The 57,002-nt window shown below is 60.7% G+C and carries 55 protein-coding genes and 1 pseudogene (2 of these 56 only partly in view); 29 read left to right on the top strand and 27 right to left on the bottom strand.

The window, feature by feature from the left end:
* The 3 genes in view from hutU to Q2T52_RS15855 are tightly spaced (at most 19 nt apart) and all read left to right on the top strand, a layout consistent with a single transcriptional unit that may run on beyond the window.
* Positions 1-692, top strand: the final stretch of a protein-coding gene (gene hutU, locus Q2T52_RS15865) for a urocanate hydratase (RefSeq protein WP_302077750.1). The gene continues 982 nt to the left of window position 1, outside the view; the window shows 692 of its 1,674 coding nt (coding positions 983-1,674); the start codon falls outside the window, past its left edge; its stop codon occupies positions 690-692.
* Positions 693-694: 2 nt separating this feature from the next.
* Positions 695-1,279: a HutD/Ves family protein gene (locus Q2T52_RS15860; RefSeq protein ID WP_302077749.1), complete on the top strand. Its 585-nt coding sequence runs from the start codon at positions 695-697 to the stop codon at positions 1,277-1,279.
* A gap of 19 nt (positions 1,280-1,298) precedes the next feature.
* The gene (locus Q2T52_RS15855; protein WP_367187326.1) at positions 1,299-1,616 is read left to right on the top strand and encodes an FGGY-family carbohydrate kinase; all 318 of its coding nucleotides are present in this window, start codon (positions 1,299-1,301) and stop codon (positions 1,614-1,616) included.
* Positions 1,617-1,622: 6 nt separating this feature from the next.
* Here the strand turns inward: Q2T52_RS15855 and ocd are convergent, their stop codons facing one another.
* Positions 1,623-2,684: an ornithine cyclodeaminase gene (ocd, locus tag Q2T52_RS15850; protein ID WP_302077747.1), complete on the bottom strand. Its 1,062-nt coding sequence runs from the start codon at positions 2,682-2,684 to the stop codon at positions 1,623-1,625.
* A gap of 10 nt (positions 2,685-2,694) precedes the next feature.
* Positions 2,695-3,615 carry an arginase gene (gene rocF / locus Q2T52_RS15845; protein ID WP_302077746.1) on the bottom strand — a complete coding sequence of 307 codons (921 nt, stop codon included), beginning with the start codon at positions 3,613-3,615 and terminating at the stop codon, positions 2,695-2,697.
* A 114-nt stretch (positions 3,616-3,729) separates the two neighbouring features.
* Here rocF and Q2T52_RS15840 point away from each other — a divergent pair, with 114 nt between their 5' ends.
* On the top strand, positions 3,730-4,167 hold the full coding sequence (locus Q2T52_RS15840; protein ID WP_302077745.1) for an Lrp/AsnC family transcriptional regulator: 438 nt from the start codon (positions 3,730-3,732) through the stop codon (positions 4,165-4,167).
* Between the two features lie 8 nt (positions 4,168-4,175).
* On the opposite strand, the gene Q2T52_RS15835 is transcribed toward Q2T52_RS15840, so the two are convergent.
* The 4 genes from Q2T52_RS15835 to Q2T52_RS15820 form a co-directional block, all read right to left on the bottom strand.
* Positions 4,176-4,811, bottom strand: coding sequence for a nucleoside/nucleotide kinase family protein (locus tag Q2T52_RS15835; RefSeq protein ID WP_436799543.1), 636 nt, complete (start codon positions 4,809-4,811; stop codon positions 4,176-4,178).
* Between the two features lie 80 nt (positions 4,812-4,891).
* On the bottom strand, positions 4,892-5,812 hold the full coding sequence (locus tag Q2T52_RS15830; RefSeq protein ID WP_302077744.1) for a dihydrodipicolinate synthase family protein: 921 nt from the start codon (positions 5,810-5,812) through the stop codon (positions 4,892-4,894).
* A gap of 44 nt (positions 5,813-5,856) precedes the next feature.
* Positions 5,857-6,735, bottom strand: a complete 879-nt coding sequence (locus Q2T52_RS15825; protein ID WP_302077743.1) for an SMP-30/gluconolactonase/LRE family protein — start codon at positions 6,733-6,735, stop codon at positions 5,857-5,859.
* 76 nt (positions 6,736-6,811) lie between these two features.
* The gene (locus Q2T52_RS15820) at positions 6,812-7,525 is read right to left on the bottom strand and encodes a FadR/GntR family transcriptional regulator (protein WP_302077742.1); all 714 of its coding nucleotides are present in this window, start codon (positions 7,523-7,525) and stop codon (positions 6,812-6,814) included.
* Positions 7,526-7,906: 381 nt separating this feature from the next.
* On the opposite strand from Q2T52_RS15820, the gene Q2T52_RS15815 reads away from it, so the two are divergent.
* From Q2T52_RS15815 to Q2T52_RS15795, 5 genes are all read left to right on the top strand, one after another.
* On the top strand, positions 7,907-9,841 hold the full coding sequence (locus tag Q2T52_RS15815; RefSeq protein ID WP_302077799.1) for an ABC transporter substrate-binding protein: 1,935 nt from the start codon (positions 7,907-7,909) through the stop codon (positions 9,839-9,841).
* A 112-nt stretch (positions 9,842-9,953) separates the two neighbouring features.
* On the top strand, positions 9,954-10,940 hold the full coding sequence (locus Q2T52_RS15810; RefSeq protein WP_302077741.1) for an ABC transporter permease: 987 nt from the start codon (positions 9,954-9,956) through the stop codon (positions 10,938-10,940).
* Positions 10,941-10,949: 9 nt separating this feature from the next.
* The gene (locus Q2T52_RS15805; RefSeq protein WP_302077740.1) at positions 10,950-12,071 is read left to right on the top strand and encodes an ABC transporter permease; all 1,122 of its coding nucleotides are present in this window, start codon (positions 10,950-10,952) and stop codon (positions 12,069-12,071) included.
* A gap of 10 nt (positions 12,072-12,081) precedes the next feature.
* Positions 12,082-13,806, top strand: coding sequence for an ABC transporter ATP-binding protein (locus Q2T52_RS15800; RefSeq protein ID WP_302077738.1), 1,725 nt, complete (start codon positions 12,082-12,084; stop codon positions 13,804-13,806).
* Positions 13,803-14,990 carry a galactarate dehydratase gene (locus Q2T52_RS15795; protein WP_302077737.1) on the top strand — a complete coding sequence of 396 codons (1,188 nt, stop codon included), beginning with the start codon at positions 13,803-13,805 and terminating at the stop codon, positions 14,988-14,990. Before Q2T52_RS15800 ends, Q2T52_RS15795 begins: the two co-directional genes overlap by 4 nt.
* An 85-nt stretch (positions 14,991-15,075) precedes the next feature.
* Here Q2T52_RS15795 and Q2T52_RS15790 read toward each other — a convergent pair whose 3' ends face one another.
* From Q2T52_RS15790 to Q2T52_RS15760, 7 genes are all read right to left on the bottom strand, one after another.
* Entirely contained in the window at positions 15,076-15,861 is a 786-nt protein-coding gene (locus Q2T52_RS15790) for a copper homeostasis protein CutC (RefSeq protein ID WP_302077736.1), read from the bottom strand.
* Complete coding sequence (locus Q2T52_RS15785; protein WP_302077735.1) at positions 15,858-17,069, bottom strand: MFS transporter; 1,212 nt, start codon at positions 17,067-17,069, stop codon at positions 15,858-15,860. Before Q2T52_RS15785 ends, Q2T52_RS15790 begins: the two co-directional genes overlap by 4 nt.
* 300 nt (positions 17,070-17,369) lie before the next feature.
* Positions 17,370-18,821, bottom strand: a complete 1,452-nt coding sequence (locus Q2T52_RS15780) for a M81 family metallopeptidase (RefSeq protein ID WP_302077734.1) — start codon at positions 18,819-18,821, stop codon at positions 17,370-17,372.
* Positions 18,822-19,039: 218 nt separating this feature from the next.
* Complete coding sequence (locus Q2T52_RS15775) at positions 19,040-20,965, bottom strand: beta-N-acetylhexosaminidase (protein ID WP_302077733.1); 1,926 nt, start codon at positions 20,963-20,965, stop codon at positions 19,040-19,042.
* A 36-nt stretch (positions 20,966-21,001) separates the two neighbouring features.
* Entirely contained in the window at positions 21,002-21,778 is a 777-nt protein-coding gene (locus Q2T52_RS15770; protein WP_302077732.1) for an SDR family oxidoreductase, read from the bottom strand.
* A 1-nt stretch (position 21,779) separates the two neighbouring features.
* Entirely contained in the window at positions 21,780-22,643 is an 864-nt protein-coding gene (locus Q2T52_RS15765) for a MurR/RpiR family transcriptional regulator (RefSeq protein WP_302077731.1), read from the bottom strand.
* 20 nt (positions 22,644-22,663) lie between these two features.
* Positions 22,664-23,050 carry a RidA family protein gene (locus tag Q2T52_RS15760; RefSeq protein ID WP_302077730.1) on the bottom strand — a complete coding sequence of 129 codons (387 nt, stop codon included), beginning with the start codon at positions 23,048-23,050 and terminating at the stop codon, positions 22,664-22,666.
* 115 nt (positions 23,051-23,165) lie between these two features.
* Between Q2T52_RS15760 and Q2T52_RS15755 the strand changes: the two genes are divergently transcribed.
* Genes Q2T52_RS15755 through Q2T52_RS15745 form a run of 3 tightly spaced genes read left to right on the top strand, consistent with a single transcriptional unit; the run spans position 23,166 to position 26,245 of the window.
* Positions 23,166-23,657 carry a hypothetical protein gene (locus Q2T52_RS15755; protein ID WP_302077729.1) on the top strand — a complete coding sequence of 164 codons (492 nt, stop codon included), beginning with the start codon at positions 23,166-23,168 and terminating at the stop codon, positions 23,655-23,657.
* A 27-nt stretch (positions 23,658-23,684) separates the two neighbouring features.
* Positions 23,685-25,154, top strand: a complete 1,470-nt coding sequence (locus Q2T52_RS15750; RefSeq protein ID WP_302077728.1) for a M81 family metallopeptidase — start codon at positions 23,685-23,687, stop codon at positions 25,152-25,154.
* A gap of 2 nt (positions 25,155-25,156) precedes the next feature.
* Positions 25,157-26,245: a D-TA family PLP-dependent enzyme gene (locus Q2T52_RS15745; RefSeq protein ID WP_302077727.1), complete on the top strand. Its 1,089-nt coding sequence runs from the start codon at positions 25,157-25,159 to the stop codon at positions 26,243-26,245.
* Between the two features lie 24 nt (positions 26,246-26,269).
* Here Q2T52_RS15745 and Q2T52_RS15740 read toward each other — a convergent pair whose 3' ends face one another.
* Positions 26,270-26,752, bottom strand: a complete 483-nt coding sequence (locus tag Q2T52_RS15740) for an IS5 family transposase (RefSeq protein WP_367187328.1) — start codon at positions 26,750-26,752, stop codon at positions 26,270-26,272.
* A gap of 385 nt (positions 26,753-27,137) precedes the next feature.
* Between Q2T52_RS15740 and Q2T52_RS15735 the strand changes: the two are divergent.
* The 6 genes and pseudogenes from Q2T52_RS15735 to Q2T52_RS15710 form a co-directional block, all read left to right on the top strand.
* A pseudogene (locus Q2T52_RS15735) lies at positions 27,138-28,961 on the top strand (ABC transporter ATP-binding protein/permease); the annotation flags it as partial.
* Between the two features lie 153 nt (positions 28,962-29,114).
* A complete protein-coding gene (murA, locus tag Q2T52_RS15730; protein ID WP_302077725.1) occupies positions 29,115-30,440 on the top strand; it encodes a UDP-N-acetylglucosamine 1-carboxyvinyltransferase in 1,326 nt (441 codons plus the stop codon).
* Between the two features lie 187 nt (positions 30,441-30,627).
* Positions 30,628-31,368, top strand: coding sequence for a septum site-determining protein MinC (minC, locus tag Q2T52_RS15725; protein WP_302077724.1), 741 nt, complete (start codon positions 30,628-30,630; stop codon positions 31,366-31,368).
* A gap of 29 nt (positions 31,369-31,397) precedes the next feature.
* Positions 31,398-32,213 (top strand): septum site-determining protein MinD, encoded by an 816-nt coding sequence (gene minD / locus Q2T52_RS15720; RefSeq protein ID WP_302077723.1) that lies wholly within the window; start codon positions 31,398-31,400, stop codon positions 32,211-32,213.
* Positions 32,210-32,470 (top strand): cell division topological specificity factor MinE, encoded by a 261-nt coding sequence (minE, locus tag Q2T52_RS15715; RefSeq protein WP_302077722.1) that lies wholly within the window; start codon positions 32,210-32,212, stop codon positions 32,468-32,470. The genes minD and minE overlap by 4 nt, the downstream gene beginning before the upstream one ends.
* A 68-nt stretch (positions 32,471-32,538) precedes the next feature.
* Positions 32,539-33,036 carry a hypothetical protein gene (locus tag Q2T52_RS15710; RefSeq protein WP_302077721.1) on the top strand — a complete coding sequence of 166 codons (498 nt, stop codon included), beginning with the start codon at positions 32,539-32,541 and terminating at the stop codon, positions 33,034-33,036.
* Between the two features lie 6 nt (positions 33,037-33,042).
* Here the strand turns inward: Q2T52_RS15710 and Q2T52_RS15705 are convergent, their stop codons facing one another.
* A complete protein-coding gene (locus tag Q2T52_RS15705) occupies positions 33,043-34,473 on the bottom strand; it encodes an aminotransferase class V-fold PLP-dependent enzyme (protein WP_302077720.1) in 1,431 nt (476 codons plus the stop codon).
* Positions 34,474-34,572: 99 nt separating this feature from the next.
* On the opposite strand from Q2T52_RS15705, the gene Q2T52_RS15700 reads away from it, so the two are divergent.
* From Q2T52_RS15700 to Q2T52_RS15690, 3 genes are all read left to right on the top strand, one after another.
* Positions 34,573-35,052 (top strand): Lrp/AsnC family transcriptional regulator, encoded by a 480-nt coding sequence (locus Q2T52_RS15700; protein WP_302077719.1) that lies wholly within the window; start codon positions 34,573-34,575, stop codon positions 35,050-35,052.
* Between the two features lie 95 nt (positions 35,053-35,147).
* Positions 35,148-35,531 (top strand): acyl-CoA thioesterase, encoded by a 384-nt coding sequence (locus Q2T52_RS15695; RefSeq protein ID WP_302077718.1) that lies wholly within the window; start codon positions 35,148-35,150, stop codon positions 35,529-35,531.
* A gap of 108 nt (positions 35,532-35,639) precedes the next feature.
* Complete coding sequence (locus Q2T52_RS15690) at positions 35,640-36,422, top strand: DUF1194 domain-containing protein (protein WP_302077717.1); 783 nt, start codon at positions 35,640-35,642, stop codon at positions 36,420-36,422.
* Positions 36,423-36,431: 9 nt separating this feature from the next.
* Here the strand turns inward: Q2T52_RS15690 and Q2T52_RS15685 are convergent, their stop codons facing one another.
* From Q2T52_RS15685 to Q2T52_RS15645, 9 genes are all read right to left on the bottom strand, one after another.
* The gene (locus tag Q2T52_RS15685; RefSeq protein WP_302077716.1) at positions 36,432-37,211 is read right to left on the bottom strand and encodes an SDR family oxidoreductase; all 780 of its coding nucleotides are present in this window, start codon (positions 37,209-37,211) and stop codon (positions 36,432-36,434) included.
* Positions 37,212-37,278: 67 nt separating this feature from the next.
* Complete coding sequence (locus tag Q2T52_RS15680; RefSeq protein ID WP_302077715.1) at positions 37,279-37,704, bottom strand: metal-dependent phosphohydrolase; 426 nt, start codon at positions 37,702-37,704, stop codon at positions 37,279-37,281.
* Between the two features lie 189 nt (positions 37,705-37,893).
* Positions 37,894-39,096 (bottom strand): mannonate dehydratase, encoded by a 1,203-nt coding sequence (uxuA, locus tag Q2T52_RS15675; protein WP_302077714.1) that lies wholly within the window; start codon positions 39,094-39,096, stop codon positions 37,894-37,896.
* Between the two features lie 10 nt (positions 39,097-39,106).
* On the bottom strand, positions 39,107-40,153 hold the full coding sequence (locus Q2T52_RS15670) for an L-idonate 5-dehydrogenase (RefSeq protein WP_302077713.1): 1,047 nt from the start codon (positions 40,151-40,153) through the stop codon (positions 39,107-39,109).
* A gap of 60 nt (positions 40,154-40,213) precedes the next feature.
* Entirely contained in the window at positions 40,214-41,620 is a 1,407-nt protein-coding gene (locus Q2T52_RS15665) for a TRAP transporter large permease (protein WP_302077712.1), read from the bottom strand.
* 3 nt (positions 41,621-41,623) lie between these two features.
* The gene (locus Q2T52_RS15660) at positions 41,624-42,202 is read right to left on the bottom strand and encodes a TRAP transporter small permease (RefSeq protein WP_302077711.1); all 579 of its coding nucleotides are present in this window, start codon (positions 42,200-42,202) and stop codon (positions 41,624-41,626) included.
* A gap of 156 nt (positions 42,203-42,358) precedes the next feature.
* Positions 42,359-43,333 carry a sialic acid TRAP transporter substrate-binding protein SiaP gene (locus tag Q2T52_RS15655; RefSeq protein ID WP_302077710.1) on the bottom strand — a complete coding sequence of 325 codons (975 nt, stop codon included), beginning with the start codon at positions 43,331-43,333 and terminating at the stop codon, positions 42,359-42,361.
* Between the two features lie 57 nt (positions 43,334-43,390).
* Positions 43,391-44,104, bottom strand: a complete 714-nt coding sequence (locus tag Q2T52_RS15650) for a FadR/GntR family transcriptional regulator (RefSeq protein ID WP_302077709.1) — start codon at positions 44,102-44,104, stop codon at positions 43,391-43,393.
* An 86-nt stretch (positions 44,105-44,190) separates the two neighbouring features.
* On the bottom strand, positions 44,191-45,261 hold the full coding sequence (locus tag Q2T52_RS15645; protein WP_302077708.1) for an Ldh family oxidoreductase: 1,071 nt from the start codon (positions 45,259-45,261) through the stop codon (positions 44,191-44,193).
* Positions 45,262-45,366: 105 nt separating this feature from the next.
* On the opposite strand from Q2T52_RS15645, the gene Q2T52_RS15640 reads away from it, so the two are divergent.
* Positions 45,367-46,335 (top strand): GntR family transcriptional regulator, encoded by a 969-nt coding sequence (locus Q2T52_RS15640; RefSeq protein WP_302077707.1) that lies wholly within the window; start codon positions 45,367-45,369, stop codon positions 46,333-46,335.
* Positions 46,336-46,403: 68 nt separating this feature from the next.
* Positions 46,404-47,522: a mandelate racemase/muconate lactonizing enzyme family protein gene (locus Q2T52_RS15635; protein ID WP_302077706.1), complete on the top strand. Its 1,119-nt coding sequence runs from the start codon at positions 46,404-46,406 to the stop codon at positions 47,520-47,522.
* A gap of 153 nt (positions 47,523-47,675) precedes the next feature.
* Here the strand turns inward: Q2T52_RS15635 and Q2T52_RS15630 are convergent, their stop codons facing one another.
* The 3 genes from Q2T52_RS15630 to Q2T52_RS15620 all read right to left on the bottom strand — a co-directional run bounded on the left by Q2T52_RS15630 (position 47,676) and on the right by Q2T52_RS15620 (position 50,832).
* Entirely contained in the window at positions 47,676-48,629 is a 954-nt protein-coding gene (locus Q2T52_RS15630) for an isoaspartyl peptidase/L-asparaginase family protein (protein ID WP_302077705.1), read from the bottom strand.
* Between the two features lie 62 nt (positions 48,630-48,691).
* Positions 48,692-50,284, bottom strand: a complete 1,593-nt coding sequence (locus Q2T52_RS15625; protein WP_302077704.1) for an ABC transporter substrate-binding protein — start codon at positions 50,282-50,284, stop codon at positions 48,692-48,694.
* Positions 50,281-50,832 carry a MarR family winged helix-turn-helix transcriptional regulator gene (locus Q2T52_RS15620; RefSeq protein WP_302077798.1) on the bottom strand — a complete coding sequence of 184 codons (552 nt, stop codon included), beginning with the start codon at positions 50,830-50,832 and terminating at the stop codon, positions 50,281-50,283. Before Q2T52_RS15620 ends, Q2T52_RS15625 begins: the two co-directional genes overlap by 4 nt.
* A gap of 219 nt (positions 50,833-51,051) precedes the next feature.
* Between Q2T52_RS15620 and Q2T52_RS15615 the strand changes: the two genes are divergently transcribed.
* The 6 genes in view from Q2T52_RS15615 to Q2T52_RS15590 are tightly spaced (at most 58 nt apart) and all read left to right on the top strand, a layout consistent with a single transcriptional unit that may run on beyond the window.
* Positions 51,052-51,753, top strand: coding sequence for a creatininase family protein (locus Q2T52_RS15615; protein ID WP_302077703.1), 702 nt, complete (start codon positions 51,052-51,054; stop codon positions 51,751-51,753).
* Between the two features lie 58 nt (positions 51,754-51,811).
* The gene (locus tag Q2T52_RS15610) at positions 51,812-52,783 is read left to right on the top strand and encodes an ABC transporter permease (RefSeq protein WP_302077702.1); all 972 of its coding nucleotides are present in this window, start codon (positions 51,812-51,814) and stop codon (positions 52,781-52,783) included.
* Positions 52,783-53,661, top strand: a complete 879-nt coding sequence (locus tag Q2T52_RS15605) for an ABC transporter permease (protein WP_302077701.1) — start codon at positions 52,783-52,785, stop codon at positions 53,659-53,661. The genes Q2T52_RS15610 and Q2T52_RS15605 overlap by 1 nt, the downstream gene beginning before the upstream one ends.
* Positions 53,658-55,361, top strand: a complete 1,704-nt coding sequence (locus tag Q2T52_RS15600; RefSeq protein ID WP_302077700.1) for a dipeptide ABC transporter ATP-binding protein — start codon at positions 53,658-53,660, stop codon at positions 55,359-55,361. Before Q2T52_RS15605 ends, Q2T52_RS15600 begins: the two co-directional genes overlap by 4 nt.
* A 17-nt stretch (positions 55,362-55,378) precedes the next feature.
* A complete protein-coding gene (locus Q2T52_RS15595; protein ID WP_302077699.1) occupies positions 55,379-56,266 on the top strand; it encodes a polysaccharide deacetylase family protein in 888 nt (295 codons plus the stop codon).
* Positions 56,266-57,002 carry the 5' portion of an SDR family NAD(P)-dependent oxidoreductase gene (locus tag Q2T52_RS15590; protein WP_302077698.1) on the top strand. Its footprint extends 7 nt past the window's final position, so only the first 737 of its 744 coding nucleotides appear in the window; the start codon lies at positions 56,266-56,268; the stop codon falls past the right edge of the window. The genes Q2T52_RS15595 and Q2T52_RS15590 overlap by 1 nt, the downstream gene beginning before the upstream one ends.

Genomic DNA, 57,002 nt, shown 5'->3' with positions numbered 1-57,002 from the left:
AGGTCGCCAAGGAAGAAGGTTTTGAAAATGCCTTCGCCTTCCCGGGCTTCGTGCCCGCCTATATCCGCCCGCTGTTCTGCCGCGGCATTGGCCCCTTCCGCTGGGCGGCCCTGTCCGGCGATCCGGAAGATATCTACAAGACCGATGCCAAGGTGAAGGAACTGCTGCCCGACAACAAGCACCTGCACAATTGGCTGGACATGGCGCGCGAACGCATTTCCTTCCAGGGCCTGCCGGCCCGCATCTGCTGGGTTGGCCTCGGTGATCGCCACAAGCTTGGCCTCGCCTTCAACGAGATGGTCCGTAATGGCGAGCTGAAAGCACCCGTCGTGATCGGTCGCGATCATCTGGACTCCGGCTCTGTCGCCTCCCCCAATCGCGAAACGGAGGCGATGAAGGACGGCTCGGACGCGGTGTCCGACTGGCCGCTGCTGAACGCACTGCTCAACTGCGCCTCTGGTGCCACCTGGGTGTCGCTGCACCATGGCGGCGGGGTCGGCATGGGCTTTAGCCAGCATTCCGGCATGGTGATCTGCGCCGATGGTACGGATGATGCGGCACGCCGTCTGGAACGGGTTCTTTGGAACGATCCGGCCACCGGCGTCATGCGCCACGCGGATGCCGGTTACGACATCGCGCTGGACTGCGCCAAGGAAAAGGGCCTTCGCCTGCCCGGCATTCTGGGCAACTGATCATGCGCATTCTTCGCGCCTCTGACTACAAGCGCATGCCGTGGAAGAATGGCGGCGGCGAAACGGTGGAAATCACCGTTTCGCCGGAACGCGCATCGTTGGAAACATTCGACTGGCGGATCAGTATGGCAACTGTCGCAACGGACGGCCCGTTCTCGAGCTTTGCGGGGATCGACCGGACGTTGTCGATCCTGTCCGGCAACGGCATGAACCTGACGATCAAGGGAATGCCGCCGGTTTCCCTGAACCAGCAATCAGACCCGCTACGCTTCCCGGCCGATGTTGAAACCACCGCAACACTCACGGATGGCCCGATAACCGACCTGAACGTCATGACACGGCGTGGCGTGTTTCGCCACCAGGTGGAAAAGCGGACGGCACCGATCGCAGCGCCTGAAGCGCTCCAGACGCGCCTGATCCTCAATGGAGGAACTGCGATGAGGTGCGACTGGCGCGGAGGGTCCGTTGACCTTGCGCATCTGGATTGTCTGATCATCGACCCGCATGCCCCCGCACTGACAGTGGCAGGGGATGGCACGATTTATCTTGTCCACTTGGACAACGAATCGCAGTCTCCATCTTGCTAAATCAGTCGAACTCGACGCCGTGCGCAAGGATTGGCCGGGCCAGGCCGATACGCTGCTGCGCGTCGATGGCGGCATGTCCGCCAACGACTGGATCATGCAGCGCCTTGCCGACATTCTGGGCGTCGCTGTCGATCGCTCCGCCTCGGCGGAAGTCACGGCTCTGGGCGCCGCCTGGCTGGCGGGCCATGGTGCCGGCATCTGGCCGGACCAAAAGGGCTTTGCCGCCGACTGGCACCGGGAGCGGCAGTTCACGCCATCGATGGACGCCAGCGAGCGAGACGCCCTGCTCAAGGGGTGGGATTCCGCCATTCAGTGCACGCTGGCGTTCGGGAAATAAGCGGGCTTAGACCGCTGATATCAGCGCCTGCCGTCTCAGCAGCATGCCGAACAGATCCCGGGGCTCGTCGGGATCTGCCAAGAGATCCAGCTTCTCAAAATGGTCAGATGCCGCGAGCTTGTCGCGCACATAGCGGAGAGCAGAAAAATCTTCCGTCGCAAAGCCGACGCTGTCGAACAGGGTGATCTGCTGTGCCTCGCGACGGCCGATCAACTCACCTGAAATAACTTGCCACAGTTCGGTCACGGCATGATCCGGCGCCAGTTGCTGGATCTCGCCCTCGATACGCGTCTGCGGCGGATATTCCACGAAGATATCGGAGCGCAGAAGAATATCCCGGTGCAGTTCCGTCTTGCCGGGGCAATCGCCGCCAACTGCATTGATGTGTACGCCCGGGCCAATCATGTTGTCGGTCAGGATCGTCGCATTCTGCTTGTCGGCGGTCGCGGTGGTGATGATCTCGGCGCCTTCCACCGCCTCCTCGGCGGAAGCGCAAACTGCAATCTGCAAGCCAAGCGGTGACAGATTGCGGGCGCAACGTTCGCTGGCGGCACGGTCGATATCGTAAAGGCGAAGCTGTTCGACACCGAGCAGTGCCTTGAAGGCCAACGCCTGGAACTCGCTCTGGGCGCCGTTGCCGATCAGCGCCATGGTTCGCGCATTGCGGGGCGCCAGATACTTGGCGGCGACGGCAGATGTTGCCGCCGTGCGCAGCGCCGTCAGGATCGTCATTTCCGTCAGGAGCACTGGATAGCCGCTATCGACATCGGAGAGAACGCCGAAGGCGGTCACTGTCTGGCGACCGGTGCGCGTGTTCTTGGGATGCCCGTTGACATATTTGAACCCGTAGAGCCTGCCGTCGCTGGTCGGCATCAGCTCGATCACCCCATCCGGCGAGTGAGACGCGACGCGCGGGCGTTTGTCAAAACTCTCCCAGCGGCGGAAATCCTCTTCGATATAGACAGCCAGTTCCTTCAGGAAAGTCTCGACGCCGGTGGCCAGCACCAGATCCATCATGTTCTCAACGCTGACGAAGGGCACGATATTCAGGTTCTGCGGAACGGGCATTCGTCTCTCCTCAGTAACTTCGGGTGGGGCGATCCATGACGGTACGGCCCATCAGGCTGGCGGTCAGATCGACAAGCATGTTGGCGGTGCGGCCGCGCTCATCGAGGAAGGGATTGAGTTCGACCAGATCGAGGCTGGTGACGAGGCCACTGTCATGCAGCATCTCCATCACCAGATGCGCCTCGCGGAAGGTGGCGCCGCCCGGAACCGTCGTGCCGACCGCAGGCCCGATCGCGGGATCGAGAAAATCGACGTCGAGGCTCACATGCAGCATGCCGCCGGCATCCGCCACCTTCTGCAGGAAACTGCGCAGCAACACGGCGACGCCATATTCATCAATGGCGCGCATGTCATGCACCGTCACTTGAGTCTGGCGGAGCGACGCCCGCTCTGCGGCATCGACGCTGCGGATACCGATCATGCAGACATTGGCCGGATCGACGGGGGCTGCAAGCTCAGGGAAATGCGGTGCGAAGCCCGGACGACCGGTAAAATAGGCAACCGGAACGCCATGGAGATTGCCGCTGGTGGTCGTTTCCAGCGTATGGAAATCCGTATGCGCATCGAGCCACAGCACGAAGAGCGGCTTTCCAAGCTCCTGCGCGCGCCGCGCAATGCCGGAAACGCTGCCGGCAGACAGTGCATGATCGCCGCCCATGAAGATCGGCATGCCATCGGCGGAGACCTGATAGGCGGTTTCGGCAATCAGCCTCGTCCATGCACTGATCAGACCTGGCTTGCGCAGCACCGGATTGGGATGCTCGAAGGCAAGAGCTTCCGGCGCAGACAGATTGCCAAGATCGCTCACTTCATGGCCAAGCTCGACCAGCGCATCCGCCAGACCTGCGGTGCGCAGCGCGCTCGGCCCCATCTCGCAGCCGAGCCGCGAGGCGCCATCCTGAAGCGGAATCCCAATAAGCTTACAATGCATTGTGCCGTCTCCTTGTCATCATGGAACCATAGGCGATCGGCAGATTGAACAGCACGAATTGCCAATTTTCATGACAAGGCTTATCATTTTGGAAGATAAATTGAACAGAATGACATGGACGAGCTCGACAACCGCCTGATTACCCTGCTGAGACACAATGCACGGCGCTCCATTTCCGACCTCGCGGCGGATCTCGGCGTCTCGCGTGCTACCTTGCGCGCGCGGATGGAGCGGCTGGAAAAGGACGGCAGCATCCTTGGCTACACGGTGATCCTCAGGGCCGATGCGGTGGAACTGCCAGTGCGCGGCATCATGATGATCGAGATCGAGGGCCGTGTCACGGAGCGGGTGATCAATGCGCTTGGCGGTTTTCCGGAAATTTCGGCGATCCACACCACCAACGGCCGCTGGGACCTGATCGCGGAGCTCGGCGCGGCAACGCTGACCGACCTCGACCATGTTCTGCGCCGCATCCGCCTCGTGCCCGGCATTACCGCCAGCGAAACAAACCTGCTGCTGGCCACGCCGCGCAGTACAAAGGCTCGGCTATAGGGACGGGATCAATTCCTGATCCGCAGATCCGGCTCGCTGCTGCCGTCCATGATCGCGATGCCGTTTGGGATGTCGTTGGTGTCCAGCTTGCGGCGAATGCCGTCTTCGTCCAGCCCAAAACCTTCCCAGCGCACCCGGAGACGACGGCGCAGTTCGGCCTCGTCCACCTCGACCAGAACGGTGAAATCGAACAGCGGCTTCAGCCGATCCCAGGGGGACTGGCGCATCAAGAGATAATTGCCCTCGCAGACAATGATTCCGGTGTCCTTCGGGATGAGACGTCCTCCAGCGCGGGCGATCTCGATCGCGCGATCGAAGACCGGAACGGCCACCACATCATCCTCGTTGGCCTTCAGACGTTGAAGCGTGTGCCGCAAGCCATGCGCATCAAAAGTGTCGATGGCACCCTTTCGTGGGAGACGGCCAAGCTCGGTCAAAACGGCATCATCGAAGTGAAAGCCATCCATGGGAAACAGTGCTGCAAGACCGGCCTGGCGGGCATTGATCTCGTCCACCACCTGTTCCGCCAGCGTCGATTTGCCCGAACCCGGAGCACCGGCAATGGCGAGCATCAGGCGCGACCCCTGATGCATTGACAGCATGCGATCAGCCAGATCCCGTGCGTTCTCCTGCATTGTCGCCAATGTTCCGCTCCTCCTCACGCTTGAACTGGGCGCGGACACTATTGCGATGGCGCTAAGGCAGCAAGAGAGGAGCCGACAGTTCAGGACGCTTTGCGCAGGTTTGCGAGGTTCCAGCTTTCGAGGAGTGCCGCAAGCGAGGCGCGATCGGCATCATCAAGCCGCGTCAGACCCGGCACGCGAACCGGGCCGACATGGATGCCGAGCATGGTGACAGCTTCCTTGACAACAGTGACATTGGCGCCATTGCCGAACTTGGTACGCATCCGCTCGAAGGGCTCGATCAGCGCCACGACCTTTCGGGCTGCCGCAAAATCACCCTTGGACAGGGCGTCATGCACGGCCAGCGACAATTCCGGCGCGACATTGACGAGGCCCGAGGTAAAGCCGGATGCGCCGACGGCGGCAAAGGCCGGCGCCCAGCTTTCGGCGAGGCCGCAAACGAAGAGGGCACCGTTCGGATCGGCCGCTTCAATGGCACGGGACAGCAACATGACATCCGTCGTGGCAAACTTGATGCCGGCAATATTCGGATGCCCTGCCAGCCGCACCAGATCATCCAGCGAAAAGCCGGTGGCACGAACATAGGCCACCAGCGGCAGCGGAGAGGCCTCCGCCAAACCGCAGAAATAATCGATCTGCGCCTGCGGTGCCGCAAAAGGATCGACCGGCTGATGCGACATGACGGCGGAAGCGCCCATGCCTTTTGCTGATTTTGCCATGGCAATCGCTTCCCTCTGGGAGCGCCCGATCGCCGCCGTCACCGGCGCACGTCCATCCACCCCCTTTATGGCGGCTTCAAAAACCTTGAGAATCTCATCCGGCGTCAGCGCATAGAACTCGCCCGTATTGCCTGCCGCCACGATATTGTGGATGCCCGCCTGCGCTACGCGCGCATACACCTTGGAGGTGTTGGTGATATCGACTTCACCAGCGGCGTCATAGGCGGTTACCGGTACGCCGGATACCCCGTGCAGGACCTTGCGCATCTCGCTCACATTCATCTTCATTCTCCCAATTCGGCCGCCATTGGCGCCGTTTCATTCTGTCAAACTGCGAAGCGGTTCACCGGCACGCCGGCAACATCGACCTCGAAAGCGAAGATCGTCCCCGGTTCGTCCTTGCCGGGGTCGTCGTTGAACAGAGTTGTGACGTAAAGCGTCTTCAGATCGGGCCCGGCAAAGCAGGGCATGGTCGCGGACTTGCAGGGAAGCTGATAGGCTTCAACGATATCCCCCGTAGGCGACACGCGGTTCACACGGCCGGACAGAACACCGGCGATCCAGTAGAACCCATCCTGGTCCATGGCAGCGCCATCGGGCCGCCCCACTTCGTTCGTGAAAGGTCTGAGCAGCTTCTGTCCGCTGATCTCGCCCGTTGTGGCATTGAAATCAAATGTCTGGGCAAACAGCTGGCTGCTGTCGGAGTGGTACATCGTCTTGCCGTCAGCGCTCCAGGCCAGCCCGTTCGAGGTTTTCAAACCATCGATTTTGATCTCAAAACGGCCATTCGGCGTCACGCGATAGAGCCGGCCGTTGCCGGTCTGCGGGACCTCCTCATCGCGTGTGCCTACCCAAAGGCAGCCATCGGGACCCACCTTTCCGTCATTCAGGCGACTGTTGGCACGACCGCCATCGGGATTGCAAAAGAGCGTCAAAGCGCCCGTCTCACGGTTCATCATGTGGACGCCCGTCTGCAGACAGACGGCGATGTCATCGCTTTCACACAAGGCGAGGCAGCCGATCGCTGCCGGCATGTCATAACGTCGCAAGCTGCCATCTGCCTTCAAGCGAAAGGCAGCGGGTGCCAGAATATCCACGAACCAGAGATCGCCGGTGCGGTCATCCCAGGTCGGAGATTCACCCACTCTTAGCGGCACGTCGATAACCCGCCGCACTTGCGGCGAAATAATACGTGTCGATACCATATGCATCCTCCTTGCAGCTGGGCTCACCCTGGATGGGACGCCCGGCAGATCGGCAGCCTCCGCGCCGCCATCAAAATCAGACGCCCTGGAACATCCGCGCCCGCGCATTCAAAATATGGGCCTTCATCGCGTCGTAGGCATCCGTGCCGCGTCGCGCCACGATCGCCTCAACGATGGCTGTATGCTCGTCCTGAACCTGACGCACATGCTGCGGGGTCCGCTTCAAGCTCAGGCTTCTTGTCACCGACTGGCCGATGGTAAAATGCGGCTTGAACCACGTCCGCACGATCATGTGAAACTGGTTGCCGGTCGCAGCCGCAATCGCTTCATGCAAGGCAAAATCCTCGTCAACGCCCAGTTCGCCCGATTCCAGACAGCGCTCCAGTGCCGCAAGCGCATCCTCGATGCTCTTCCTGTCAGCCGGCTGCCAGTTGTGTGCAGCCAGTTCCGCAGCCGAGGCCTCCAAGCCGGCGCGAAACTCGAAGAAGCGCTGCACATCCGCAAGCGATCCGACAGGCACCTGATCCAGCACCGAACTATCCGGCCTCTGCCGCACATAGGATCCGGAGCCCTTGCGCGACACGATCAGCTCATCGGCCCTCAACCGCTCCAATGCCTCCCGCACCACCGGACGCGAAGCGCCAAGCATGCTGGCAAGATTCGTTTCCGAAGGCAGCCGCTCGTTGACGGGAAAGCGCCCATCCGCGATCATCGCCACGATCTTTTCGTAGATGATGTCGCTGAAACGGGTCTCCGTGCGCGATGCGGCTATGGCTTCCGGTCGGTTCATCAATGGCCCTTTTCGTTTCTCCCTGTGCCAAGCTTGGCGGGTATGAGCAGCCTGCAGATTTTCAAATCCGGCAGGTCTTGCGAACGGGCACAGATCCACCGTCTGGAATCCATGCATCAGTCGCTCAAACCTCCATCAGCCCTCCTTGCTGACCTCCCCCTTTTCCGGGGTTTTCTTTTGAAGGCATAAGCAAGCTGTAAAAATCTGTCAATACTTGTCACCATCTGAAAAGCGGTCTATGGTCCCTGCCGCTGGCCTCGGGAGGGCTGGCAACCGCAGCGGCCGGCGAAGGGGCCGCACCCGGCGAGGAGGCCGGTCTGGGCGAGATTTTTGGGAGGAATGAGGATGCAGGACGAATCGGGCCGCGAACCATCAGGTCATATGCCACAGGGTGGCGTCACACGGCGCACGGTCCTTGCGGGCATGGGCGCCGCAATTTCACTTTCGGTCGCTGGCCGGAACGCACAGGCTGCAGGTGGCAAGGAAGCGCCGCAGCTGGCCGCACTGGTGAAGGACGGCAAGCTTCCGCCGCTGGAACAGCGCCTGCCCGAGAAGCCGATGGTTGTGAAGCCGTACGAGAAAGTCGGCACCTATGGCGGCAGCCTGCGCCGAGGCCTGCGCGGTTCGTCTGACCATAACGGCATCCTGCGCATGGTCGGCAACCAGAGCCTCGTGCGGTGGAACCTGGAATTCACGGAGGTTCTGCCCAACCTCGCAGAACGCTGGGACGTGAATGCGGACGCCTCGCAGTTCACCTTCTACCTGATGAAGGGGGTGAAGTGGTCTGACGGCCATCCGTTCACCGCTGACGATATCGTTTTCGCGATCGAAGATTGCGCCAAGAACAGCGAGCTCTACAGCGCCGTTCCTGCGCAGCTGAGCGTCGCCGGCAAGCCGGTCGTCGTCGAAAAAATTGATGACTATACCGTCAAATTCAGCTTCGCCGCCGCCAATGCGCTCTATCTGGAAAATCTCGCGACGCCGCTCGGCCAGCATCCCACGCTGTTTGCCAAGCACTACTGCAGCAAGTTCCATCCGAAATACAATTCGAACCTGGCAGCCGATGTGAAGGCTGCCGGCGTATCGAGCTGGACGGAACTCTTCCGCGCCAAGTGCGGCGACATCGAAATCCCGACCCGCTGGGGCAATCCTGACAAGCCGGTGCTCGACCCCTGGGTCGTCAAGGAGCCCTATGCCGGTGGCGCCACCCGTGTTGTCATGACGCGCAATCCCTACTTCTGGCAGGTCGATACGGAAGGCAACCAGCTTCCTTATATCGACGAGATCAACTTCGGCATCAGCCAGGACGTCGAATCGCTGATGCTGAACGTCATCTCCGGCAAGATCGACATTCAGGAACGCCATATCAGCGTTCTCGCCAACAAGCCGACGCTGTCGCAAAACATGCAGAAGGGCGATTATCGCCTGATGACGCTTGTTCCGTCCGCTTCGCAGCAGTGCCAGATCTACCTGAACATCACCCACAAAGACCCGGCGATGCGCAAGATGTTCGCCGACAAGTCCTTCCGCCAGGCGCTGTCGCTCGGCATGAACCGGCAGGAAATCATCGACATCGTCTACTTCGGCCAGAGTGAACCCTACCAGGCCGGCCCTCGTCCGGAACATCCCTGGTATCACGAGAAGCTCGCGCGCCAGTTCACGGAATTCGACCCGGACAAGGCGAATGCGCTTCTGGACAAGGCCGGCTATTCCAAAAAGGGCGCCAACGGCATTCGCCAGCGCCCGGACGGCCAGCCGGTCTTCTTTGCGATCGACGTCATCCCGACGCTCTATCCGGATCTTGTCGACGTTCTGGAACTGGTGAAGTCGCAATGGGCCCAGATCGGGGTGGAGGTGAAGGTCAACACGATCGAGCGTGCGTTGTACTACACCCGTGGTGACGACAACGCCCATGATGCGGCTGTCTGGCCGGGTCCCGGCGGTCTCGACCCGATGCTTGACCCGCGTGACTTCTTCGCCTTCCACCCGCAGGGCTCGCGTTACGCTGTGCCGTGGACGCTCTGGTACACGTCCAACGGTGCCAAGGGCGAAGAACCGCCGGAAAGCCAGAAGAAGCGTTTCAAGCTGTTCGATGAGGCCCGTTCGACGGCGGATATTGCCAAGCGCGGCGCCGTCATGAAGCAGCTTTTCGACCTCACGGCGGAAGATTTCGAAACGATCGGCGTGTGCCTGGCGGTTGGCGGCTTCGGCGTCATCCGCAACAATCTGCGCAACGTTCCGGAAAAGCAGCCGGACAGCTGGTCCTGGCCGAACCCCGGCCCTGCCCTGCCGCAGCAATTCACATTCAAGGCCTGATGAAGACTGGCGCCGTCGTCAACAGCGGCGGCGCCTCCTCTCAATGACCGATCAGCGACGACACCGTGTTCCGGCCTTCGTCAAATGACGGTCCATGACTTGTGAGACTGTCATGCTTCGTTTCATTGCCAAACGCCTGTTTTGGATGATCCCATCCCTGTTTGCCGTCAGCTTTCTGGCCTTCGTGCTGATACAGCTGCCGCCGGGCGATTACGTCACCACCTACATCGCCACCCTTGCCGCCTCCAACGAGGTGATCGACCAGAACACAGCCGCGCAATTGCGCGAACGCTTCGGCCTCGATCAGCCAATGATCATCCAGTACATCAAATGGATGTGGGGGATCATCACCCGCGGCGATTTCGGAATGTCGTTCGAATGGCAGCAGCCCGTCTCCGGCCTGATCTGGGAGCGCATGGCGCTGACGCTGGCACTGGCAATCGCCAGTCTGATCGCGACCTGGGCGATCGCCCTGCCGATCGGCGTGTTTTCCGCCGTCCGCAAATATTCCATCGGCGATTATGCCTTCACCGTCTTCAGCTTTCTGGGGCTTTCGATCCCGTCCTTCCTGCTGGCACTGGTGCTGATGTATGTCGCAGCCGTGGAATTCGGCCAGGATGTCGGCGGGCTGTTCTCGCATGAATACGAGGCAGCACCGTGGAGCATCGCCAAGATGATCGACCTGATGAAGCATATCTGGCTTCCGGTCATCATCCTGGCTGTGTCGTCGACCGCCAGCCTGATCCGTGTGATGCGCGCCAATATGCTGGATGAGCTGCCGAAGCCTTATGTGACGACGGCACGCGCCAAGGGCCTTTCGGAATTTCGCCTGCTGGTGAAATACCCGATGCGCATTGCGCTCAACCCCTTCATTTCCACCATTGCCTGGCTGCTGCCCAACCTGATATCGGGCTCGGTGGTCGTGGCAATCGTGCTGAACCTTCCGACCGCAGCGCCTCTCCTGCTGCAATCGCTGATGGCTCAGGACATGTATCTGGCAGGGGCTTTCGTGCTGCTCATCTGCGCGCTGACCCTGATCGGCTCCCTCATCAGCGACGTGCTCCTGGCACTCGTCGATCCCCGCATCCGTCTCGAATAGGAGGAATCCATGGCCGATATCGCCATCACGTCGGTCCAGCCGGACCGCGCCGCCATCGCCTCCCAGTGGCAGTTGATCTGGTGGGCTTTCAAGCGCCACCGCCTTGCCATGATCTCGCTCTTCGTGACGATTGCGATGTACATCGTCGCGCTCGTTCCCGGCTTCTTCGCGATCAACGATCCGACCGCCCAGAATGCGCGGGCGACCTTTTACCCGCCGCAGGGCATCCACTTCATCGATACGACCAACGGCTTCTCGCTGGGGCTTTTCTATTATCCCCTGAAATTGACGCGAGACCCGCAGACACTGGCGGCCATCTACAAGGAAGACACGACCAAGAAGGTGCCGCTTGCTCTGTTCGGCCGTGGCTATGAATATTCCGTCCTCGGCCTCTTCACGAGCGACATCCACCTGATCGCGACAACCGACAAGACCAAGCCGCTTTTCCTTTTCGGGGCGGATCGTCTAGGCCGCGATGTCTATAGCCGCGTCGTGCAGGGCGCGCAGATCTCGCTCTCCATCGGTCTGGTCGGCGTGTTCATCTCATTGCTGCTTGGTATCGTTCTCGGCGGTATCTCCGGCTATTACGGAGGAAAGCTTGATTTCGTCATGCAGCGCGTGATCGATTTCGTTCTATCGCTGCCGACTATTCCGATATGGCTGGCGCTGGCTGCTGCCCTGCCGCAGAACTGGCCAGCAACCCTGCAATATATGATGATCACCATCATCCTGTCCTTCACCGGCTGGGCGCAGCTGGCACGCGTGGTGCGCGGCCGCTTCCTGTCGCTCAGAACGGAAGAATTCGTATCCGCCGCGCGTCTGGATGGCGTGTCGGAAGGGCGTATCATCTTCCGCCACATGCTGCCGAGCTTTTCGAGCCACATCATCGCATCCGTCACGCTGGCCGTGCCGGCCATGATCCTGGCGGAAACCTCGCTTTCTTTCCTCGGCCTTGGCCTGCAGCCGCCCACCATTTCCTGGGGCGTGCTGCTGCGCGAGGCGCAGAACATCCGCTCCATCGCAACGGCTCCATGGCTTTTCATGCCGGGCGTTGCGGTCGTCATCGCCGTCATGGCGCTCAACCTTCTCGGCGATGGCCTGCGCGACGCAGCCGACCCCTACAACAAGTAAGAGGCCGACGATGTCCGACGTTCTTTCCATCGCGCCGCGCAAGCCTCTTCTGGAGGTGCGCAACCTCGTCACCGAATTTCCCCTGCGCAAGGGGGTCTTCACCGCCGTCAAGGACCTCTCTTTCTCGATCGAAGCCGGAAAGACGCTCTGCGTGGTCGGCGAAAGCGGTTCCGGCAAATCGGTGACCGCCCGCTCGATCCTTCAGATCGTCGACGCGCCCGGCCGCATCGCATCCGGCTCCATCCTGCTGAACCAGGCAGACGGCTCATCCATCGATCTTGCCAGGCTCAATCCGCGCGGCAAGCAGATCCGTGATATCCGTGGCCGCGACATCGCGATGATCTTCCAGGAACCGATGTCGTCGCTGTCACCGGTGCATACGGTCGGAGACCAGATCATGGAAGCGCTCCGCCTGCACATGAACATGAGCAAGGCGGCCGCGCGCGAGGAGGCTGTCAACCTGCTCCGGCAGGTGGAAATTCCAAACCCGAACCAAGCCGTCGATCGCTATGCCTTCCAGTATTCGGGCGGCATGCGCCAGCGCGCCATGATCGCCATGGCGCTCGCCTGCAAGCCGAAACTGCTGATCGCGGACGAGCCAACGACCGCACTCGACGTGACCACGCAGGCGGAAATTCTGGACCTCATCGCCCGCCTGCAGAAGTCGACCGGCATGGCGGTTCTGTTCATCACCCACGACATGGGCGTGGTTGCGCAGATCGCCGATAACGTGCTCGTCATGCATCACGGCGTTGCCAAGGAATACGGCACGGTGGAACAGATCTTCCACTCGCCGCAGGATCCCTACACCAAGATGCTGATCGGCTCCGTGCTGAAGCTGGAGCAGAAGGCGGAAATCCGCCTGAAACGTCCGCCGCTCGACACCACCGCCAAGCCCATCCTGGAAGTGCGCAATCTCGTTCAGCATTTCGGCCCCGTCAAAGCACTGAACGACGTTTCGATCTCGCTGCTGCCCGGCGAGACGCTCGGCATCGTCGGCGAAAGTGGATCAGGCAAGACCACCATGGGCCGCGCCATCATGCGCCTCTATGATCCAACCGGTGGCGAAATGCTGTACCGCAAGGCGGATGGCAACGTCATCGATCTCGCCAAGATCAAGGGCGAGGAATTGAAGGCGGCGCGGCGCGAACTGCGCATGGTCTTCCAGGACCCGTTCGGCTCGCTGAACCCGCGCATGACCGTCGCCCAGGTGATCGGCGAACCGCTGCTGGTCAACGGCATCGCGCGCGGCAAGGAACTGGATGAGCGCGTCTGCCACCTGATGGAACAGGTGGGCCTCGATCCGGCAGGCCGCGAGCGCTATCCGCACGCCTTTTCCGGTGGTCAGCGCCAGCGTATCGGCATTGCCCGCGCCATCACGCTGAAGCCCCGGATCATCGTGGCCGACGAGGCGACTTCCGCGCTCGACGTCTCCGTGCGCTTCCAGGTGCTCGACCTTCTGATGCGGCTGCAGGACGAGCTTAAGCTCGCCTACATCTTCATCAGTCATGACATCGGCGTCATCCGCTATATGTGCGACCGTGTCGGCGTCATGTATCGCGGGCAACTCGTGGAGGTCGGCGAGGCAGAGAAGGTCTGCACCGCGCCGGATCATCCCTACACGCAAGCCCTGCTTTCCGCCATTCCTCGGCCTGACCCGCGCGACCGCGACCGCTCGCGCCGGTTCCGTTACACCGAAACTACTCCTATCAAGAACGGAAGTTCTGCCCGATGAAAATTGATCGCATGCGCGTGTTCGTCACACGCGACAAGGACCGGCCGCGCGTTATTGTGGCCCTCGATACCGATGATGGCCTGACCGGCTGGGGTGAGTGCTACAATCATGGCCCCGACCTCGCGCTGCCACCCGTCCTGGATTATCTCTATGGCTTCCTTTCCGGCCAGGACCCGACACGGGTGGAGTATCTCTACAACCTGATGCTCCAGCAGAACCGCTTTCCACCCGGTGCACTGGGGTTGGCGGCCATTTCCGGCCTTGATCATTGCCTGTGGGATCTGGCTGCCAAAGCGGCTGGCGTTCCGGTCTACAAGATGCTCGGCGGCGAGGTGCGCGATCGCATCAAGGTCTATGCGGGCGTCTACACCGCGCCGGATGTTCCGGCCGCGAAGGAGGAACTCGATCGCCTGAATTCAGAATGGGGTTTTAAGGCCTTCAAGCTGAGCCCCTGGCGGATCGATATGCATCGCCATCGCTGGGGAGAGGTGGTGAAGGCCTCTGCGGACTATTTTCGCTCGCTGCGCGAAACCATCGATCCCGCTTACGAGATTGCCTTCGACGCCCATGCAAAGATCTTCGAGCCGGCAGCCGCGCGGCAACTGGGCAATGCTCTCGCGCCCTATGACCCACTCTTCTATGAAGAGCCGCTCCGGCCCGAAAACATCGAGATGTATGGCGACCTGAAACAGGGGCTGAATTGCACGCTGGCGACGGGAGAAAGCCTCTACCACCGCAACGAATTCCTGCGCCTGCTTCAGGTGCGCGGCGCCGATCTCATCCAACCAGATATCTGCGTCGTCGGCGGCATCTCCGAGATGCGGCGGATTGCGACCCTGGCGGAAGCACATTTCGTCGGTGTCGCACCCCACAACCCGATGGGACCACTGGCGACCGCCGTCAATGTGCATTTCGCTGCCGCGCAGCAGAACTTCAAGATCCTGGAATATCGCCTGCCCAAGGGGCAGGGCTATGTCTATGGCGGCACCGAGGTTCATGCGCATGAGGACACCACGCGCTACGTCGTCGATCCCTACCTGCCGAAGGACGGATATCTGGAGCTCAGGCCCGATCGTGCCGGCTGGGGTGTCGAAATGGATGAAAAGGCGATGGCCGAGGATGGCTATGTGCACTGGCAGCGCCGCGTGCCGAAGCGCCCGGACGGCTCCTACGCCTTTGCGTGATTGAGCAGGCCTCCCTCTCCCCATAACGGTGGGGAGAGGGACGCATTACGCACGCTCCCACAACACTCGCATTGAGGGGCTAATTTCAGCGCGAGAAGCGCCGGGCGATGCGGCTTTCGCTCAGCATCCCCTTCAACCGCTTTACAGTCTCCACATCCGTCTGCAACATCTGCTTGGCTGCGAAACTGAGTTCTACCAGTTGCGGATCCTGTTCCGGTCCGCGCACAGCGCAGGATGCATGGATTTCGCTGATGGCTAGGCGGTCAAGAAGCGCGCCCGCCGTTTCCGGCCGCACACCGGAACCCGGCATGATGGAGATGCGACCCTTGGCCTGATCGACCAATGCGCACAGTCTTTCGAGCCCTTCGAGCGCGGTCGGTTTGCCGCCTGACGTGAGGATGCGGGTAAAGCCAAGCTCGATTGCCGTTTCCAGCGCTTCCGCCTGGTCCGGCACGACATCGAAGGCCCGGTGCAGCGAAACATCAAGACCTTGGGCGTGGCGGTGAAGGTCACGTAGCACCTCCGCGTCCAGCGCCCCATTCTCGCGCGTCACGCCGATGACGACACCGCTCAGTCCTGCTTCGCGCGCGGCATCGATCTCGTGCTTCATGATGTCGATCTCGGCCCCGGAAAAGCAGAAGCCGCCGGCGCGTGGGCGGATCATGGCTGAGACGGCAACCGCTTGCTGACCGGCAAAGCGCATGAAACCGAAGGACGGCGTCAGCCCGCCGACGGACAAAGCGCTGCAGAGTTCTATTCTGTCCGCTCCGCCTTCGATGGCTGCGAGCAGCCCTGCCGCATTGTCGACGCAGATTTCCAGAAGGCCGTCATCGCCTCCGACAGGCTGAAGCTTTTGAGGAGCTATGGTCATCGGGTTGTGCGCGCTCGCTTTCCATCGAGAAGAATGAGGAGGACAATTCCGGCAAAGCCAACGGAACCGCCCAAAATGGATGTGAAGCCATATTCGCCGATTCGCGTGCCGATGGCGAATACCAGAGAACTGAGGCCAGCACTCAGGAAGACGTTGACGGCGATCAGCGAACTGCCGAGACCCGGCCGGTCGGCAATCAGGTTCTGCAGATAGGTGATTGGCAGGCTGATGATGGCAGCGGCCGCGAAGCCGCTGAGCGGTGTCAGCGCATAGGCCTGCCAGGTTTCACTCACCAGCCCCTGCAACACCATATAAGCGACATAGAGCACGGCACCGGTGGCAAGGGCCGCAATCGAGCCCAGCCAGCGCTCGCTCATGCCCCAGAACAGGATGAAGATGATCTCGAGAAAGGCAACAATGCCGATCACAAGCCCGATATCGCTGACGCTGCCGCCCGCCTTCAGCGATATGATCAGCGGACGCACCGCATCATTGACATGCAGCATGGAAAAGATCAGCGCGATTGCAATGACACGCAGAAGGACACGTGGTTCAGCGACCTCCTTCAAGGAGGCCAGCATCTTGTAGCGGGCATCTGTTTCCGCACCCGTTGCCGCCTGCGGACGCGGCAGAAACCAGACCGCCAGGATGAAACAGATCAGCGCCGAAAGAGCCGCCCAGAGATAGGCGGGCAACATGGAGGGCGCGCCTGCGAGAGCCACGCCGACGAGACCGGGCACGGCGACCCAGGAGAGCGAAATGGTGGCTCGCATGGTGGAGTTGACCGCAACCAACTGGGCCGGGTTCATATCCCCTGAGGCGGCGCGTACATTGGCAAAGATCAAGGAGTTCAGGGCACCGAAGATCGGCAACAGCAGCAATTTCGAGATCACGAAGGCCGGCACATTGGCGGCGAGATAGACCAGCGCATAGCCCGACACGCCGAAGAGCGAGACGTAGATGATGGAGGAACGATAATCCCCCATTCGGTCGGCGACAATCCCCATCATCACGCTCGCCACCACGTTGACGACAGCGGCGGCAAACATCAATGCGGCATAGGAGGTGTCGCTAAGGCCGAGTTCCTGAATGCCGATAATCGACTGGTAAGGACCGGTGGCGGCACCTGCAAAGCCGAAGAACAGCATGGCTGTTGCGCTGACCCTTAGTCCCGGATCCTTCAATGCAGAGAGGAAGGCGATCGTCATGCCGCCTTGCCTCGCCTGTGCATTAGAGCCTCGGGCGGTAAATCTGAGGCAATTCTGTTGGCCCAAACCGGTTCGTTCCACGCGGAGAAGGGCGCGTGATGTAGCCTTCGCATACATCCAACCCCTTCGACAAAGTGGACGGCCGGTTTCGGCCAACCCTGCGGGCGGCGTGTATTTTCGCCACTATCTTCGGCTTTCGCCTCGAACGTACACCTGTGGTATGTCCTTCGGCAAAAACCTTGATCCTGACGAAAATTCACTACCGCGGAATGCTTCAGATTTGCCGCCCGAGGCTCTAGATTATCCATCCGCCCGCTTCCAGCGCGCGGAGGCTTGCGCCTCCGGCACGAAATCGAAATCCTTCTGGAAGGGGTAGGTTGGAACCTTGCGGCGTTCATTCCTGATATGTTCGATATCCTGGTTGATGACGCCATCGGTCAAGGCCATCAGATTGGGATTGGCGATCGGGCTGAGTTCCGGCGACAGATAGCCGGATTTCACCACCAGCAGCCGCACCGCCTTGGGGTCGATGCCATGGCGGGTGAAATCGGCGATGTTGTGGTAGGGGCGGCGCTTGGCGGCCAGGATCAGGGTGATGCCCCCGATCTTCACCACAGCCTGCCGCTCTGCCGCGACACCCGTATCATCCAGCCTGATGACTTCGACCTGCGCCTCAACGGAAGGACTTGCCGGATCGAGTGAGCCGCCAATCTTGAGCGTGATCTTTGCGCCCTCACCCGCTGCAAAGCAGGCCTCCACCGCCGGCCGGTCCGTAATGCCGCCAATCACCGCGCCGTCGAAATTGCGGGCGATCAGCGCCTTCAACACTTCGGCCCGATCGCCAACGCCGCCACCGGTCGGATTGTCGCCGGAATCCGCCAGGATGATCGGCCGCGTCTCAGTCTTGTCAACGATCGCAAGCATCTCCTCCAGCGGTCCGGTGACCGGTCCGAAGGAAAATTGCGCGCGAGCATCCCAATAGGATTTGGCAATGGCATCGGCCACTTTGACCGCCGCGGCCTTGTCAACGGCAGTCACCACGGCGCAGGCGGTTCCGCGCGGTTCATCGGCCCAGACGTAACCCACCATCAGGTTGGCATCCCAGATGCCTGGCACCTGATCATGCTCTGGCAGCCTGGCGTAGAGGCTTTTGGCCGGCTCGTCTTCGGTTGAGCTTCGCTCGCCCGGCATGAGAACCGGCACCGGCGCCCAGACCACCCCCGGCTTTTCGCCGGTCTTGATCATCCGCACCAGCATGGACCAGGCGCGGATCATGGTTTCACGCACATCAATATGCGGCGCAGTGCGATAGGCCGCAAAAATGTCCAGCTGATCGACGATCTTCTGGGTCACGTTGCCATGCAGGTCGTAGCTCGCGGCGACCGGGCAATCCGGGCCGACAACAGCGCGAGCCGCCGAGATCCAGTCACCCTCCGCGTCATCCATGCCTTCCACATTCATCGCGCCATGCATGGCGAGGTAGAGGCCGTCGATCGGCAGAGCGGCCTTCAGCTTTTCCAGAAACTCCGCCTTGAACGCCTCATAGGTGTGGCGCGCCACGGGGCCACCAGGAACCGCCCGGGCATGCAGCAGCGGCAGATGTTCCAGATCATCGCCCTGAAGGAAACTGAAGTATTCGGCCGACAGTAGATCCTGCCCGCGCAGGACCCGGAAATCCTCCGGCTGCATCAGGACGGGGGACGAGGTGGAGCATTCAGTGTGGATGCCGCCAACGGCAATACGATAGTTCATCGACTTATTTCCAGGGTTTGGGCCGTGTCACCAGACATAGTCACTCGTTTTGTTCTCATGCTACGCCCCCTCATCCGCCTGCCGGCACCTTCTCCCCGAGGGGAGAAGGGATGGGTCGCAACGCTCTAGGTTCCCCTCTCCCCTTGGGGAGAGGAACGCCGAGCCAAGCGGAGGCAAGGTGAGGGGGTGAGCCTGCGCAATTATAAACTCATCCGTCTTCAAAGCTTCGGCAGAAGCGGTGCAACGGCGGCGAAGCGCAGCCAGTCCTTCCGCTCCTTCGGCGTCCAGGCGGCTTCAGCAATCGCGCCGAGACGGGGGAAGACCAGATGGTTGAAGTAATCCCGGTTCAGGAAATGCTCCGACCAGATGCAGGCCTGCACGCCCCGCATGCGCGGCTTCAGCTCGTCCGGGAACTCGCCCACCGCCTCATAGGTATAGGTATGCTTCGGCGGCACAGTGCCTGCCCAGCTGGCGCCCGGTTCCTGGAAAGCTTCATCCTGCACCATGTCGAGGTAATAGGCCTGCCCCGGCGTCATCACCACATCATAGCCCTGGCGCGCCAGTTCGACGCCAACCTCCGGCTTCTGCCAGGCCATCAGGAGGGTGCCATCAGGATCGACACCGCCGCCATGGCTGACTTCGTCCCAGCCCGCCAGCTTGCGGCCGCGTTCAGAAAGCATTTTCTGGATGCGCTTCATAAAATAGCTCTGCAGGCCGAAGGTGCCCTCGATGCCTTCCTGTTCCATCAGCTTCTTCGCCAGCGGCGAGGCCATCCAGGTATTGGCCGCCACCTCATCGCCGCCGATATGGATCAGCTTCGACGGGAAGAGCTCGACCATTTCATCGAAGACCTTGCCGAGGAATTCGTAGGTGAACTCGATCGCCGGGTTCAGCGCATTGTTGGGGAAGCCCTGAACGGAGCGATAACTGTCAGGCGCTTCCTGGCCATCCACCAGTTCCGGCAGCGCCACCAGCGTTGCCGTGCTGTGGCCGGGAATATCGATTTCCGGCACCACTTCGACGTTCAAGTTCGCAGCATGGGCGACGATCGCCCGCACATCCTCCTGGCTATAATGGCCGGCAACGGGTACGGCACCATTGCCGAGCTGCGGCAGCATCGGTTCATCCGGCCCGCGCAACACGCCAAGCGTCGTCAGCGTCGGATAGGCCTTGATCTCCAGCCGCCAGGCTTCGTCATCGCTCAAGTGCCAGTGGAAGACGTTGAGCCGCATCCAGGCCATGATATCGATCAGGCGAGCGACGGCACTGACCAGATAAAATTGCCGCGAGACATCCAGGTGGCAACCGCGCCAGCCATAGCGGGGCGCATCCTCGATTGCGCCGCTGGCAGGAAAACGAAACGTCTCCGGCTCGATGCGTGCGCCATGCAGAAGCTGCGCCAGCGCGGTCAGGCCATATTGGCGGCCAGCCGCATCGCCATAGGAGAGCTCGATGTCAGCACCGAAGGCGAGCGCAAAGGCTTCCTTGCCGAGGCCGATATCTTCCTTGAATCGCAGCGCCCTACCCTCGTGAACCGGCGTCTGCGCGAAGGGCTGGTGGCCGATCTGATACAGGCGACGGTAGAGAGCGCCAACCGTCTGCATCGCCTGCCGGTCGGAAAGGCTGGTACCCTCTGCAGGGTAAAGTGCCACTGGAACCGTATCGCCGGCGACCAGCTTTGCGGAGACGGGCCAGGGCAGAAGATAGAAGGGCTCCGTGACCTCGCCCTTCGGCATCAGCACCGGCGCCGGTTCGGCAGCACGGCCCGAGAGCAGCGTATCATCGACGCTGACATGCACATGACGACCATCCGCAAGGGTGAGATAGGCAGACTTTGCCCCATCGGTGCGGTGACGGGCCGGACGCCAGAGGGGGGCGACGGTGAACCGCCAGCTCTCGCCCGGCTGCAGCACAAAGCCATCCTTCGGCGCATATTGGTGGAAATTGGCGTTGCGGCGCAGGAAGGTCGCGTTCTCGCAGCGCGCCTCTTCCGAATCCTTGATCCGGGTCAGCGACGTGTAGGCAAGCTTGAAACCGCTGATCGCCTCATCCGAGAGGTTGACCAGCGTAAAGACGAAGCGCCCGCACGGGTCGCCATCCACGGGCTCCCAGGCATTCTCAAGACGAAAAACAGCATCGGCCATGTTGGTTCCCCTTCCGGCTCTTTTGTTGAATTCGGTTCAATAGTGATCGGATTGTGAGAAGGTGCGCGCGAGCTCCGCCTGACCGGCCGTCAGCCCGCAATCCACGGGCAGGCACACACCGGTGATGGCCTTCGCCTGATCGCTTGCAAGAAAGAAGACGGCATTGGCAACATCTTCAGCGGTGGCGATCCTTTGCAGCGCATACCAGCGTTTGGCTTCCTCGAAGACCTGTGGGTTGGCGGCAGCACGTGCCTCCCAGGCCTGGGTGCGCACCGTGCCAGGCGCCACCGCATTGGCGCGGATGCCGAACTTGCCATATTCCACCGCCACCAGCTTGGTGAAATGTATGAGGCCCGCCTTGGCCGCGCTATAGGCCGGGTGGCCAAACACCGCCATGCCGTTGACCGACGCGATATTGATCAACGCTCCGCCGAGCTGTTTCAGATCGTTTTCCAGCGCGCGAAAGGTGAGAAAGGCCGCTTCCAGGTTCAGGCTCGCATCCTTCCGCCAGATGTCGGCATCCGTATCATGCAGACTAACGGCGCGCGCAGCGCCTGCATTGTTGACGAGCGTGCGCACCGTTCCGAGCGCTGCAATGGCATTTGCCATCTGGCTGACGCTTGCGGGATCGGTAACATCAGCAACGACAGGAACGAAGCGATCGGCCGGCCCCAGATCCTCTGCCGCCTTCATCACCGCCGCGCCATCAATATCCACCATCACCACCATGTCATGGCTGTCGGCAAGGCGCGAGGCAATCGCACGTCCGATATCCCCGGCAGCACCTGTCACCACGGCAAGGATGGTTTTCATGTCAGTCTCCCAGAACCTGGCGATCGTCTTCGTCGCGATGTTCGACCAGTTGTTGCTTGATATGGCGCAGCGTCACCGTTGAAAGCTTGCGATTGCGATAGGCGACGAGGCTCGCAATCACATCCACCACGCCGAGATAGGCAAAACGGGTGGAGGTGGGGCGAAAGATGTTATCGCCTTCGGGAATATCAATCGCGATCACCAGTTCGGCCGCGCGCGCCACCGGGCTTTCGCTCTGCGTCAAGGCTATCGTGGTGATGCCGCTATCCTGTGCGAGCGCAAAGCAACGGGCGAGCTCCAGATTGCGGCCGGAAAAGGAGGACCCGATGATGACATCATTGGTGCGCGCCGCCGCCGCCAGCATCAGCTGCATGTGATAATCGGCGCTCGCCGTGATGCGCGAGCCGAGACGGAACAGCCGATTTTGAAGCTCGCTGGCAATCATCGAGGAATTGCCGCCGGACCCGAAGGCATAGATCATTTCCGCCCGTGACAGGCGGTCCGCGACCTTGTCGAGAACGACAGGATCGAGTGCCCTGTGCATCATGAACAGCGCATTTTGCGCCTTGGTGATCACATCCTCCGCCACATCGGCAGGCTCTGTGCTCTTCGCTTCCGGGTTCAGGTAGCGAACGCCGACAAAGGCAGTCTTCGCCAGGCTGACCTTGAAGTCGGAAAAGCTCTGGCAGCCCAGGCGCCGGCAAAAACGGGTAACCGTGGGAGGGGAAACCGAAGCGCGCTCGGCAAGCTCGATGATCGAGGCCCCGACAGCAAAGTCGAAGTCTCCCAGCAGGATATCCGCTATCCGTTGTTCGGAAGGAGAAAGCTGCGCCCGCTCCTCCTGAATCGTCGCGAAGATATCCATGTGTCCTCCCAAGCCGTTCTTCAGGTCTTCGGCTTGTAGGCTATGCAGTCGATTTCCACCTTGCAATCGACCATCATGGCGGATTGCACACAGGCGCGGGCCGGCGGATGTTCGCCGAAATAGCCCTGATAGATGCGGTTGAAGGTCCAGAAGTCACGCGGATCATCCAGCCACACGCCACAACGTACGACATGCTCCACGCCGTAATCCGCCTCATGCAGGATCGCGATCAGATTGGCGATCGCCTTGTGGGTCTGCTCGACAATGCCGCCATTGATGATCTCGCCATTTTCCATGGCAACCTGGCCAGAGACATGCAGCCATCCATCCGCCTCGACAGCCCTCGCAAATGGCAGCCTCTGGCCGCCGGCGCCACCCTGTTCCGCGCCGTAGCGTTTGATCGACATGGGGTCCCTCTCATGCAAATTATTTTCTTCGATCATTGACAATGGACCATATTGAACGGAATTTGGCTAGAGATTTTCGCCAATCATGAAAACTATTTAGATCCAGGGGCAAAAAATGCGCGATCCTTTCAACAACCCGTTCCCCGAAAGCGATGCCGCTCGCCGCGCCATCTGGGAGATGCTGGTGCCCCGCGACATCGACGCTTTCCTGGCTGCGGACTGGTCGATGGTGGAGCATGATTTCGTCGAAGAAGGCTTCATCGGCATTTCCGGTAACAAGGACCCCAACCCGGACAACTGGCGCCTGGCCTTCCCCAATCTTGCCGCTTACCGTGACGAATGGCTGCGCCAGGCGGATGATTTCAAGAAGGGCAGCTATGGCGAAGATCCGCGCACGGCGATCTTCACCACCACGACCTTGGAAGAGATCGAAATCGAAGGCGAAACGGCACTCGTTCGCAAGAAGTTCAATGGCGGCATCAAGCGCGCAGACGGCGAGCTGGACGTGATGCAGTGGCAGACACTCTATTACTGCCGCTTCCATGAGGGCCGCTGGAAGATCTCCGGCTTTACGGGCTACTTGCCGAACCCGATGGGTATCCGCTGAACTATACTGAAAGCGAAAGACGAAGCCTTGCGCATTTTTACCGCGGCCCTTGCGACCGAAACCAATACCTTCTCACCGATCTGCATCGACCGTCGCGCGTTCGAGGAATCGCTGTATGCGCCGCCCGGCCAGCATCCCGCGACGCCGACGCTGTGTACCGCACCGATCACTGTCGGGCGAAAAGTGTGCGCGGAGAAGGGCTGGACGCTGATCGAGGGAACAGCCGCTTGGGCAGATCCTGCCGGCCTCATCAACAGACAGGCCTATGAGGGCCTGCGCGACGAGATCCTCGACCAACTGAGGGCAGCCATGCCTGTGGATGCCGTGGTCATGGGCCTGCACGGCGCCATGGTGGCGGACGGTTACCTTGACCCGGAAGGCGATCTGCTCACCCGTATCCGCGAGATCATCGGGCCGGATGTGCTGCTCTGCGCGGAGCTTGACCCGCATAGCCATCTGACGGCGAAGCGCGTTGCGGCTGCGAACTTCTTCGTAGTGTTCAAGGAATTCCCGCATACGGATTTCGTCGACCGTGCCGAAGACCTCTGGCGGATCGCCGTCGATACTTTGGAAGGCCGCGTGACGCCGGTCATGTCCGTCTTCGATTGTCGTATGATCGACGTCTTCCCGACATCACGCGAGCCGATGCGCTCTTTTGTGGACAATCTGAAGCGGATCGAGGCCAGCGATGACGACGTTCTGTCGCTTTCGGTCATCCACGGTTTCATGGCCGGTGACGTTCCGGAAATGGGCACAAAGCTGATTGCCGTGACCAATGGAAAACCCGAGAAGGGCGCGGCTTTAGCGCGAGACCTCGGCCTCGATCTCTTCTCCAAGCGCGGCACCTTCATGATGCCGTCGATCGACGAGAAACAAGCCGTGACAAAGGCGCTGGAAATCGCCACCGGCCCGGTCGTGATCGCCGATATGTGGGACAATCCGGGCGGCGGCACGGCGGGTGACGCGACCGTGGTGCTGGAGGAATTATTGGCACGCGGCGTGGAGAATGTCGCCATCGGCCTGATCTGGGACCCGATCGCCGTGCAGATCTGTATGGCGGCCGGTGAAGGCGCGGAAATTCCGCTACGCTTCGGCGCCAAATCCGCGCCCGGTACCGGCAATCCCGTTGATGGCATCGTGAAGGTGGTGAAGTTGCAGAGCAACGCCGAGATGAAATTCGGCGACAGCATCGCGCCCTTCGGCGATGCGGCGCATATCCATTACCGCGGCATCGATATCATCCTCGGCAGTGTGCGCGTGCAGAGCTACGACCCGTCGCTGTTTACCGCACTGGGCGTCGACCCCTTGGCGAAACGCATCCTGGTCATCAAATCCACCAACCATTTTTATGCGGCATTTTCAAAGATCGCGAGTGAGATCCTTTACTGCTCGGCGGGTACGCCTTACCCGAACAACCCGGCGACGAATCCCTATCGACGGGTGCGCCGGGATATCTGGCCAATCATGGCCGATCCGCATGCAAGTGAGGCTGCCTGACAATGACACTACCCCGTCCTCAGATTGGCGATACCATTCAATCGCTGTCGACACCGCTTCCCGTGATCGATGAGGACCGGCTGGCTGGCAATATCAAGCGCGTTCAGGATTACATGAGCGCGCATAACCTCGCCTTCCGCCCGCATATCAAGACCCACAAGATACCGGCGCTGGCGCGTCAGCAGGTGGAAGCGGGGGCCTCGGGCATCAACTGCCAGAAGATCACCGAGGCAGAAGTGTTTGCGGATGCCGGTTTCGAGGACATCCTGATCACCTTCAACATTCTGGGTGCGGACAAGCTGGCGCGTCTGGCGGCTCTCAATGAGCGGATCTCGGGCCTGAAGGTCGTGGCCGACAGCATCGTGACCGTGACTGGCCTTGCCGCCTATTTTGCAGGGCGCAAGCCGCTGACGGTCCTGGTCGAATGCGACACCGGCGGCGGGCGCTGCGGTGTGCAGACGCCCGACGAAGCAGCCGCTCTGGCGCGCGGCATCGTCGCCAGCAAAAGTCTGATCTTCGGCGGGCTGATGACCTATCCGAAGCCCCATACAGAGGCTGCGGTCGAACATTTCTTCATCGCCACCATGGCCTATCTGGCGGTGGACGGGATCGAATGCCCGATCCGGTCGAATGGCGGCACACCCAGCCTGTTTTCGGCACACCTCGTTCCGACAGCAACGGAGCATCGGGCAGGTACCTATATCTACAATGATCGCTCCATGGCGCGCGCCGGCCATTGCTCGCTGGATGATTGCGCCATGCATATCCTGGCGACCGTCGTCTCCCGCCCCACGCCGGAGCGCGCCATTCTGGATGCGGGCTCCAAGGCACTCACCTCGGACCTGCTCGGCTTTTCCGATTACGGGTTGATTGTGGAATATCCCGATGCCGTGATCACGGGGCTTTCGGAAGAACATGCGACGGTCGATCTGTCGAAGGTCGAAGGCATCCGCCCGGAGATCGGCGAACGCGTGCGCATCATCCCCAACCATACCTGCGTTGTCTCGAACCTGTTCGACGTGATGACCTTCCACCGCGACGGCATCGTTACGCGTGTCGAGGACGTCGCGGCGCGCGGGCTGGTTTGGTGATTGCGTCCTAGGGTGAGGACTCAATCATATCCAAGCGATTATTGCTGAAACGAGAGCGATAGCTGCCATGTAATTTGTTGCGAGGCGGTCGTATCTGGTTGCGATGCGTCGCCAATTCTTGAGTCTGCAGAACAACCGCTCGATAACGTTCCTGCGGCTGTAGGATTTGCGATCCAACGGATACGGCGTCCTTCTTGCGGCTGATGATGGAATGACTGCCTTGATGTGTTGGCGCCCCAGCCAGTCCCGCAAGCTGTCGGCGTCGTAGGCTTTGCCTGCCAGGAGGCGCTTTGTCGGGCGAGCGAGTTCCAGCAATGGGATCGCCATCTTGATATCCGCAATGTTTCCGGGAGTCAGTGTGAAGGCGACCGGTCGGCCACAATCATCGGCCAAGCAATGGATTTTGCTTGTTCTTGCGCCACGCGAGGTGCCAATCGCTTGCGCCCACGCCCCCCTTTTGAGCCTTGCGCCGAGCGATGCGCCTTGATGTGGGTGCTGTCGATGGATAGCTCCTGGGGAACAGGGCCTTTGGCTGCCATCTTCTAACCCTAAGATCGGCAGCCTTTACGGCCAGAAGGCCAGCGCGGGGTCAGCGTGAGCCCCACAGTATTGAGCGCTTTGATTGAAACCCAAAAGATCAGACAAAACATAATCTTATGTCGGATCTCCATCCTCGGAACAAATTTCACAACACCACGTTCCTCTGCAGCTTGAATGAAACCATCCGAAGGGGCGCCCCAAACCCACTTTTTGATCTCCGTCAGAAGGCTTGCCCATACGGGCTAACGTCAGCGGATCGCTTGGCGCCATTCCTCCCACAATCATCTCATCTCAGGAGCAGAGATTGGCATCCCATGTCTCTCAGCCGTCCCATTCTTCCACCTTGGAAACCGAATTTACCCCTGAAGAACTGGAAAAGGCTCGAAAGCGATTCCTGCTCAAACGGTTCTGGACCAGCGCGAGAGGATACTGGAGCCGCCGGGGTGACAAGCTGGCCTGGCCGTTTTCCATCGGCCTGCTCGTTCTGATTGGTCTGAATGTCGCATTTCAATATGGCATCAACATCTGGAACCGCGGGTTGTTCGACGCCATCGAGCAGCGGCATGCGTCGACGGTTTATTTTCTGGCAGCGCTGTTTCCACCCTTGGTCGCGGGCAGCGTCATGCTCGTCACCGCACAGGTCTATGTTCGGATGAAGATCCAGCGGCGCTGGCGGTCATGGCTCACGAGCGAAATAATTGCGCGCTGGTTGGCCAATGGCCGGTACTATCAGTTGAACCTGATCGATGGCGATCATAAAAATCCGGAGGCCCGGATATCAGAAGATCTGCGGATTGCGACCGAGTCGCCGGTTGATTTCGTATCGGGCGTCATCGCCGCCTTCGTCTCTGCCTCCACCTTCATCGTCGTGCTGTGGACCATCGGCGGCGCACTGACCATTCCGGTGGCCGGACACATGGTCACCATACCCGGTTTTCTCGTCATTACGGCAGTTATCTATGCTGCCATTACGTCAAGCTCGATCGCCTTTATCGGGCGCAACTTCGTCAAAGTGTCCGAATCCAAAAACCAGGTCGAAGCGGAATTTCGCTACACGCTGACGCGTGTGCGTGAAAACGGCGAGAGCATTGCCCTTCTCGGCGGCGAGGAAGAAGAACGCAGCGATCTGGATCGCACCTTCGGCAATGTTCGCAAGCAATGGAAGCTGCTGGCCAACCAGTATATGCGCACGACGCTGGTCTCGCACGGATCGCTGCTGATTGCGCCTGTTGTGCCGGTGCTGCTCTGTGCCCCCAAATTTCTGGATGGAAGCATGACGCTCGGCCAGGTCATGCAGGCGGCCTCTGCCTTCACCATTGTGCAAAGCGCGTTTGGATGGCTGGTCGACAACTATCCCCGCCTTGCGGACTGGAACGCCTGCGCAAGGCGTGTCTCCTCCTTGATGGTCTCGCTCGATGGGCTGGAAAACGCCGAGAAGAACGATCAATTCGGCCGTATCAAGCATGGAGAAACCGACGGTAGCACCATGTTGACTCTGAACGAGCTGTCGGTCTCGCTGGACAATGGCACGGCGGTCGTCAAGGAAACCGAGGTCAAGGTGGAGCCGGGCGAGCGCGTGCTGGTGGCGGGCGAATCGGGGTCCGGCAAGAGCACGCTGGTGCGCGCCATCGCGGGGCTCTGGCCATGGGGCAACGGATTTGTCGGCTTCCGCCGAGACAGCCAGTTGTTCATGCTGCCGCAGCGACCTTACATTCCGGCGGGCACGCTCGGCCGTGCTGTCGCTTACCCTCGCCCCGCCGACAGCTGGACGAAGGAGGAGATCGGCGTCGCACTCGACAAGGTTGGATTGGGCCATCTCAGCGAAAAGATCGAGGAGGAGGCGCCTTGGGATCACACCTTGTCTGGCGGCGAGAAACAACGCCTCGCATTCGCACGGCTGCTCCTCCACGCGCCTGATATCATCGTGCTTGACGAAGCAACGTCAGCGCTCGACGAAAAGATGCAGGACAAGATCATGGAAATGCTGATCGAGGAACTTCCGACGGTCACCATTCTCAGCGTCGGCCATCGCACCGAACTGGAGGCGTTTCACAGCCGCAAGATAACCCTTGAGAAGCACGAGGGTGGCGCCCGCCTTGTCAGCGACATCGCGCTTGCACCGCGGAAACGCCGAAAGATCCTGTCCGGCTTGAAATCGCTGCGTCCGGTGCGGTGAATGGAGCCCGGGACACGGTGTTCATCAACACTCGGCTGAAACTACCTTTGCCGCATGGTAAAAAACCGTGGATTGCGATGAGCAAATATCGTCCGCTCAACAATCCGACCGAATCGGCATGTCATAAGAGGCCTCAAACGAGGGACATTCGTCATGGCCGAAGCGCTGCCACATGAAAAAGTTCAATATGTTGTCGAGGGAGGGCATCGTCTTTCGGGCGAGATCAAGCCCAGCGGCAATAAGAATGCGGCCCTGCCGATTGTTGCCGCGGCACTGCTGACGGATCAGGTTGTGCATCTGACCAATGTGCCGCGCATTCGCGATGTCGAGGCACTCGTCGAACTCATTCAGTCCGTGGGCGCGAAAGCCCGCTGGCACGGCCGCAACGAGTTGGAGATCGAAGCGAAGGAAGTGCGTCCAACCGATCTCGATCCAGCTCTTTGCGCGCGCATCCGTGCCTCCATCCTTCTCGCCGGGCCGCTGCTCGCACGTTGCGGTGAGATTACCCTGCCTCCACCAGGTGGCGACGTGATCGGTCGCCGTCGCGTGGATACGCACTTTCTGGCACTTCAGCAGCTGGGCGCCGATATCCAGGTGGATAGCGCCTATCACTTCAAGACCTCTGGACTGAAGGGCGCCGACGTTTTCCTGGACGAGCCCTCGGTCACCGGTACCGAAAATGCGCTGTGCGCCGCCGTTGCTGCACAAGGCCTGACGATCCTGTGCAACTGCGCCTCCGAGCCCCATGTGCAGGATCTCGCACATTTCCTGATCGCCATGGGCGCGCGCATCGAAGGCATCGGCACGAACACGATGATCATCCATGGGGGCCTGCCGCTGAAGGGTGCGACCCACCGCATCGGCCCTGACCATATCGAGGTCGGCTCGCTGATCGGCCTTGCGGCAGTCACTGGATCGGAGATCACGATTCGCGAAGCGGGCGTTGAGCATCTGCGCTCCACGCTGATGACCTTCGAGCGGCTGGGCATCCATTGCCGGATCGAAGGCGACGATCTGGTGGTGCCCGCCAATCAGAAGATGGCAATCCAGCCGGATTTTGGCGGGCATATCCCGAAGATCGAGGACCAGCCCTGGCCAGCCTTCCCGGCCGACACGATGTCGATTGCCATCGTCACCGCCACCCAATGCGAAGGCGTGGTGCTGATGTTTGAAAAGATGTTCGAAAGCCGCATGTTCTTTGTCGACAAGCTGATCGCCATGGGCGCGCGAATCGTTCTCTGCGATCCGCATCGCGCCATCGTCGCGGGTCCAGCCAAGTTGCGCGCTGCCCGCGTCGAGAGCCCTGACATCCGCGCCGGCATGGCGATGCTGATTGCCGCCATGTGCGCCGAAGGCACCAGTATCATCAACAATGCCCAGCAGATCGAGCGCGGTTACGAACTGATCGAAGAGCGGCTGAACGCCCTTGGCGCCCGCATTACCCGGGTTCCGCCGCGTGAAGCCGCAGCGAAGGGTTAACCTTCGCGCGCCTGGCGCAGGGACATTTCAAAAATGCCGGAAAGCCTGGTTTTCCGGCGTTTTTGCTTGCTAAGCGGTGCTGTGTCCCTCCTGCAACATGGTTAAGCCGAGCGCCGCATTAACAGCCGCGTTAACTATTTGTTAACCAAATCGGCCTTACTCCTACGTCAACGATTTGTTTACGTAGATGACCAAAGTGCTAACAGACGACGACCGCTCCATCCGCATCAAAGGCCGCTCGTTCCTGGCCGTCGTGCTTTCGCCTGCGCTTCCGCTGGATCAGTGGCTGGCACGGCTGGACGACCTTGCCGCGCGTTCCGCAGGGTTCTTTCTGACCCGCCCCGTCGTGCTTGATGTGACGGAGCTGCAGATCGATCGCGCCCAGTTGAAAGAACTTCTGGCCGAACTTTCCGCCCGAAATGTCAGCATTATGGGCATTGAAGGCGCACGCCCCTCCATGATGGCGCCCGGCATGCCGCCGGCGCTGAAGGGCGGCCGCCCCAGCGGCGATATCGAGGTCAAGCAGACGGAACCGGTCTCCGGCGAGGTGCAGACCGAGCCGCCGCGTGTCGAAATTACCGAACAGCCGCGCCCGACCCTGCAGTCGCTCGTCATCAAGGAAAGCGTCAGGTCAGGTCAGTCTGTCATATTTGCCGAAGGTGACGTGACCATTCTCGGTTCGGTGTCTTCCGGTGCGGAAGTCATCGCGGGCGGGTCCGTGCACATCTACGGAAGCCTGCGTGGTCGCGCCATGGCCGGCTCCGTAGGCAATACATCCGCACGGATCTTCTGCCGCAAGCTGGAAGCCGAACTGGTGGCAATCGACGGCATCTACAAGATGGCCGAAGACCTCTCGCCAGATCTCATCGGCCATCCTGCCCAGCTGTGGCTCGAGGGTGATGCGATCTTGGCAGATAAAATGAATTGAGCCGAATCCGGCAGTTACAGGAGATGAAGATGGGGAAGGTAATCGTCGTTACGTCAGGTAAGGGCGGGGTTGGCAAGACCACTTCGACCGCAGCATTGGGTGCTGCCCTGGCACAGAGAAACGAAAAAGTCGTCGTCGTGGATTTCGATGTCGGGCTCCGCAACCTCGACCTCGTCATGGGCGCAGAACGCCGCGTGGTCTACGACCTGATCAACGTGATCCAGGGCGACGCCAAGCTGACCCAGGCACTGATCCGCGACAAACGGATGGAAAACCTGTTCCTGCTGCCGGCGTCCCAGACTCGCGACAAGGACAATCTGACGGCTGAAGGCGTCGAGAAGGTCATCGGCGAACTGAAGAAGTATTTCGACTGGGTGATCTGCGACAGCCCGGCCGGCATCGAACGCGGCGCAACCCTTGCCATGCGCCATGCCGATATCGCCGTTGTTGTAACCAATCCGGAAGTCTCTTCCGTTCGCGACAGCGACCGCATCATCGGCCTGCTGGATTCCAAGACGCTGAAGGCAGAGCGCGGCGAGCGCATGGAAAAACACCTGCTTCTGACCCGCTATGACGCGGTTCGTGCCGAGCGCGGCGATATGCTGAAGGTGGACGACGTTCTGGAAATCCTGTCGATCCCGCTGGTGGGCATCATTCCGGAAAGCTCGGATGTGCTGCGCGCCTCTAACGTCGGCGCGCCGGTCACGCTGGCAGAGCCCCGTAGTGCCCCTGCCATGGCCTATTTCGAAGCCGCACGCCGTCTGGCAGGCGAAGACATTCCGGTCACCATTCCGGAAGAAAAGCGTGGCCTGCTCGGCAAGATCTTCGCACGGAGGGCCGCATGAGTCTGTTCCGTCTTTTCCGCAAACAGCAATCGGCGCCGACGGCGCGCGAGCGTTTGCAGGTTCTTCTGGCCCATGAGAGAGCCTCCAACGGCAGCGACCTCGTGGCTGTGTTGCGCGAGGAAATCCTGGCTGTGATCGCCAAGCATGTGCAGGTTGATCACGATAAGGTGCAGGTGAAGATGGATCGCGATGAGCATGTCTCGATCCTGGAGATCGACGTGGAGATCCCGCTGCACGCCACGATGAAGGCAGCCTGACCTGATCTTTCAACGGCCCGCCATCACAGGCGGGCCGTTTTGCATTTGTCCGTTGAAGGAGCCCATCCGTGTCACACTTTCCCCTCAGGCTTAGCCTCTCCCTCGTTCTCATACTGGCCGGTTCGGCATCTGCCGCCTCGCCTGTCGTGATCGAGGAATCCGGTGTCGCGCCGATCAAGATCGGCATGACGCTGAAGGAGGCAAAGGGCGCAATAAAGTCGCTGAAGCCCTTTGGCACCGACAAGGACGAGTGCCGCGTGGCACGGGTTGTCCAGCCCAAGATGGATCTGCTGATCGAAAACGGCAAAGTCACGCGCATCTACGTGACGGATAAGACGCTCTCCACCGCCAAGGGCATCCATGTCGGTAGCTCTGAAGCGGATCTGAAGAAAGCCTATGGCGCCGCGCTGAAGATCGAGCCCGGCAAATACGACGACAAGAGCCACAGCATCCAGTTGCTCGGCGCCAATGGCGTCGGCATCGGCTTCGAGACCGACGGCAAGATGGTAAAGGAAATCAGCGTCGGTACCGCTGCCGCACTTCAGTATGTGGAAAAGTGCGGCTGAGGACTCTCACGCAGCCTTGGGCGCAAAAATCGCGCGGGCCGGGTCGACGCCGTAGACGTGCTCATAATCGGCAGCATCGGATGCCAGCTGCAGCACGCTTTCCAGAATGAAGCGCACCTTTTCCTCTGGCAGCAATACGCTGAAGTTCAGCCGCGTAAAGCCGGGCTTTTCCATTTCGTCACCGGCCAGGATGGATTGCCGCAGCCGTTCAGACTCTTCCGGTCCGATATCGAGCAGGCGATGGACATAAGGGCCGGCGCAGGCGCAACCGCCGCGGGCCTGGATGCCGAAACGGTCGCTGAGCATGCGTGTCACCAGCTGCTGATGGATGTAGCCGCCCTGCGGATGGCGGATGCGGAAGGAGAAGATCGGCAGGCGCTCGATGCTCAGATCACCCAGGATTTCGATGGCGGGATGATTACTCCAGGCCGCCATGGCGCTCGCGGCAAGAATCTGGTTCCTCTCAGCCATTACCTGTTCGCCGATCGCCTCCTTCACCAGAAAGGCCAGCGCAGCGCGGATATCACCCACCACGTTGGGGGTGCCGGCTTCTTCGCGGGCTTCCAGCGAAGTCGCATAATCATGCGCCGTCGGCGACACGAAACGGACGGTGCCACCGCCCGGCCAGCTGGGCTTATCCATGACTACGGCATCGCGGCGAACGATCAGGACGCCGGAGGCACCGGGACCGCCAATGAACTTGTGCGGCGATACGACGATCGCATCGATCCCGGCATCCGGCGCGGGCTGCATGCGGATCGGCAGATAGGGTCCGCCGCCAGCGTAATCCCAGATCACCAATGCTCCGCCCGATTTGGCAATGCGCGTGACGGCTTCAACATCGGTCACGATGCCCGTGACATTAGAGGCTGCGGAGAAGGAGCAGATCACGCGATCGAAGCCGTTCGACTGTGCCAACACATCCGCCAATATCTCGCGGTCCGGCCCGCCTTCCTCACATTCCGGAATCTCGACAAGATCGGCACGGGATTCGCGCCAGGGCAGAATGTTGGAGTGATGCTCATACGGGCCGATGATGACACGAACCCTCTCGCGGTTCGCGCCGAACAGGTTGACGAGACGATTGATGCCCGCCGTCGCACCAGAACCGGCAAAGATTACCGCATGGCGCTCATCCGCACCGCAGCACTTTGCAATAACCGCCCTCGCCTCACGGCGAAGCCTCGTCATCATGCCTCCACAATAGGAGGCTTCCGTATGGCTGTTGGCGTAATAGGGCAGAACCTCTTCCAGCATGAACTGCTCGATCTGCATGAGCGCGCGCCCGGACGCCACATAATCCGCATAGACCATCGGCTTCGGTCCGAACGGTCCATCGACTTTGGCGGACTTTCCGACCAATCCATGCTGCAGGGATGACAAGACATCACCCTCCGTCAGGGACTGGAAAAACCGTGCCAGCAGACCGTCGCTCATCATCTTGGTTCCCTTATTTTTTGATTTGCAGATGATAGGGATTGCAACACGGGGAATTCATCATCTATTTTTGCAGAATTGATCTCAAGGTTCGATCATATGAACGATGAAATTGTCACTATCGACCATATTGATCGACGCATTCTTACCTGCCTGCAACAGGATGGCAGCCTCTCTCAACGCGAGTTGGCAGAACGCGTCGGCCTTTCACAGAATGCCTGCTGGCGGCGCCTGCAGCGCTTGCAGGATACGGGCGTGCTTGGACGCCTGCAGGCGCAGGTGGATCTCGATGCGCTGGGTATCGACCTCACTATCTTCGTGATGATCCGCACCCGCCATCATTCCAAGGAATGGTCGGAGAGCTTTCGCAAGCATGTGGAGAAACTGCCGGAGGTGGTCGACTTCTACCGGATCGGCGGCGATTGGGATTATCTGCTGAAGGTCGTCACGCGCGGCATGCGCGGCTATGACGCCTTCTATCAGAAGCTCATCACCGACTTCGATTTTTCAACGGTGACCGGCTTTTTTTCCATGGAAGCCATCCTGAAGAACCGGCCGACAGATCTGACTCGACTATGAGCGCATGCAATGCGGCTATGCAGGAAGATCAATTGAAGCCGCGAGAGAACGCCGTACATGAATTGTGCAATGCACAAATGACGAAAGGCGATTTCATGACGGAAACCTCAGAACCTCAAGGCGAACTGACCCTACGCACCTTGGCCATGCCTTCGGATGCCAATCCGGCCGGCGATATTTTCGGCGGCTGGGTGATGGCGCAGATGGATATCGCCGCCGGTATTGCCTCATCGGAACGCGCACGGGGCCGCACCGTGACCGCTGCCGTGAAGGAGATGACCTTCCGCCAGCCGATCAAGGTTGGCGACACGCTTTGCGTCTATACCAGCGTCACGCATGTCGGACGCACATCCATGGTGCTGCAGGTGGAATGCTGGGTGCGGCGCCAGTTTTCCGAAACACGGCAGAAAGTCACCGAAGGCAGCTTCGTGATGGTTGCGCTGGATGACGAGGGCAAGCCACGTGCCGTCGACGCTTAGAGCGTTTTCCAACTGTCACTAAAATGTGAAGTTCGCCGAAAAGGCTTCCGTCGCTGCCTGTGAAAGCTGTGTTACAGTTTTTGCGATTTCGCCGTGACGGGATTTGCCATGCTGACGACGCTTGCAATGCTCATGTCACTGACGGCTGGTGCGGCACAACCCGCGCTTTCCGCCCGCGCCTCCAACGAGGTGGATGTCGAGCTGGTGCTCGCCGTCGATACCTCGCGCTCAATGGATTACGAAGAATCGAGGATCCAGCGGGATGGCTATGTGGCAGCCCTGCAGCACCCGGATTTCATCCGCGCCGTCAAGGAAGGGCTGACCGGCCGCATCGCAATCAGCTATTTCGAATGGGCGGGTGAAGTCCAGATGGATTCCATCCTCGACTGGCAGATCATTGCCACCGCCGAGGACGCCAAGGCCTTTGCCGACAAGCTTGCGGCGCGCCCGATCAATACACAGAGGCGCACCTCGATTTCCGCAGCGATCGCCTATGGTTCCAGTTCGCTCGTCAGCAATGCCTTTAAGGGCATGCGACAGGTCATCGATATTTCCGGCGACGGCCCCAACAACATCGGCGCGCCTGTGGCCGAGGTGCGCGACAAGGCGGTTGCCGCCGGCATCATCATCAACGGGCTGCCGCTGTTGATCCGCCCCTCTGTCGATTCCGACAAGCTGGATCAATATTATGCGGACTGCGTGATCGGGGGCCCCGGATCGTTCGTCATACCCGTTCACAAGATAGAGGACTTTGCGAGCGCCGTGCGCCGCAAGCTCATCATCGAGGTCAGCGGCATCGAGCCGCCCGCTTCTCTTCGCCGCATCGCGCAAGGTTCAAGGACGGACTGCATGATGGGCGAAAAGCAGTGGCAGAACTTCATGGACCGCTGAGATTGGTCCTTATCGCAGCAACCCCTGCCCGCCATCCACAAAAACGGGCGTTCCAGTGACGTGATGAGATGCGTCTGAAGCCAGAAAGGCAATCACTTCGGCCACGTCATTGCTATGGCCTGGCTTGCCGCCGGTAATCGGAATTTCGCCCGCCGGCCATTCCACCGGCACTTCCGTCTCTTCGCGGTCGCGGATGCTGGTATTGTCGTTGATGCGGGTCTCGATCTCGCCCGGGCAGACGGCATTGACGCGGATATTGTGCTTGCCAAGTTCCAGTGCCAGCTGCTGTGCCATCGCCACCTGCCCGGCCTTGGTCGCGCTATAGGCGGTGGCGCCTGGCGTGGTGAAGGTGCGGTTGCCGTTGATGGACGAGACCAGAATGATTGATCCGCCCTCCCTCTTCAGGTGGGGGACCGTAAAGTGCAGCGTGAGGTAGGTGCCGCGAAGGTTGATGGCGATGGTGCGATCCCATTCCTCCGGCTTCAGGTCGTCGATGGCTGCCCAGACACCGTTGATGCCGGCATTGGCAACCACGATATCAATCCGGCCAGCAGCCCCCACCAAATCCTTCACCGCCTGCTCCATCTCCTCCGCATTCGAGACATCCGCAAGCAGCACCACCGATTCGCCACCAGCCTTGGCAATTTCCACGGCGACATCTTCGATTTCATCGCGCGTATGGCTGAGAAGCCCAACGCAGACACCTCTCTCCGCGAGCTTCAGTGCCGTCGCGCGTCCGATGCCGGAACCTGCACCGGTGACCAATGCCACTTTGGAAGTGAGATCCATATTGCTGTCCCTGCCTTGCTTTCCGTTACCGGCGCATCAACAGGAAAAGCGCAAGTTTGTTCCGCAATCAGTCGGTTGCGGCGAGAATACGCAAGGCCTCTTCATACTTGAAGCCATCGCCACCCATGCGCCGCATCTGGTCCAGATTATCGAGGAGGTCGGCCCGTTTCACGGGTCGCGCCAGGGGATTGGCGATCGCACGCCGCACGAAATCGAAATAATCCTCGCCCGCCCGTTTCGTCATGGCGTCGATGGCTGCGAGGATATCAGCGGCGAAACCCTCCCTCGCCAGACGCTCCGGCGTCCAACCGGGGGCCTTTTCCACCACGTCATGCAGCCATGCAACGATCTTGCTATCTTCGCCCTGCACAAGCGCCACCACGCGGCGAACATGCTCGATAAAGGGCTCGCCGATCTTGTCCGACTGCCCCTTATGCGCATTGTTGGCGATGCTTTCTGCCCTTTGTAGCAGGGTAATGTGAATGACCGTCATGACCGCACGCCCTCCGCTCGTCTGCCATTATAGCTGAAAAGCGGGCCAGCCAAAGTCAAGTTGCTTACGTGATCCCATGGCCCATCTAAAGCGTGTCGCGCGAAACTGTGTAGCGGTTTTGCGATGACCACATGCTGGAAAACAAGGACCCGAAGCATGTTGGTTGAGGCTGATGAGCCGCAATATGCTTTAGGGGCTCCCCAATCCATATCGCGCATGCGTCAGCGCCCGTTCGATGCCGCGCAATTCCGCCAGGCCCTTGAGACGCCCAATAGCGGGATAGCCCGGCTGCGCGCCGCGCGTCAGGTCATCCAGAATTTCCTGCCCGTGATCCGGCCGCATGGGGATTTCGTGATCCTCGCGGCCCTCCTCCCGTCGCCGCGCCTCTTCGGAGACGAGGGCGGCGATCACGGCCACCATATCGGTGCCGCCCTCCAGATGCTCATCCTCAAAGAAGGAGCAGGGCACCGTATCCGTGTCCCGCGTGACGTTGCGCAGATGGACAAAATGAATGCGATCGGCAAAGCGGGTGGCGATGAAGGGCAGATCGTTATCCGCCCGCGCACCAAGCGAACCAGTGCAGAAGGTGACGCCGTTGGCGCGCGCATTCACCTGATCCAGCATGTGGGCATAATCGGCCTCCGTCGACAGAATGCGCGGCAGGCCAAGCAGTGGCCATGGTGGATCATCCGGATGCGCGCAGATGTTGATGCCCGCCTGTTCGGCCACGGGTGTGACTTCGGTGAGGAAATCCACGAGGTTCTGCTGCAGGCGCTCCCGGTTGATGCCGTGATAGGTGCGAAGCTTTTCCAGCAACTGATTCAGTGTATAGCCATCCGCCGAGCCGGGCAGGCCCGCACCGATATTCTTTCCCAATGCGGCAATCTTCGCATCGGTCATCTCGGAGAAGCGTCGGGCAGCATCCTCGCGCAGCCAGTCGGGATAATCCTGTGTGGCATCCGGGCGCTTCAGGATATGCAGATCGAAGGCCACAAAATCCGTCAGTTCGAAGCGCATGGCCTTGGCGCCGTGGCGAGTTTCCCAGCGAAGATCCGTACGGGTCCAGTCAAGAATGGGCATGAAATTGTAGCAGACCGTGCGGATGCCGGATGCAGACAGCCGCCGCAGCGTTTCCTGCCAGTTGGCGATATGCCGCTTCCAGTCGCCGGTCTGGGTCTTGATGTCCTCGGAGACCGGAACGCTTTCCACCACATCCCAATAAAGCCCACCGGCCTTGATCTCCTCATGTCGCCTGGCAATTTCATCGACAGGCCAGACCTCGCCTGTCGCGATGTGATGGAGCGCGCTGACAATGCCCTTGGCACCCGCCTGCGCGGCATCCTGCACACTCACTTTGTCGATCGGCCCGAACCAGCGCCAGGTATGTCTCATGTCTTATCCTCTAATGTCCCGCAAAGGTCAGCTGCACCTTGCAGGCGGCGGTTCTGTCGCCCGCCTGCTCGAAGGCTTCAACGGCCTGTTCCAGGGGAAATCTGTGGGAAATAATGGGCCGCACATCGATGGCGCGGCTGGAAATAAGCTGCACGGCCTGCGCGAATTCCGCGTGGAACCGCTGCGATCCGCGCCAGACGATTTCCTTGCCGACCAGGGCGTTGAGCGGGATGGTCATATCGCCGGTGACGCCCACCTGCACCAGCGTTCCGCGCGGTTTGATGGCCGCAAAGGCCGCGCGCAGAGCGGGACCCGCGGCAGAGCAGTCGAACACGACGTCAAAGCTGCCCTTGTTTTCCTGATAGGGCAGCAGCGCCTCCGGATCTCTTGCGACATTGATGGTCTTCGTCGCACCCATCGCGGGCGCGCGCGCCAGGGCCGCATCCGTCAGGTCGGTCACCACAATCGTTTCCGCACCGGCATGGCGCAGGGCGGCCACCACCAGCAGGCCGATCGGGCCGGCACCCGTCACCAGAACCTGCTTGCCCCTGACATCGCCAGCCTGCGCCACCGCGTGCAGGCACACAGCCAGCGGTTCTGAGCAGGCCGTCTCACCCGGTGAAACGCCATCCGCCACCGCATGGCACTGGATGGCGGGCACCACGAGGCGGTCTCGGAACAGGCCGTTTTCATGCGGCAGGCGCATGGCCGACCCCATGAAGCGCATGTTCAGGCAATGGATCGGCTGGTTGATCCGGCAGTATCCGCAGGTCCCGCAGGGCTGCGACGGGTTGACGGCGACCAGTTGGCCAACATCAAACCCGGTTACGCCTTCGCCGACGGCTTCGACAAAACCGGAAGCCTCATGCCCGGCGATGATCGGTTCGCGCACCCGCACCGGCCCAAAGCCCCCATCCTGATAGTAATGCAGATCGGAGCCGCAGATGCCGCCGGCAGCCATGGCCAGCAGGACCTCGCCCCTGCCGGGGTTCTGATAATCGAGTTCTTCGACCTTGAGGTCGCGTGTTCCGTGCAGACGGGCAACCCGCGTCTTCATGCTGGAAAGCCTTTCGCATGTGGAAGAATTGCCCCGCACGCAATCGCGCGGGGCTTTTGGTCAGCGGATCAGCCCCATTTCCTGCGGCAGCCACAAGGTGATCGCCGGGATGAAGGTGATGAGCAGCAGGGCAATGATCAGCGGCACCAGCCAGGGGATGATCGCCATCGTCGTGCGCTCGACGGACAGTCTCGCCACGCGCGACAGAACGAACAGCACCATGCCGAGCGGCGGATGCAGGAGACCGATCATCAAATTGAGCGTCATGATCAGGCCGAAATGCACCGGATCGATGCCGAACTGCTTGACCAGCGGCAGGAGGATCGGGACGAGAATGGTGATGGCCGCGATCGTATCGAGGAAGCAGCCGACGAACAGCATCAGCAGGTTCACCAGGATCAGGAAGATCCATTTGTTATTGGTGATCGAGAGAATGCCGTCGGAGAGAAGCTGTGCCGTTTGGCTGACCGTCAGAAGCCAGGCAAAGACGGAGGCCGCGGCGACGATGAACAGCACGGATGCCGTCGTCTCCACCGTATCCAGCGTTGCCTTCGCCACCGTCTTGAAGGTCATGGTGCGATAGCGCACCATGCCGAGAAAGAGTGACCACAGCACGGCAGCGACCGCGGCCTCCGTCGGCGTGAACCAGCCCATGGTCATGCCACCAATCAGGATGACGGGCGTCATCAACGCCATGACGGCGGAGAAGTCGAAATACCAGTCGCAGAGCAGCAGCACGATCAGCGCAATGAGGATCGACCAGTTGAGCGACAGTCCAGCGAGCGTCAGCAACCAGATGCCGGTCGGAACCATCATCACCACAAAGACTTCGAAGGACGCGCCGAACAGCTTTTTGATGCTGAAATCCGTGTCCGAACCCCAGCGCTTCACATAGGCGAAGATCGCCACCGTGCCCATCATCAGCACCGTCATGACAACACCCGGAATGATGCCAGCCATGAACAGGGCACCGATCGAGACATTAGCCATCATGCCGTAGATGACGAAGGGCAGGGACGGTGGGAAGATGGGGCCAAGCGTTGCCGATGCGGCGGTGACGCCAACCGCCGTTTCGACGGGATAGCCGTGGTCGCGCATGGCCTTGATCTCGATGGTGCCGATACCGGCGGCATCGGCGAGCGCTGTGCCGGACATGCCGGAAAACACCACCGAGCCGATGATGTTGACCTGTGCGAGGCCGCCCTTCATCCAGCCGACCAGGGCCACGGCAAAGGAGTAGATACGGCCGGTGACGCCGGCAATGTTCATCAGGTTGCCGGCCAGGATGAAGAAGGGCACGGCGAGCAGCGGAAAGCTTTCCACGCCCGCAATGAGCCGCTGGGCGGCGATGATATCAGGCGCGACATTGTAAAAGACGATGTAGAGGACCGATGAGACCGCCATCGACACCGCCACCGGCAGGCCGATCAGCATCAGGACGAGGAAAGAACCGATCAGAAGCAGCATGGATCAATCCTCCACGCTCTGGAAGGCTTCCGGGCGCTCCAGAACGGAGTAGCCGCGGCGCATGTTGGCGATGAAGACCTGGATGGAACGGCCAAGCATCAGAACGAAGGCTGCGAGAACCGTGTAGAAGACGATGTTTCGCGGCAGTTGCACCGTCACCATTTCCTCGTCGGCGACGATTTCCATATAGCGCCACATCAGCCAGGAGCCGTAGGCGAAAAAGCCGATGCGGATGACGTCCACCGCTGTCGCCATCAACCGGGTCAGCCGGGCGGGCAGGTAGTGGTAGAGCACATCCACCTGGATATGCCGCGACATGCGCACGCACATCACGGAGCCCATGAAGACGACGCCGATCAGGCAGTTGACGGCAATCTCCTCCGTCCAGGCATAGCTGTTGTTGAGGATGTAGCGGGTGAAGAACTGCAGAAACACGCAGCCCGCCATCAGCCAGAACAGCGCCATGGTGAACCAATCTTCGACGGAATAGACCTTCAGGTCCACCTCCGCGGGCGCTTCATCGAAGGTATGGGCCAGTTCCTCGGCTGTAACGGGGGTATGAATTTCCTGAATTGCAGACATCGGCAATTTCCTGTCGGAGCAATCTTCAGGGAAAGATCGGCTGAGTGCTGTCAGGCAGGTCTGCCGCCGTAAGCGACGGAATGACAACGCCCTCGGCGCGATCTTTCGATGAAGTTGTGAAGGTCAGGCAAGCGCGGAGCGAGGTCCGCGCCCCGCTTACTTGATGGCGCGAATGGCGTCCCAGTCGGACTTTTCGTAGCCGAAGTCTTCCAGCTTGACCTTCTCGACCACGTTCTTTTCGAAGTCGGACTTGTCGACTTCCGTGACCGTAATGCCCTTCTGCTTGAACTCGGCGACCAGTTCCTTCTCGCGGGTCTCGATCTTCTTGGTGGCGCGCTCGGCGGCTTCCTGGGTAACCTCGCCGAAGATCTTCTTGTCTTCGTCCGAGAGGCTGGTCCACAGCTTCTTGGAGAAGAGCGTGTTCAGGTGGTCGACGATATGGCCGGTGAGGACGATGTTCTTCTGCACTTCGTAGAACTTCTTGGCCTCAATGGTCGTCAGCGGGTTTTCCTGCGCTTCCACCGTGCCGTTCTGAAGCGCGAGGTAGACCTCCGCAAAGGCAATCGGTGCGGTGTTCGCACCGCAGGCGCGCGGCATGGCGAGATAGGCGGGCACGTCAGGCACGCGCATCTTCACGCCCTGCAGATCCGAGCATTTGGTGATCGTCTTGTTGGCGGTGGTGTGGCGCGTGCCGTAATAGGTGACGGCGGCGATGTGGTTGCCCGTCTTGTCCTCATAACCCTTGGCAAGCCGCTTGAAGACGTCGCTCTTGGTATAGGCGATCAGATGGCTCGGATCGCGGAAGATGTAGGGGTAATAGGTGACCCCGATCGGCTTGAAGTCCCGCGCCGCAAAGCTGGAACCGGAAATGATAATATCGACCGTGCCGAGCTTCAGGCCTTGGTTGATATCGGCTTCCTTGCCGAGCTGCGATGCCGGGAACACATCGATCTTGTAGCGTCCATTGGTACGCTTTGCGATTTCCTGTGCCGCCCAGACGGATTCCGTATGGAAGGGTTCCGAGGTTTCGTAGACATGCGCCCATTTGAGCGCCGTTTCCGCGTGAGCCGAGAGTGTCGATACCGCCATGACGGCGGCCGCGCCCAACAGTGTTGCCAGTCTGAGTTTCATTCTTTCCTCCCAAGTGAAACTGAACTGCATGGATGACGGCCGGGATTGGCCCAGCCGTCAGTCGTCTCTCGTCGGCTCCTCCCCGAAGCTTTCCGAGAATCTCTTTTGTGCCAGCGTCAAATGCCGGCGCATGGCTTCGCGTGCCGCAGCGGGATCACCGGCTGCGATAGCGCCCCGGATCACGCGATGCTCCTCCAGCGCGAGCCTCCAGGTATGCGGGCCTTCGAAATAGCTTGCGAGCTTCGTAAAGTAGGGTGAGCTGCGCGAGTCATAGATCAGGCCGGTAAAGTGCTTCAGCGCCGAATTGCCGATGATGTCAGCAATGGCCGTATGAAAATCCCGGTCACAGGCCAGCGCCACCGCGGCATTATCCAGCGAGGCCTCCATGCGCAACAGGATGGCATCGATCCTCTCCAGGTTTTGCGGCTTCACGAGGCGGGCCGCCTCTTCGGCAATACCGCTTTCGATCAGGCAACGGGCCTGCAGGATCTCGAGTGGCCCGTCACCGTCTTCGCTGACGCGAAGAGGCTGCACAGGGATCGGACGACTGCTGATATAGACGCCGGAACCCATGCGGATCTGAATATGACCTTCCACCTCCAGCACGATCAGAGCTTCGCGAACGGTCGGGCGGGACACGGCAAAGCGTTCTGCCAGCTCACGCTCCGGCGGCAGCCGCGAACCGGGCTTCAGTTCGCCTGCCTCGATCAGCGCACGAATTTGCTCCGCGACCTGCCGGTAAAGGCGGCGCGGCTCCAACGCCACGAACATGAAACCCTCCAAACGCATCACTCCCCTGATGCGTCACTGGTCAGATTGTCTGACCAATTTCTACTATGGGTTAAATTAACTTTCTGTCAAGCTTCGTTTGGCGGGCTCACGTGGTAACGCGCTCCCAATTGCTCAAAGGCAGCGGCAGTCGCGGGATCGAGCGTGATGCCCTCGCGTTCGCGGGTTTCGGCAACCGCCCATTCCCGATCTCCCGGCGCCATGACGGAGGCTCCGTCACGCGCCCTGGATGATCTGAGCGTCTCGAGATAGCGCCGCATGCCCTCATCAAAGACGGAGCGCTCCACAAACGCATCCGGTTTGATGGCCATGACGAAGGCGCCGAGTTCACGCGGCGTCGAAAAGTCAGGCCCACCCATGGGCGCGATATCGAAGGAAAGGCGCATGCCGCTCAGCACCGCGCTGAAGATTTCCGCGATGCCCGCCAATGCCGCGCCCTTGAAGCCGAAGGCCGCCCCGAGCGGCGCCAGCATGTCGGCGCTTTGCGCATCTGTTGTATCCATCCCATCCCGGTCGGAGGCGACATCGGGTGGAAGCGGCAGGCCGAGGCTGCGGTAAAGCAGCACGCGATTATAGGGGACGGCGCTGGTGGCCATGTCCAGCAGCCAGGGATTGGCCTCCGTTGTCGGCACTGCCACGGAAATGGGATTGGTGCCGTGAAAGCGCTCCGCCCCGTCATGCAGGCGCACGAAGCTGTCGGAATTGCAGAAGGCGATGCCGATGAAGCCTCTGTTCGCAGCATCCAACGTATAGGCACCTGCCGGACCGAAATGGGAAGAATTGCGGATGGCAACAGCACCGAGGCCGAACTGATCAGCGATGCGCGTTGCATGTTCCATCGCCGTGTAGGTCGCGAGCGCGCCATGGGCATGATCGGCATCAAGCGTCGCGACCGCGGCAAGGCTGGATGTGACCCTGATCGAGGGAGCCTTGTTGAGACGGCCACCCTCCAGCGCCTGCACATAATGCGGCAGGAGACGAATGCCATGGCTGTCCACACCGTGACGCGTACCATGCATCATGGCGCGGGTGGCGGCCTTTGACGTTGCTTCATCAGCACCGGTCGCGCGCAGAATGTCATGGGTAAACCGGCTTGCCTCAGCCAGAGAAAACCGCGCCGAGCCATTCAATTGCGTCATCGCGAAAGCTCCTCCCTGATCTCTTTCGCAAAATGTCTACTGCATACACTAGACGTTCGGTTTTGGATGTGCAATCCCTTGCGACGGATTTCAGGAAGCCTTTTCATGTCAACGCCACTTGCCCCGAAGCTTTATCGCCGTGCCTGCACTGCGCTGGCCGAGGATATCCGTGCCGGCGTTCTCGCCGAGGGCACGCGGCTGACGGAGACCGGCGTCGCCGACCGCTTTGGCATCAGCCGCGCACCGGCGCGTCAGGCGTTGGGTGAGCTGGAGAACCTCGGGCTTTTGCGGAAAGCCGAGGGCCGCGGCTATGATATTGTGGCGATCGAGCGCCGAGCCGAGATCGAACCAGGCGGCCAAACGCACTCGCCACCTGCTGAGCTACAGGCACAGTCCAGCTGGGAGCTGATCTATCCGGAAGTGGAAATCGAGGTTGTTTCCCGGACATCCATTGCCAGCTGGCGGATCAATGAGGCGCTGCTGGCGCGACATTTCGGGGTTAGCCGCACGGTTGCGCGCGATGTGGTGGCGCGCCTGCAGGAGCGGGGAATCGTGCGCAAGGATTCCAGCAGCCGCTGGGTCGCTCCGGCCCTGACGGAAAAGCACATCGACGAGCTGTACGAACTGCGCTGGGTGCTGGAGCCGCTCGCACTTCAGAAGGCGGCTCCTCATCTGCCCGTGGGGCTGCTGTCCGGGCTGCGCCTCAACATTGAGGAAACGATCGCCGCTTCGGCGGTCAGCAGCGACCGCCTTGATCAGCTCGAACAGGAACTGCATGTGGATCTCTTGGGGCGATGTGACAGTCCGGCTCTCCTGCGTGCCGTCAGCCTGCCGCAGGCGCTGCTGGTCGCGCATCATTTTCTCTACCGCCGCACCTCGGATCTTTTCGCAAGCGAACCGTTTCTGCCGGAACACCTGAAGATCATCCGCTGTCTGGAGACCGGCGATGTGGCGAGTGCCTGTGAGGCGCTGGCCGAGCATCTGAAGGTGTCTCGGCATCGGGCCATGCTGCGCATTCACGCGGTCGCAAAAACCATCCAGCCGGCAAACCTGCCCTATCTGGAGCGTCTGTAGCCATTCCCGTAAGCCGGGTCCTGCGCTCACCCGAACTAAGCAAGAGGCGCACGGGAGGAGGACCCGCCATGAAGATTACCGCTGTCGAACCGTTCATCCTGCATTTGCCGCTCACCTCGGATTCGATTTCCGATTCCACCCACAGCATTACCCATTGGGGCGTGGTGGGTGCGAAGATCACCACCTCGGATGGGTTGGAAGGCTATGGCTTTACCGGAACCCATGCGCATCTCGCCTCCGACCGGCTGATCACGTCTTGCATCCGGGACTGTTACGCGCCGCTGCTGATAGGCGAGGATGCAGCCGACCATCAGCGCCTCTGGACGAAACTTGCGCGATATCCGGCCCTTCAATGGGTTGGGCGTGCGGGCATTACCCATCTGGCGCTGGCCGCAGTCGATGTGGCGCTGTGGGATCTGGCGGCGAAAAAGGCTGGCCTGCCGCTCTGGGCGCTGCTGGGTGGTGCGCGGACCGACGCCCTCGAAGCCTATAATACGGATATCGGCTGGCTGTCCTTCTCGAAGGACGCTCTCGTTGCCGGCTCCGCACGTGCAGTCGAAGAGGAAGGCTTTACGCGCATCAAGATCAAGGTTGGACACGACGACCCCAACACGGATATCGAGCGGCTGGAAGCGGTGCGCAAGCGTTTGGGTCACCGTGTCCGCATCGCAATCGACGCCAACGGGCGATGGGATCTGCCGACCTGCCAGCGGTTTTGCGCGCGGGCGAAGGATCTCGATATCTACTGGTTCGAGGAACCCATGTGGTATGACGATGTCGCAAGCCATACGGCGCTGGCCCGCAACACCGCCATTCCGGTGGCGCTGGGCGAACAACTCTACACCGTTGATGCCTTCCGGACCTTCATCAATGCGGGTGCCGTGCATTACGTCCAGCCGGATGTCACGCGGCTTGGCGGGATCACCGAATATATCCAGGTGGCTGATCTGGCGCTGGCGAACCGCTTGCCGGTGGTCCCGCATGCGGGCGAGATGAGCCAGGTGCATGTGCACCTGAGCTACTGGCATCCGGCCTCGACGATCCTCGAATACATCCCCTGGATCAAGGATCACTTCCACGAGCCTGCGCATGTGAAAGACGGCATATTCCTGCGTCCTCAACAGCCGGGCGCCAGCACGACACCCCTGCTTGAAAGCATGGAGCGGCACGGGAAATCGCTCACCTAGAGCGATCTCACTGTTGGCCACCACCGCGGCTAGTGTCGGGGCTGCGATCCGCGGCGATGGCTGCCTTCCGGCTATCTGGCCATCCAAGCCACAAAGTGGCGTGAATGGAAGCGACACATCAGAGCTAGGCGAAACAGCGCAAAACGGGGGATCTCAGAGTGTCTCGACCTCAAAGACCTCAGAATGCGAGCCGACAAAGGCGCGGCCATCGGTAAGGACCCAACCGCGGAACATGCCATCGGTATTGTAGGGCGCGCTGATCGAGCCATCGGCGCCGACAGCGACCAGACCCGCGCCAATATTGTGCGGCTTCAGATCCTCGTGGATGACCTTGGACGCAGCGGCATCCAACCCCTCGCCCAGATAACGCATCCGGCTTGCAACCTCGTGGCCGACGGCATAGCGGATAAAAAACTCGCCCTTGCCGGTTCCCGACACCGCGCAGTGACCGTTGCGGGCATAAGTGCCGGCACCGACGATCGGCGTATCGCCAATGCGACCCGCAGGCTTGTTGTTGTAGCCGCCGGTCGACGTCGCTGCAGCCAGATTGCCACCAGCATCGAGCGCGACGGCGCCGACGGTTCCGTGCTTTTCCGCTTCGCTCGCCTTTGCTGCCGTGCCGGCTGCCGCATGCGCTTTCATGGCCGCCAGAGCCTTTCTGCGGCGTTCTGTGGTGAAATAGGTCCGCTCGACAATCTCAAGACCGGCGTTCGCAGCGAAGCGGTCTGCGGCATCGCCGCCGAGAAGCACGGCGTCACCTGCTTCCATCACCTTGCGCGCGGCCTTGATGGGATTGCGGATGCGCCGCACCAGCGTCACCGCACCGGCACCGAGATCACGACCGTCCATGATCGAGGCATCGAGATCATGCTCGCCATCCGTATTGAGCGCTGCGCCATAGCCCGCATTGAAATGCGGTGAGTCTTCCATGACAACAACGGCCGCTTCCACGGCATCGAGCGCGCTGCCGCCGTTGGTGAGGATCGACCAGCCAGCCTTCAGCGCACGTGCCAGATCCGCCCGGGCTGCCTGCCATTCCTCTTCGGTCAGGTCCAGCTTGGCCATGACGCCACAGCCACCGTGAATTGCGAGCGCGATCTTGCTCATCTGCATTCCTCTTTCCACGTGTCATCGAAAGGGCGGGAAATGGTTTCCCGCCCTGTCACAGTTTACTTGGCCGGACGAATATTGGTCGCCAGCGTATCTTCGTCAGAACGCGGGACGATGGTGATGCCCTTCTTCATGCCCCAGGCGCTGACGACCGAGGCGATCGAAAGGTTCGGGCGATCGGTCGAAACCAGCAGGTTGGCATCCTGCAGCAGCTTGTCGCGCTTGGCGCTATCCATCTCGACCGCGGCAGCCTCGATCAGCTTGTCCATTTCAGGGTTGGAATAGCCACGGATATTGAAGGCACCAAGCTTGGTCTTCGGGTCGTTGGTGTGAACCAGCGACGACAGCGTGTAGTTGGACTCGCCCGTCAGCGTGCCCCAGCCCGACATGGTCAGCGTGTAATCGCCTCGCGTATTGGCCGGGAAGAACACGGCACCCGGCTGCGCGTTCGCTTCCACCTGAACGCCGATGGCGGACAGCATCTGGGCGATGGTGGTGCCGACATCCTTGTCGCCGGGCAGGCGGTCATTGGTGAAGGAGAAGACGACCTTGAAGCCGTTGGGATAGCCGGCTTCCGCCAAAAGCTTCTTCGCCTTGGCCACATCAGGCTTGGTGACCTTGATCGCCTTGTTGTAGCCGAAGATGTTCGGTGTCACTAATTGGGACTGAGGCGTGCCCAGGCCTTCCATCGCAACCTCAGTAATCGCCTCGCGGTCGATGGCGAGATCGAAGGCCTCGCGCACCTTCGGATCCTTGAAGGGGTTCTTGTCGAGCGGCTTGCCGTCCTTGCCCGAAATCTGCGGGGACTTGTCGCGGAAATCGAAGCTGATGTTGAACAGATAGACGCTATCCTGGCGAACAACCTTGAGATTGGCATCCTTTTCCAGCGTCGGAACGTCGGAGGATGGGATGCGGGCGATGATATCGACCTGGCCCGCCTTCAACTGCGCAACGCGGGCGGCATCATTTGGAATTTCCTTGCGGATCACCTTGTCCCACGGCTCAGCCCCGCCCCAATAGCCATCGAACTTGGCCAAGACGAGCGACTCTTTCGGCGTCCAGGACACGAACTTGTAAGGGCCGGTGCCGATGGCAGCCTTGCCTGAGTTGAAGCCTTCCGCCGCATGCTCCGGCGTATCGGAAAAATCCTTCGCTGCGACATGCGAGACGATGAAGAGGCGGATGAAGTCGTTCGGCAGATTGGGGGCAGGCCCATCGGTCTTGATGCGGATCGTGTAGGGATCGACGATCTCGATGCCCGCTACGCGGCGAACATAGATGGTGGTGGGGTTGGGGCCGGCAACGCGCGGGATGCGCTCGATCGAGAACTTCACGTCTTCGGCGGTAAAGTCCGAACCATCATGGAATTTGACGCCCTTGCGCAGCTTGAATTCCCAGGTGGTGTTGTCAATTGCCTGCCAGCTTTCCGCAAGGCCCGGCTCCAGTTGCAGGTTGTTGCCGGATTTGATCAGCGTATCGAAGATGTGCTTCACCGCTTCCGCATGCGTGCCGGCAGCGGTAAAATCGGGATCGACCGAGAGGGGACCGGCGCGAACGCCGATGGTGAGATCGGCTGCAAAAGCCGCAGATGAAACGCTTCCCAGCAAGACGGCCGCCAGGGCGGCCGAGCGCGCGATAGTCAAGGCACTCATTCTTCGTTCTCCTCTGAGTTTATGATTGTTGGCCAATTTGGGGAATCCACGACGACCTTTGCCAACAGTTCCGACAACATGAGCTGTTCGGCAGCCGTGAGACCGGAAAGCATGACCTTCTCTCGGTCCACCATCGGCTGCAAAGTTCCATCAACGATCCGCCGCCCTTCGTCGGTGACGTAAAGGACGAAGCTGCGCAAATCCGCCGGATCGATTTCTCGGCGAATGATATTCTTATCGATCAGCCGCTGGATGGCGCGGCTGATGGTGTTCTTGGGAAAGCCTGACGAACTGCAGATGGCGCTGGCGGTCAGTCCGTCGCACAGGCCAAGCGAGTAGAGCACCACATATTCGGGGCGCTGCAAGCCGAACTCCTTTTCAATGAACCGGTAGATTGGCTCGTTGAACTGAAGCGCCAGAAAGTTGATCCGGAAGGACAGCCAGCAAGGATTGCTCCACAGCTTGACCGCCACGAGATCTTCCACGCCATGACTACCCGCCGCGGCCTGTCCACCGGCTTTGAGAAGATCACTGAAGGGCTTTTCCATACTGGACACTGCGTCAGCACCTTTGGGCAATCGGCCACAATTTAGTCTCATATGGAACTTGACGGCAGATATATTGGCTGTCAATTTCTTTTTTTAGTCCCGTATGGAACTTTGCTTTTTGTGGCGCCACCGCCCAGAAAGGCATAATTTTTGTGCGCTTGAGCAAAAAACAGAATATTCTTTCACGCCAAGGCGGACGTGGAGAATAAGGAGGTCGGATTGAAGATCGCAGACATGAACTGGATGCAGGCGGAAGAGCGCGCCAAGGCGGATGATCGCTGCATTCTGCCGATCGGCAGCGTCGAGCAGCACGCCTATCTGAGCCTTGCGACCGACATGATTCTGGCGGAACGGGTGAGCGTCGACGCCGCCGCACCGCTCGGCATCCCCGTCTTTCCAGTCCTGCCCTATGGCCTGGCTTCTTCGTTTGCGCGCTATCCCGGCACGCTGACGCTGTCGCTGGCCACCTATATTGGCGTGATCCGGGACCTGCTCGACAGCATGGCGCGCTCTGGCTTCAAACGCATCCTCATTGTCAACGGCCATGGCGGCAATGTGCCGGCCACGACCGTCATCTCGGAATGGCTGAACGATCACCCCGAGTGTTCCGTCAAATTCCACGACTGGTGGCGCGCGCCGAAGACCATGGCCAAGGTGCTGGAGATCGATCCGGCCGCCTCGCATGCCTCCTGGATGGAAAACTTTCCCTGGACGCGCACCGACGATCCGCGTCAGCCGACGACCTCCAAGCCGAAGGTGGATTTTGCGAAACTCGCCCGCATTGGCGCAGGGGCCAAGCGCGAGCTCCTGGGCGATGGAAACTATCACGGCCTCTATCAGCGGCCGGACAGCGACATGCTGGCCATCTGGGATGTTGCCGTCTCGGAGACGCGCGAACTCCTGGAAGGCGAATGGTTTTGAACGCAGGCGGTGAATGAGGCCGTGAAAGCGGCCCGTCACCTCAACAATGGAGGAGCGCATGCTGGTCTTTCTCCTGCAAAGGCTCTGGCAGGCACTGATCGTCGTTCTGGCGATGTCGGCACTGGTCTTCTGCGGCGTATACGCCGTCGGCAATCCGATCGACGTGCTTATTTCACCAGATGCGACACAGGACATTCGCGCGGCCGTCATTGCTAAGTACGGCCTCGACCTGCCCCTGTGGCAGCAATATCTCGTCTTTCTGCGTCGCCTGATCGGCGGCGATTTCGGCCAGTCTTTCGTCTATAACATGCCGGTCAGCCAGCTGATCCTGTCGCGTCTGCCCGCCACGCTGGAACTGACGCTGGCCGCCGTCCTCTTCGCCAGCCTCGTCGGCATCCCGATCGGCGTCTATGCCGGTTATCGGCCGAATAGCATCGTGTCGCGCGCAATCATGGCCGTCTCGATCCTCGGCTTCTCGGTGCCGACCTTCTGGTTCGGGCTGATGTTGATCATGGTGTTTGCCGTGCAATGCGGCTGCATGCCCGCCGGTGGCCGCGGTTCGACCGTCAGCCTGTTCGGCGTGGAGTTCAGCTTCCTGACACTGGACGGGTTGCAGCACATGCTGCTCCCGGCGCTCAATCTGGCGCTGTTCAAATTCTCCCTGATGATCCGGCTGGCGCGCGCCGGAACGCGCGAGCTGATGCTGAGCGATACGGTGAAATTCGCGCGTGCGGCGGGACTATCCGAATTCACGGTTCTCAGCCGCCATGTCCTCAGGCTCATATCTATTCCGCTTGTTACCGTCTTCGGTCTGGAACTCGGCTCGACGCTGGCCTTTGCCGTGGTCACGGAAACGATCTTCTCCTGGCCGGGTCTTGGCAAGCTGATCATCGACAGCATCACCTCGCTCGACCGGCCTGTCATGGTGGCCTATCTGATGCTGGTCGCGCTTCTCTTCATTGTCATCAATCTCGTCGTGGATCTCACCTATGCGGTGCTGGATCCGCGCCTGCGGAAAGGACGTGGCTGATGCGGGAGGACAATCTTTTTGGCGAGTTCCTGCGGGAATTCTCGCGCAACCGGGTCGCAGCCTTTGCCGCTGTCGTCGTCGGGTTGATCGTGCTCCTCGCCATCCTTGCGCCGCTCGTCGCACCGCAGGATCCCTATGACATCGCCAATCTGGTGCTGCGGGATGCGAGGCGGGCGCCCGGCTATGTCGGCACCGGCGGCTATGTGCATTGGCTGGGCACAGACTCGCAAGGGCGCGATCTTTTGTCCGCGATCCTCTACGGCCTGCGCATCTCGCTGCAGATGGGCGTGATTGCCGGCGGCGTCGCGTTTGTTATCGGTGCGGTGGTGGGTTGTGCCGCCGCCTATATCGGCGGACGGTTCGAAAGCATCGTGATGCGCATCGTTGATCTGCAGCTTTCCTTTCCCGCTATCCTGCTTGCCTTCGTCATTGCCGCCCTTCTCGGCCAGGGCCGCTACCAGCTGATCATGGCGCTGATCTTCGCGCAGTACGCCTATTTTGCACGCACGGCCCACGGTGCCGCATCCGCAGAACGCCAGAAAGACTATGTGGAAGCGGCCCTTTCCATCCCGCTTTCCCATTGGCGCGTGGTGCTGCGGCACATCCTGCCCAACGCCCTGCCGCCGCTGATCGTGGTGGGAACGGTACAAGTGGCGAGCGCGATTGCGCTGGAAGCCACCCTCTCCTTCCTCGGCGTGGGCCTGCCACCGACGGAGCCTTCGCTCGGCATGCTGATTGCGAACGGCTTCCAGTACCTGCTGTCCGGCCGTTACTGGATTTCGATCTATCCCGGCGTCGCGCTCATCCTTTTCATCGTCTCGCTCAATCTGGTCGGCGACCAGATCCGCGACCAGCTCAATCCGAGGCTTCGCCGATGACCGCGCCCCTGCTTGATGTCACGGACCTGAAGACATGGTTTGCCACCAGCCGCGGCGAGTTGAAGGCCGTGGATGGTGTGTCCTTCTCGCTTGCCCAGGGCGAGGTTCTTGGCCTTGTCGGAGAATCCGGATCGGGAAAATCCATCACCGGCTTTTCCATCATCGGCCTGATTGACGAGCCGGGGCGCATCGTCAGCGGCTCGGTGCAACTGGAAGGCCGTGAACTTGTGGGTCTTCCCGCCCATGAACTGCGGGCGATCCGGGGCAAAACCATCTCCATGGTCTTCCAGGACCCGATGATGACGCTGAACCCGGTGCTGACCATTGGCACCCAGATCCGGCTGGCGCTGGAGGCGCATGAAAAGGTGAGCGTCGAAGAGGCACGCAAGCGCGCGATCGATGCGCTGGCGCAGGTGCGCATCACCGAGCCGGACAAGAAGGTAGATTATTATCCGCACCAGTTCTCCGGCGGCATGCGCCAGCGCGTGGCGATCGCGATTGCACTGCTGCACCGGCCGAAGCTAATCATCTGCGATGAACCGACCACGGCGCTCGACGTCTCGGTACAGGCCGAAATTCTCGCTGAAATGAAGGAGCTGGTGGCGAGACTCGGTACTGCTCTGATCTGGATCAGCCATGATCTGGCGACGGTCGCCTCTCTGGCGGATCGGGTCGCCGTCATGCGCCGGGGCGAGATCGTCGAGATGGGCAGTGCGCTCGACGTGCTGACCCGCCCCCAGCACGAATACACCAAGGCATTGCTGGATGCCCTGCCCTCCCGCGCCAAGCCCGGCCAGCTTTTGCTGCGCGGAAGCGGCGTGACGGATGCGTCGCCACCCGGCCGCAGACAGTCCACCGCATCGCTGCCTCCGCTCGGCGCGCCCTATCTCGTTATCGAGGGCGTTTCCAAGCACTACCAAAAATCCCACGGCCTGATCGAAAGTCTCGCCATCAAGGCGGGGTGGGCAGAGCAGGAGCCGGTGGTACGGGCCGTGGATGGCATCAGCCTCACCTTGCGGCGCGGCGAAGTGCTGGGCGTCGTCGGCGAATCCGGCTCTGGCAAGTCGACGCTCGGCCGCATGGCGGCTGGCATCTTCCCGCCAACCTCTGGGACCGTGCGGCTCAACGGCAAGCCGGTCATGAGCGAAGGGCCGCGCCCGAGCAAGATCACCACCAGCGTCCAGACAATCTTTCAGGACCCGTTTGCCTCGCTGAACGGACGCATGCGCATTGGCGACATTATCGCCGAAGGTCCGATCGCACACGGGCTGGTGTCCCGGGCAGAGGCTGGCGACTACGTGGCGCAATGGCTGAGCGCGGTCGGGCTCGACCCTGGCTTCGCAAGACGTTTCCCGCACCAGTTTTCCGGTGGTCAGCGCCAGCGGATCGCCATTGCCCGCGCGCTTGCCATGCAGCCGGATGTCGTGGTCTGCGACGAACCGGTCGCCTCCCTCGACGTGTCGATCCAGGCGCAGATCATCAACCTGTTGATCCGCCTGCGCCGCGAGCTGGACCTCTCCCTGCTCTTCATCAGCCACGATCTTTCGGTCGTGCGCCATCTCTGCGACCGCGTCGTCATCATGTATCGCGGCAAGATTGTCGAAGAGGGTGAGGCAGCGGAGATCTACGCCAACCCACAGCATGACTACACGAAACGCCTGCTGGCTGCGGTGCCAGTGCTGCCGCAAGCGGCGGAATGATGACGAGGGAGAAGCCGATGGAACCTTGGGAATGGGATGAGGCGACCTGGCGCGGCAGGGTGAACAAGGTGCGCGCCGGTCGCTCCTTGAAGCCGAAGCAGTGGAAGGGTGGTGCGCGCTGCGCCGTGGCGCTCTCCTTCGACAGCGACCATGAGACGAACGAACTGCGCGATGGCGGCGAATCCATTGGACGCCTGTCCTGGGGCCAGTACGGCAATCGAATGGGCGTGCCGCGTATCCTGCAAACGCTGAAGGCAGCCGGCGTGCCCGCCACCTTCTTCGTGCCCGCCGTTGCCGCCCTTCTGCATCCGGAAGAACAGAAGCGGGTGATCGCCGAAGGTCATGAGATTGGCCTGCATGGCTGGATTCACGAGGTGAACACGCAAGTGCCGCCGGACAAGGAGCGCGAACTGCATTTCCGCGCGGCGGATACGCTGGAAAAGATCACCGGCATTCGCCCGGTCGGCATGCGTACACCGTCGTGGGATTTTTCTCCGGTCACGCTGCAGATCGAGCGCGAACTTGGGCTCCTCTACGACTCCTCCCTCATGGCCGACGACGATCCCTATGAGATCTTGGAGGACGGCGAGGCGACAGGCGTCGTGGAATTGCCGGTCGAATGGATCCGCGATGACGCGGTCTATTTCAACATGAACCGTTTTACCGCCCATCGCCCGTACACGCCGCCTCCGGCTGTGCTCGACATCTTCAAGCGGGAGTTTGACCGTGCCTATCAGGAAGGCGGTCTGTTCCTTTTGACCATGCATCCGCACGTCACCGGCTATCGCTCGCGCATCTTCATCCTGGAAGAGCTGATCCGCCATATCCAGTCGCATGACGGCGTTTGGTTCGCCACCCATGCAGATGTCGCCCGCTATGTGAAAGATGCTGCGGAGGAAGCCTAATGCCGAAGGTTGCACTGATCACCGGTAGTGGGCGCGGCATCGGTCGCGCCTGTGCACTGGACCTCGCCCGCAATGGCTTCGACATTGTGCTGGTCGATCTCATTGAAGAGGATCTGGATCGCACTGCCGGAGAAATATGGGCGCTCGGTCAACAGGTGTTGACCTTTGTTGCCGATGTTCGCGACCACCAGAAGGCCAAAGATATCATTGCTGCGGTTGATGCGGGCTTCCAACGTCTTGACGTTCTGTTCAACAATGCCGGCAGGCCGATGCCGAAGGGCATTCTGGAGATCAGCGAGGAAGAGTTTGATGACACGATCGACATCAACCTCAAGGGCGCCTTCAACTATATCCAGCCGTCGGTGCCGCTGATGCGCCGCCATGGCGGCGGGCGTATCATCAACATGTCTTCCATGAACGCCCATACGGGCGGCGTCACCAGCGCCGTCAGCAAGTTTTCCTACACAGCAGCCAAGGCAGGCATTCTCGGCCTCACACGCTCTCTCGCCAAGGAACTCGGCCCCGAAATCGCGGTGAATGCTGTATGCCCCGGGGTCATCAAGACCGAGCGCTCGAATGCCATGATCGATGCGCGGGAAGCGCAACTTGCTGCCGGCATTTCCATGAAGCGGGTCGGCACACCGCAGGACGTGGCCAGTGTCGTGACCTTCCTGGCGACGGCCGAGCCAAATTTCGTGACGGGCCAGGACATCCAGATCGACGGCTTTCAATGGGT

The organism is Rhizobium oryzicola, from assembly GCF_030504645.1.
Classification (GTDB): domain Bacteria; phylum Pseudomonadota; class Alphaproteobacteria; order Rhizobiales; family Rhizobiaceae; genus Neorhizobium; species Neorhizobium oryzicola.
The sequence above is the reverse complement of the archived record's forward strand: the minus strand, read 5'-3'. Positions and strand labels throughout refer to the sequence as shown.

Coding starts and splice junctions, on each gene's coding strand:
- Q2T52_RS15860 (WP_302077749.1), top strand. CDS start 695: ATGCGCATTCTTCGCGCCTCTGACTACAAGCGCATGCCGTGGAAGAAT.
- ocd (WP_302077747.1), bottom strand. CDS start 2,684: ATGCCCGTTCCGCAGAACCTGAATATCGTGCCCTTCGTCAGCGTTGAG.
- rocF (WP_302077746.1), bottom strand. CDS start 3,615: ATGCATTGTAAGCTTATTGGGATTCCGCTTCAGGATGGCGCCTCGCGG.
- Q2T52_RS15840 (WP_302077745.1), top strand. CDS start 3,730: ATGGACGAGCTCGACAACCGCCTGATTACCCTGCTGAGACACAATGCA.
- Q2T52_RS15830 (WP_302077744.1), bottom strand. CDS start 5,812: ATGAATGTGAGCGAGATGCGCAAGGTCCTGCACGGGGTATCCGGCGTA.
- Q2T52_RS15825 (WP_302077743.1), bottom strand. CDS start 6,735: ATGGTATCGACACGTATTATTTCGCCGCAAGTGCGGCGGGTTATCGAC.
- Q2T52_RS15820 (WP_302077742.1), bottom strand. CDS start 7,525: ATGAACCGACCGGAAGCCATAGCCGCATCGCGCACGGAGACCCGTTTC.
- Q2T52_RS15815 (WP_302077799.1), top strand. CDS start 7,907: ATGCCACAGGGTGGCGTCACACGGCGCACGGTCCTTGCGGGCATGGGC.
- Q2T52_RS15810 (WP_302077741.1), top strand. CDS start 9,954: ATGCTTCGTTTCATTGCCAAACGCCTGTTTTGGATGATCCCATCCCTG.
- Q2T52_RS15805 (WP_302077740.1), top strand. CDS start 10,950: ATGGCCGATATCGCCATCACGTCGGTCCAGCCGGACCGCGCCGCCATC.
- Q2T52_RS15800 (WP_302077738.1), top strand. CDS start 12,082: ATGTCCGACGTTCTTTCCATCGCGCCGCGCAAGCCTCTTCTGGAGGTG.
- Q2T52_RS15795 (WP_302077737.1), top strand. CDS start 13,803: ATGAAAATTGATCGCATGCGCGTGTTCGTCACACGCGACAAGGACCGG.
- Q2T52_RS15790 (WP_302077736.1), bottom strand. CDS start 15,861: ATGACCATAGCTCCTCAAAAGCTTCAGCCTGTCGGAGGCGATGACGGC.
- Q2T52_RS15785 (WP_302077735.1), bottom strand. CDS start 17,069: ATGACGATCGCCTTCCTCTCTGCATTGAAGGATCCGGGACTAAGGGTC.
- Q2T52_RS15780 (WP_302077734.1), bottom strand. CDS start 18,821: ATGAACTATCGTATTGCCGTTGGCGGCATCCACACTGAATGCTCCACC.
- Q2T52_RS15775 (WP_302077733.1), bottom strand. CDS start 20,965: ATGGCCGATGCTGTTTTTCGTCTTGAGAATGCCTGGGAGCCCGTGGAT.
- Q2T52_RS15770 (WP_302077732.1), bottom strand. CDS start 21,778: ATGAAAACCATCCTTGCCGTGGTGACAGGTGCTGCCGGGGATATCGGA.
- Q2T52_RS15765 (WP_302077731.1), bottom strand. CDS start 22,643: ATGGATATCTTCGCGACGATTCAGGAGGAGCGGGCGCAGCTTTCTCCT.
- Q2T52_RS15760 (WP_302077730.1), bottom strand. CDS start 23,050: ATGTCGATCAAACGCTACGGCGCGGAACAGGGTGGCGCCGGCGGCCAG.
- Q2T52_RS15755 (WP_302077729.1), top strand. CDS start 23,166: ATGCGCGATCCTTTCAACAACCCGTTCCCCGAAAGCGATGCCGCTCGC.
- Q2T52_RS15745 (WP_302077727.1), top strand. CDS start 25,157: ATGACACTACCCCGTCCTCAGATTGGCGATACCATTCAATCGCTGTCG.
- murA (WP_302077725.1), top strand. CDS start 29,115: ATGGCCGAAGCGCTGCCACATGAAAAAGTTCAATATGTTGTCGAGGGA.
- minC (WP_302077724.1), top strand. CDS start 30,628: ATGACCAAAGTGCTAACAGACGACGACCGCTCCATCCGCATCAAAGGC.
- minD (WP_302077723.1), top strand. CDS start 31,398: ATGGGGAAGGTAATCGTCGTTACGTCAGGTAAGGGCGGGGTTGGCAAG.
- minE (WP_302077722.1), top strand. CDS start 32,210: ATGAGTCTGTTCCGTCTTTTCCGCAAACAGCAATCGGCGCCGACGGCG.
- Q2T52_RS15705 (WP_302077720.1), bottom strand. CDS start 34,473: ATGAGCGACGGTCTGCTGGCACGGTTTTTCCAGTCCCTGACGGAGGGT.
- Q2T52_RS15700 (WP_302077719.1), top strand. CDS start 34,573: ATGAACGATGAAATTGTCACTATCGACCATATTGATCGACGCATTCTT.
- Q2T52_RS15695 (WP_302077718.1), top strand. CDS start 35,148: ATGACGGAAACCTCAGAACCTCAAGGCGAACTGACCCTACGCACCTTG.
- Q2T52_RS15690 (WP_302077717.1), top strand. CDS start 35,640: ATGCTGACGACGCTTGCAATGCTCATGTCACTGACGGCTGGTGCGGCA.
- Q2T52_RS15685 (WP_302077716.1), bottom strand. CDS start 37,211: ATGGATCTCACTTCCAAAGTGGCATTGGTCACCGGTGCAGGTTCCGGC.
- Q2T52_RS15680 (WP_302077715.1), bottom strand. CDS start 37,704: ATGACGGTCATTCACATTACCCTGCTACAAAGGGCAGAAAGCATCGCC.
- uxuA (WP_302077714.1), bottom strand. CDS start 39,096: ATGAGACATACCTGGCGCTGGTTCGGGCCGATCGACAAAGTGAGTGTG.
- Q2T52_RS15670 (WP_302077713.1), bottom strand. CDS start 40,153: ATGAAGACGCGGGTTGCCCGTCTGCACGGAACACGCGACCTCAAGGTC.
- Q2T52_RS15665 (WP_302077712.1), bottom strand. CDS start 41,620: ATGCTGCTTCTGATCGGTTCTTTCCTCGTCCTGATGCTGATCGGCCTG.
- Q2T52_RS15660 (WP_302077711.1), bottom strand. CDS start 42,202: ATGTCTGCAATTCAGGAAATTCATACCCCCGTTACAGCCGAGGAACTG.
- Q2T52_RS15655 (WP_302077710.1), bottom strand. CDS start 43,333: ATGAAACTCAGACTGGCAACACTGTTGGGCGCGGCCGCCGTCATGGCG.
- Q2T52_RS15650 (WP_302077709.1), bottom strand. CDS start 44,104: ATGTTCGTGGCGTTGGAGCCGCGCCGCCTTTACCGGCAGGTCGCGGAG.
- Q2T52_RS15645 (WP_302077708.1), bottom strand. CDS start 45,261: ATGACGCAATTGAATGGCTCGGCGCGGTTTTCTCTGGCTGAGGCAAGC.
- Q2T52_RS15640 (WP_302077707.1), top strand. CDS start 45,367: ATGTCAACGCCACTTGCCCCGAAGCTTTATCGCCGTGCCTGCACTGCG.
- Q2T52_RS15635 (WP_302077706.1), top strand. CDS start 46,404: ATGAAGATTACCGCTGTCGAACCGTTCATCCTGCATTTGCCGCTCACC.
- Q2T52_RS15630 (WP_302077705.1), bottom strand. CDS start 48,629: ATGAGCAAGATCGCGCTCGCAATTCACGGTGGCTGTGGCGTCATGGCC.
- Q2T52_RS15625 (WP_302077704.1), bottom strand. CDS start 50,284: ATGAGTGCCTTGACTATCGCGCGCTCGGCCGCCCTGGCGGCCGTCTTG.
- Q2T52_RS15620 (WP_302077798.1), bottom strand. CDS start 50,832: ATGGAAAAGCCCTTCAGTGATCTTCTCAAAGCCGGTGGACAGGCCGCG.
- Q2T52_RS15610 (WP_302077702.1), top strand. CDS start 51,812: ATGCTGGTCTTTCTCCTGCAAAGGCTCTGGCAGGCACTGATCGTCGTT.
- Q2T52_RS15605 (WP_302077701.1), top strand. CDS start 52,783: ATGCGGGAGGACAATCTTTTTGGCGAGTTCCTGCGGGAATTCTCGCGC.
- Q2T52_RS15600 (WP_302077700.1), top strand. CDS start 53,658: ATGACCGCGCCCCTGCTTGATGTCACGGACCTGAAGACATGGTTTGCC.
- Q2T52_RS15595 (WP_302077699.1), top strand. CDS start 55,379: ATGGAACCTTGGGAATGGGATGAGGCGACCTGGCGCGGCAGGGTGAAC.